42 protein-coding genes and 1 riboswitch (1 of these 43 running past the window's edge) are annotated in these 57,671 nt (G+C 47.2%); of the genes, 16 read left to right on the top strand and 26 right to left on the bottom strand.

Annotated features, from left to right (window positions below; translation table 11 throughout):
* From JT717_RS14975 to JT717_RS14945, 7 genes are all read right to left on the bottom strand, one after another.
* Positions 1 to 2,501, bottom strand: partial view of an SBBP repeat-containing protein gene (locus JT717_RS14975; RefSeq protein WP_205511304.1) — the 5' portion only. The gene continues 454 nt to the left of window position 1, outside the view; the window shows 2,501 of its 2,955 coding nt (coding positions 1-2,501); its start codon is at positions 2,499 to 2,501; the stop codon falls past the left edge of the window.
* 303 nt (positions 2,502 to 2,804) lie between these two features.
* Positions 2,805 to 5,723: an SBBP repeat-containing protein gene (locus tag JT717_RS14970; protein ID WP_205511303.1), complete on the bottom strand. Its 2,919-nt coding sequence runs from the start codon at positions 5,721 to 5,723 to the stop codon at positions 2,805 to 2,807.
* A gap of 44 nt (positions 5,724 to 5,767) precedes the next feature.
* Complete coding sequence (locus JT717_RS14965) at positions 5,768 to 5,965, bottom strand: hypothetical protein (RefSeq protein ID WP_205511302.1); 198 nt, start codon at positions 5,963 to 5,965, stop codon at positions 5,768 to 5,770.
* A gap of 408 nt (positions 5,966 to 6,373) precedes the next feature.
* Positions 6,374 to 7,462, bottom strand: a complete 1,089-nt coding sequence (locus JT717_RS14960; protein ID WP_205511301.1) for a fatty acid desaturase family protein — start codon at positions 7,460 to 7,462, stop codon at positions 6,374 to 6,376.
* Positions 7,463 to 7,914: 452 nt separating this feature from the next.
* Positions 7,915 to 8,298: a DUF3037 domain-containing protein gene (locus JT717_RS14955; RefSeq protein ID WP_205511300.1), complete on the bottom strand. Its 384-nt coding sequence runs from the start codon at positions 8,296 to 8,298 to the stop codon at positions 7,915 to 7,917.
* A complete protein-coding gene (locus JT717_RS14950; RefSeq protein ID WP_205511299.1) occupies positions 8,276 to 9,070 on the bottom strand; it encodes a HipA family kinase in 795 nt (264 codons plus the stop codon). Before JT717_RS14950 ends, JT717_RS14955 begins: the two co-directional genes overlap by 23 nt.
* 190 nt (positions 9,071 to 9,260) lie before the next feature.
* Complete coding sequence (locus JT717_RS14945; protein WP_205511298.1) at positions 9,261 to 9,815, bottom strand: hypothetical protein; 555 nt, start codon at positions 9,813 to 9,815, stop codon at positions 9,261 to 9,263.
* An 896-nt stretch (positions 9,816 to 10,711) separates the two neighbouring features.
* On the opposite strand from JT717_RS14945, the gene JT717_RS14940 reads away from it, so the two are divergent.
* The gene (locus tag JT717_RS14940) at positions 10,712 to 11,533 is read left to right on the top strand and encodes a hypothetical protein (protein ID WP_205511297.1); all 822 of its coding nucleotides are present in this window, start codon (positions 10,712 to 10,714) and stop codon (positions 11,531 to 11,533) included.
* A 589-nt stretch (positions 11,534 to 12,122) separates the two neighbouring features.
* Here JT717_RS14940 and JT717_RS14935 read toward each other — a convergent pair.
* Positions 12,123 to 13,475, bottom strand: a complete 1,353-nt coding sequence (locus tag JT717_RS14935) for an alpha-L-fucosidase (protein WP_205511296.1) — start codon at positions 13,473 to 13,475, stop codon at positions 12,123 to 12,125.
* A 54-nt stretch (positions 13,476 to 13,529) separates the two neighbouring features.
* Here JT717_RS14935 and JT717_RS14930 point away from each other — a divergent pair, with 54 nt between their 5' ends.
* Both JT717_RS14930 and JT717_RS14925 read left to right on the top strand, forming a co-directional pair.
* Positions 13,530 to 13,706, top strand: a complete 177-nt coding sequence (locus JT717_RS14930) for a hypothetical protein (protein WP_205511295.1) — start codon at positions 13,530 to 13,532, stop codon at positions 13,704 to 13,706.
* A gap of 140 nt (positions 13,707 to 13,846) precedes the next feature.
* Positions 13,847 to 14,881, top strand: a complete 1,035-nt coding sequence (locus tag JT717_RS14925) for an LLM class flavin-dependent oxidoreductase (protein WP_205511294.1) — start codon at positions 13,847 to 13,849, stop codon at positions 14,879 to 14,881.
* Between the two features lie 153 nt (positions 14,882 to 15,034).
* Here JT717_RS14925 and JT717_RS14920 read toward each other — a convergent pair whose 3' ends face one another.
* On the bottom strand, positions 15,035 to 15,550 hold the full coding sequence (locus JT717_RS14920) for an inorganic diphosphatase (RefSeq protein WP_205511293.1): 516 nt from the start codon (positions 15,548 to 15,550) through the stop codon (positions 15,035 to 15,037).
* 166 nt (positions 15,551 to 15,716) lie between these two features.
* Here JT717_RS14920 and JT717_RS14915 point away from each other — a divergent pair, with 166 nt between their 5' ends.
* Entirely contained in the window at positions 15,717 to 16,874 is a 1,158-nt protein-coding gene (locus JT717_RS14915; protein WP_205511292.1) for a sensor histidine kinase, read from the top strand.
* 63 nt (positions 16,875 to 16,937) lie between these two features.
* On the opposite strand, the gene JT717_RS14910 is transcribed toward JT717_RS14915, so the two are convergent.
* Positions 16,938 to 17,567, bottom strand: a complete 630-nt coding sequence (locus tag JT717_RS14910; RefSeq protein WP_205511291.1) for a ferritin-like domain-containing protein — start codon at positions 17,565 to 17,567, stop codon at positions 16,938 to 16,940.
* Between the two features lie 98 nt (positions 17,568 to 17,665).
* Positions 17,666 to 18,814, bottom strand: coding sequence for a KGG domain-containing protein (locus tag JT717_RS14905; RefSeq protein WP_205511290.1), 1,149 nt, complete (start codon positions 18,812 to 18,814; stop codon positions 17,666 to 17,668).
* Between the two features lie 408 nt (positions 18,815 to 19,222).
* A riboswitch (TPP riboswitch) is annotated at positions 19,223 to 19,355 on the top strand.
* A gap of 232 nt (positions 19,356 to 19,587) precedes the next feature.
* On the opposite strand from JT717_RS14905, the gene JT717_RS14900 reads away from it, so the two are divergent.
* Together JT717_RS14900 and JT717_RS14895 are read left to right on the top strand one after the other, a co-directional pair.
* Entirely contained in the window at positions 19,588 to 19,950 is a 363-nt protein-coding gene (locus tag JT717_RS14900) for a response regulator transcription factor (protein ID WP_205511289.1), read from the top strand.
* Between the two features lie 265 nt (positions 19,951 to 20,215).
* Complete coding sequence (locus JT717_RS14895; protein WP_205511288.1) at positions 20,216 to 20,605, top strand: response regulator; 390 nt, start codon at positions 20,216 to 20,218, stop codon at positions 20,603 to 20,605.
* On the opposite strand, the gene JT717_RS14890 is transcribed toward JT717_RS14895, so the two are convergent.
* The 3 genes from JT717_RS14890 to JT717_RS14880 are packed head-to-tail and all read right to left on the bottom strand — an operon-like array spanning position 20,576 to position 24,308.
* The gene (locus JT717_RS14890) at positions 20,576 to 21,631 is read right to left on the bottom strand and encodes a glycosyltransferase family 9 protein (RefSeq protein ID WP_205511287.1); all 1,056 of its coding nucleotides are present in this window, start codon (positions 21,629 to 21,631) and stop codon (positions 20,576 to 20,578) included. The genes JT717_RS14895 and JT717_RS14890 overlap by 30 nt on opposite strands.
* On the bottom strand, positions 21,628 to 22,608 hold the full coding sequence (locus JT717_RS14885; RefSeq protein ID WP_205511286.1) for a glycosyltransferase family 2 protein: 981 nt from the start codon (positions 22,606 to 22,608) through the stop codon (positions 21,628 to 21,630). The genes JT717_RS14890 and JT717_RS14885 overlap by 4 nt, the downstream gene beginning before the upstream one ends.
* Positions 22,605 to 24,308, bottom strand: a complete 1,704-nt coding sequence (locus JT717_RS14880) for a carbamoyltransferase family protein (RefSeq protein ID WP_205511285.1) — start codon at positions 24,306 to 24,308, stop codon at positions 22,605 to 22,607. Before JT717_RS14880 ends, JT717_RS14885 begins: the two co-directional genes overlap by 4 nt.
* 212 nt (positions 24,309 to 24,520) lie before the next feature.
* On the opposite strand from JT717_RS14880, the gene JT717_RS14875 reads away from it, so the two are divergent.
* The 5 genes from JT717_RS14875 to JT717_RS14855 all read left to right on the top strand — a co-directional run bounded on the left by JT717_RS14875 (position 24,521) and on the right by JT717_RS14855 (position 30,033).
* The gene (locus JT717_RS14875; RefSeq protein ID WP_205511284.1) at positions 24,521 to 25,501 is read left to right on the top strand and encodes a glycosyltransferase; all 981 of its coding nucleotides are present in this window, start codon (positions 24,521 to 24,523) and stop codon (positions 25,499 to 25,501) included.
* The gene (locus JT717_RS14870; RefSeq protein ID WP_205511283.1) at positions 25,498 to 26,829 is read left to right on the top strand and encodes a glycosyltransferase family 4 protein; all 1,332 of its coding nucleotides are present in this window, start codon (positions 25,498 to 25,500) and stop codon (positions 26,827 to 26,829) included. The genes JT717_RS14875 and JT717_RS14870 overlap by 4 nt, the downstream gene beginning before the upstream one ends.
* Positions 26,826 to 27,410: a D-glycero-alpha-D-manno-heptose-1,7-bisphosphate 7-phosphatase gene (locus tag JT717_RS14865; RefSeq protein WP_205511282.1), complete on the top strand. Its 585-nt coding sequence runs from the start codon at positions 26,826 to 26,828 to the stop codon at positions 27,408 to 27,410. The genes JT717_RS14870 and JT717_RS14865 overlap by 4 nt, the downstream gene beginning before the upstream one ends.
* Complete coding sequence (locus tag JT717_RS14860) at positions 27,376 to 28,500, top strand: glycosyltransferase family 9 protein (protein WP_205511281.1); 1,125 nt, start codon at positions 27,376 to 27,378, stop codon at positions 28,498 to 28,500. Before JT717_RS14865 ends, JT717_RS14860 begins: the two co-directional genes overlap by 35 nt.
* A 78-nt stretch (positions 28,501 to 28,578) precedes the next feature.
* Positions 28,579 to 30,033 carry an MFS transporter gene (locus tag JT717_RS14855; protein ID WP_240348123.1) on the top strand — a complete coding sequence of 485 codons (1,455 nt, stop codon included), beginning with the start codon at positions 28,579 to 28,581 and terminating at the stop codon, positions 30,031 to 30,033.
* Positions 30,034 to 30,087: 54 nt separating this feature from the next.
* On the opposite strand, the gene JT717_RS14850 is transcribed toward JT717_RS14855, so the two are convergent.
* The 3 genes from JT717_RS14850 to JT717_RS14840 form a co-directional block, all read right to left on the bottom strand.
* Positions 30,088 to 30,303 carry a heavy-metal-associated domain-containing protein gene (locus JT717_RS14850; RefSeq protein WP_205511279.1) on the bottom strand — a complete coding sequence of 72 codons (216 nt, stop codon included), beginning with the start codon at positions 30,301 to 30,303 and terminating at the stop codon, positions 30,088 to 30,090.
* Between the two features lie 10 nt (positions 30,304 to 30,313).
* Entirely contained in the window at positions 30,314 to 32,575 is a 2,262-nt protein-coding gene (locus JT717_RS14845) for a heavy metal translocating P-type ATPase (RefSeq protein WP_240348121.1), read from the bottom strand.
* A gap of 100 nt (positions 32,576 to 32,675) precedes the next feature.
* Positions 32,676 to 33,236, bottom strand: a complete 561-nt coding sequence (locus tag JT717_RS14840) for a helix-turn-helix domain-containing protein (protein ID WP_205511278.1) — start codon at positions 33,234 to 33,236, stop codon at positions 32,676 to 32,678.
* A gap of 114 nt (positions 33,237 to 33,350) precedes the next feature.
* On the opposite strand from JT717_RS14840, the gene JT717_RS14835 reads away from it, so the two are divergent.
* Together JT717_RS14835 and JT717_RS14830 are read left to right on the top strand one after the other, a co-directional pair.
* Positions 33,351 to 34,667, top strand: a complete 1,317-nt coding sequence (locus tag JT717_RS14835; RefSeq protein ID WP_205511277.1) for an ankyrin repeat domain-containing protein — start codon at positions 33,351 to 33,353, stop codon at positions 34,665 to 34,667.
* 131 nt (positions 34,668 to 34,798) lie between these two features.
* Positions 34,799 to 36,394 (top strand): ABC-F family ATP-binding cassette domain-containing protein, encoded by a 1,596-nt coding sequence (locus JT717_RS14830; RefSeq protein WP_205511276.1) that lies wholly within the window; start codon positions 34,799 to 34,801, stop codon positions 36,392 to 36,394.
* A gap of 362 nt (positions 36,395 to 36,756) precedes the next feature.
* Here the strand turns inward: JT717_RS14830 and JT717_RS14825 are convergent, their stop codons facing one another.
* The 6 genes from JT717_RS14825 to JT717_RS14800 are packed head-to-tail and all read right to left on the bottom strand — an operon-like array spanning position 36,757 to position 45,720.
* A complete protein-coding gene (locus JT717_RS14825; RefSeq protein WP_205511275.1) occupies positions 36,757 to 38,199 on the bottom strand; it encodes a PKD-like family lipoprotein in 1,443 nt (480 codons plus the stop codon).
* Positions 38,200 to 38,219: 20 nt separating this feature from the next.
* Positions 38,220 to 38,975, bottom strand: coding sequence for a DUF4843 domain-containing protein (locus JT717_RS14820; protein WP_205511274.1), 756 nt, complete (start codon positions 38,973 to 38,975; stop codon positions 38,220 to 38,222).
* A gap of 20 nt (positions 38,976 to 38,995) precedes the next feature.
* Positions 38,996 to 40,414, bottom strand: a complete 1,419-nt coding sequence (locus JT717_RS14815) for a RagB/SusD family nutrient uptake outer membrane protein (protein ID WP_205511273.1) — start codon at positions 40,412 to 40,414, stop codon at positions 38,996 to 38,998.
* A 21-nt stretch (positions 40,415 to 40,435) separates the two neighbouring features.
* Positions 40,436 to 43,981, bottom strand: a complete 3,546-nt coding sequence (locus JT717_RS14810) for a SusC/RagA family TonB-linked outer membrane protein (protein ID WP_205511272.1) — start codon at positions 43,979 to 43,981, stop codon at positions 40,436 to 40,438.
* Positions 43,982 to 44,004: 23 nt separating this feature from the next.
* On the bottom strand, positions 44,005 to 45,027 hold the full coding sequence (locus JT717_RS14805; protein ID WP_205511271.1) for a FecR family protein: 1,023 nt from the start codon (positions 45,025 to 45,027) through the stop codon (positions 44,005 to 44,007).
* Between the two features lie 57 nt (positions 45,028 to 45,084).
* Complete coding sequence (locus JT717_RS14800; RefSeq protein ID WP_205511270.1) at positions 45,085 to 45,720, bottom strand: RNA polymerase sigma factor; 636 nt, start codon at positions 45,718 to 45,720, stop codon at positions 45,085 to 45,087.
* A gap of 192 nt (positions 45,721 to 45,912) precedes the next feature.
* Between JT717_RS14800 and JT717_RS14795 the strand changes: the two genes are divergently transcribed.
* The 3 genes from JT717_RS14795 to JT717_RS14785 all read left to right on the top strand — a co-directional run bounded on the left by JT717_RS14795 (position 45,913) and on the right by JT717_RS14785 (position 49,026).
* A complete protein-coding gene (locus tag JT717_RS14795; RefSeq protein WP_205511269.1) occupies positions 45,913 to 47,274 on the top strand; it encodes a TlpA family protein disulfide reductase in 1,362 nt (453 codons plus the stop codon).
* Between the two features lie 133 nt (positions 47,275 to 47,407).
* Positions 47,408 to 47,752, top strand: a complete 345-nt coding sequence (locus JT717_RS14790) for a YciI family protein (protein ID WP_205511268.1) — start codon at positions 47,408 to 47,410, stop codon at positions 47,750 to 47,752.
* A gap of 5 nt (positions 47,753 to 47,757) precedes the next feature.
* Positions 47,758 to 49,026 carry an RNA polymerase sigma factor gene (locus JT717_RS14785; protein WP_205511267.1) on the top strand — a complete coding sequence of 423 codons (1,269 nt, stop codon included), beginning with the start codon at positions 47,758 to 47,760 and terminating at the stop codon, positions 49,024 to 49,026.
* A 24-nt stretch (positions 49,027 to 49,050) separates the two neighbouring features.
* Here the strand turns inward: JT717_RS14785 and JT717_RS14780 are convergent, their stop codons facing one another.
* The 3 genes from JT717_RS14780 to JT717_RS14770 all read right to left on the bottom strand — a co-directional run.
* Positions 49,051 to 52,311, bottom strand: a complete 3,261-nt coding sequence (locus JT717_RS14780) for an AsmA family protein (RefSeq protein WP_205511266.1) — start codon at positions 52,309 to 52,311, stop codon at positions 49,051 to 49,053.
* A 269-nt stretch (positions 52,312 to 52,580) separates the two neighbouring features.
* Positions 52,581 to 53,591, bottom strand: a complete 1,011-nt coding sequence (locus tag JT717_RS14775; protein WP_205511265.1) for a PorP/SprF family type IX secretion system membrane protein — start codon at positions 53,589 to 53,591, stop codon at positions 52,581 to 52,583.
* Positions 53,592 to 53,603: 12 nt separating this feature from the next.
* Positions 53,604 to 57,671 (bottom strand): T9SS type B sorting domain-containing protein (locus tag JT717_RS14770; RefSeq protein ID WP_205511264.1); only part of this gene is annotated, 4,068 nt, incomplete at its 5' end.

Raw genomic sequence — 57,671 nt, 5'->3', positions numbered from 1 at the left:
CATTGCTGCACGCCGGCTGCATTGTATTTAACGGTGGCATAGTCCTCATATTGTAGGTTACCCCGGCTGGCTCCTGTTACATATACATTACCCTGGGCATCCAACGCGAGTGCATTGGCATAATCAATATTATGAAACCCGTCGTACCTGGCCACCCACAGCTCAATACCATTGGCATCATACTTTATAGTAGTATAATCTCCCGTGCCAAAGTCCGAGGGGTCTGTATTGCCATTACTGTCGCCTGTCACATACACATTACCAGAAGCATCTACGGCTATGTCGGTGGCTCTGTCGGTACTTCCGGCCGCAGCGGCATACCTGGCCACCCACTGCTGCACGCCCGCCGCATTGTATTTAATAGTGGCATAGTCGGCGCCGTCGCCATAACTGGTGCCGGTAATATATACATTACCGGCAGCATCCAGCACCAGGGCTACCGGGCTGTCATCCGCATCAGCCGGGCCATTGTACCTGGCCACCCATAACTGATTTCCATTGGCGTCATATTTAATGGTGGTATAGTCGAGGCCGCTGCCAATGCCCGTGCTCAGCCCGGTTACATACACATTACCAACATGGTCCACCGCAATGGCGCTTGCCCAATCCCTGTTGTTAGCAGGGCCATTATACCGCCGCACCCATAATTCATTGCCATTTTTATCGTACTTGATCGTGGCATAGTCCTCGGTAGCGTTCACGGTAGTTCCACTGCAGCTCCTGCCTGTTACATAAACATTTCCATGTGGATCTACAGCCAGGGCGTATCCATGATCCAGATAATTTCCAGGGCCATTATATCTTTTTATCCACTTTGTATTGCCATTTTTACCGTACTTAACAGTAGCATAGTCTTCTCCTGTTCCGGGCGCAACACTGATCCCCGTTACATACACGTTTCCGTCGCCATCCGTTGCTATGGCCTGGGCAAAATCATAATTAAAGGCTGTGCCGTTATATGTTTTTTCCCAGCGTACATTTCCATCCGGATCATACTTATAGGTGCCGTAGTCTGTTCCGGTCTCATGCAGGGTGATATGTCCGGTAACATGCACGTTGCCATCCTCATCCAGGGCAAGGGCAGCTGCCCCGTCGTTGCCTCCTTTTTCAACATCGTTCTGGCCATTATGCCTTGTTACCCATTGCTGCACGCCATTGGCATTGTATTTAACAGTGGTATAGTCCTCCGTGCTTTGTCCGGTGACATATATGTTACCGGCTGCGTCCATACCAATGGCCATTGCTCTGTCACGGTTATTTAAACCGTCAAAAATGGCTGCCCATTGCTGCTCGCCATTGGTGTTGTATTTAACGGTAACATAGTCTATTGCTTCCCATATGGAAAGGCCGCCTGTTATATATACGTTTCCGGCTGCGTCGAGCATCAGGTCTGTGGCCCAGGCGCTGTAATCACGGCCGGGACTTTTATAAATAGACGCCCACAACTGCACGCCTGCTGTATTGTATTTAATGGTGAGGTAGTCATTGTCGTCATCTTCGTCAACAGTGCCGGTCAACCCGGTTATGTACACGTTGCCTGAACCATCTACAGCCATGGCATTGGGCTCGTCGTGATCCTTGTTGTCATAAAAGGTAACCCATTGCTGGTGGCCCGCTGCATTGTATTTGATGGTTGCAACGTTGCTGTAATTTGCCCACTCATTTACAACGGTGGTGATGAAACCCGTTACATACACATTGCCGTTGTCGTCAACGGCCAGGGCTTTTGCCCTGTCGTGATGATTTACAGGCCCATCATAGGTGTTTATCCATTGCTGATCGCCATTGGCGTTATATTTAATGGTGATATAGTCGGCGTAGGTTCCACTGCCATAAGTGTATCCTGCTACATACACATTGCCCTGTTTGTCCACGGCAATGGCGGCAGGCTCATCGCGCCCGTTCACTGCACCATTATAACTTCGTACCCACAGGGTATCTCCGTCATTGTCATACTTAACGGTGGTAATATCCCCGATTGACCAGTGATCGGCGCCCGTTATGCCGGTAACATACACATGTTCATCATCGTCTACCGCCATGGCAAATGCCTGATCTTCTCCGTTTCCCTGAGTATTAAACCGTCTTACCCACAAGGTATCTCCATTCCCGGCGTATTTGATAGTTGTATAATCACTGGATGTTCCGTTCCCCCAACTCGATCCTGTTACATACACATTGCCGCTGCAGTCCGTTGCTATGGCAGTCGCAATATCGCTGCCGTTGCCGGGACCATTATATCTCCTGATCCATTTTAAGTCTCCGTCATCGTCATATTTAATAGTGGTAAAATTAGCATTGGCGCCACTGCCATCACCATACCCGGTTACAATCACATTTCCTTTATGATCCACTACCATCCCGGTTGGCTGGTCGCGGACATTACCAACGCCGTTTTCGCGCTTCACCCATTTTTGGGTAACCTGGGCAAAGCCAAGAGTGCAGGTAAAAAGAAGGCAGGCAGGAAGTATCGACTTCCCGAAAAGTAGGATTCTTTTCATTTTTTTCATATTAAGATTTAATAATAAATGGCAGGGATATCTGTCTACCGGCTAATGGCATCTTCATTGGGAGTCGAGACTTACAACCGTATTGTAGGAAAATTGAATTTGAAAAGCAGGCGGAGCTGTCTTTTGCCTGACGGGTATCAACATGACTTTTCGGAGCCTTGCATATTGCTGCAAAGTATATGCCCGGCCGGAAATGGGAAACATGGTAAAAAGCATTACGGATTGCGGGTAACCGTAATCCGTAATGCTGCTTTTGGTGAATCTTAGACGGAATAACCTTAAACTGTTTAAAGTTTAATTTTTGATCAGTTTCAACATCACTTTTTCTCTTCCCTGCACGATTTCTGCAAAATAAACCCCCGCCGTAAATTGATAACCCGTCCTTATGTTGCCGCTGGAAGCAAGACCGGTTCTTCTTTCTACCAGTCTGCCCAGCATATCCGTAATGGTTATAGTTACCGGCTTGTTGCTACCGCTCCATTGCAGATTAATGTATTCAGTAAATGCGTTGGGGAAAGCTTTTGCACTTAGTTTACCAGGCCCCTGACCGGCAATAACAGGGTTTTCCTCATCAGGACTGGTGGCCAACCTGGTTAACAAAGGCGTTTGCTCATATTTAATGGTGGCATAATCCACAGAGGTTCCAATACCTTCGCTCGATCCTGTTACATACACGTTGCCGTCATCGTCTACAGCAATGTCGCTTGCAGCATCACTTCTGGCGGCAGGCCCGTCGTACCTGGCCACCCATTGCTGTTGGCCATTAAAATTGTACTTAACGGTGGCGTAGTCGCCAAACAGGAGCCTGCTGGTACTGCTGCTCCCTGTTACATACACATTACCCACGGCATCCAATGCAAGCGCTGTGGCTACATCGCTTGCACCACCATCATAAAATGCCAGCCATATTTGAAGGCCCCCCGTAGAGTACTTAATGGTAAGATAATCACCTGCGCTCTCGCCTGTGATATACACAGTGCCAGCAGCATCTACCGCTATGTCCCTGGCATCATCAAAAACCGGCCCCTCGTACCTGGCCACCCATTGCTGTACGCCTGCTGTATTGTACTTAATGGTGGCAAAGTCATAGGAACTTACACCCCCTATGCTTCTCCCTGTTATATAAACATTGCCTGAAGCATCCACTGACAGGGCGTTTGCCTGATCAACAGAATTGGCGGGGCCATTGTACCTGGCCACCCAAAGCTCATTGCCGTTGGCATCGTACTTGATGGTAGTATAGTCTTCAAAACTGGTACTGCCCCAACTACTGCCGGTTACATACACATTGCCCGCTTTGTCTACGGCAATGGCCACTGCCCTGTCTGTAGAATTACCCGGACCATTATAACGTTTCACCCACTTTGTATTTCCGTCTTTATCGTACTTAATGGTGGCATAATCGCTGAACTGGTTAGCGCCTATGCTCGCGCCTGTTACGTAAACATTGCCCTGTTCGTCTGTTGTGATGGCGGTTGCCTGATCGACTGAATTCCCTGGTCCATTATACCTTTTTACCCATTTCGTATCTCCATCTTCACCATACTTAACAGTGGCGTAGTCGTCCCAGCTACTACCTCCCCAGCTGGTTCCCGTTACATAAACATTAGCATTTGCATCCACCGAAATAGCACTTGCCTGGTCGGGGCCAATGCCTGTGCCGTTGTATGTTTTTTTCCAGATCCTGTCTGCATCCGGTGTGTACTTATAGGTGGTATAGTCCATTCCGGTATTCAACCGGGTGACACCGCCTGTTACATGCACATTGCCATGTTTGTCAAGCGCAAGTGCGTTAGCGAGATCAGGACCTCCTTTTATCGTATTGTTCCTGCCGTTAAATCTTTCTACCCATTTTTGCTGGCCATTATTATTATACTTTATGGTAGCATAGTCAAAATTGTCGATCCTGCTCCTTCCGGTGACATAAACGTTTCCATCCTCATCAATGCCTATGGCATTTGCCTGGTCATCGTCATTGCCGGGACCGTTATAAGTGGCTATCCATTGCTGTACGCCGTTTGTATTGTATTTGATGGTAATGTAATCCACATCAGCCTGAATGGCAGCGGCGCCCGTAATATATACATTGCCGGCTTTGTCAATCACCAGGTCGGTGGCTGTGCTGTTCTGCTCGCTGCCGGGCGTAACAAATATGGATGCCCACTGCTGCACACCTGCTGTATTGTACTTAATGGTCACAAGGTCATTGTCAGGGTCTTCTTCAGCAGACCCAACGAAGCCCGTTATATATGCGTTGCCTGCAGCATCTACCCTTATGGCATTTGCTTCGTCGCGTGTGCCGTTGTTATAAATAGCAGCCCATAACTGCACACCCGCGGTACTGTATTTGATCGTGATGATATCGGTTTCATCTGTCTCCATATCGGCAGTGGATATGAAACCTGTTACATACACATTACCATTGGGATCCAGGGCCAGATCATTTCCCGTATCAAAAAGACTGACCGGACCATTATAGGTTCTTGCCCATTGCAGATCACCGTTCTTGTTATACTTAATAGTGGTAATATCACTGTTGAGCCCCTGCCCGCTGGCAGAACCGCCCGTTACATAAACATTTCCCTCTTTATCCACGGCAATGGCATTGCCTGCACCGGTACCAAAACTTCTAACCCATTTGGTATGTCCATCATCATCGTATTTTATGGTGATAATAGTGCTGGCAGTTCCGATGCCGGTACGGGAGAAGCCTGTTACGTATACATTGCCAACATCATCAACGTTAATGGCACTTGCCTGATCGACATCATTCCCGGGGCCATTATATCTTTTGACCCATTTGGTATTGCCATCATCATCATACTTGATGGTAGTAATGTCCATGCCCGTTCCAATGCCTGTACTGGATCCTGTTACAAATATATTGGCCTTGCTGTCGGTAGCTATGGCAGTTGCTTCATCGCTGCCATTGCCGGGACCGTTATACCTTTTCAGCCATTTTACCTCGCCATCATCATTGTACTTAATGGTGGCCCAGTTAGTGCCGGAGAGATTAATATCACCATCGGCCAGACCCGTGACAATTACATTGCCTTTACAGTCTACAACCAGGTCCCTTGCTAGGTCGTTCGCATTGGCATCCCCGTTTTGCCGTTTCACCCATTTTTCGGTAACCTGGGCAAAACCAATAGCGGAAGTAATAAGCAGGCTGGCAAGCAATAATGACTGCCTGAAGAGTAACTTGTTCCTCATAACTTGAGTTTTAGATGTAATAATGGTAAAGAGTAGTGAAGTAGTTATATAGCGGTAGCTGACCCCGTTACATACATATTGCTATCCTTGTCAACAAGTTGCGATCTTGCTGCGTTTATGCCGTTGGTTGAACCGTTGGAACGGGCCGCCCCTCCCTCAGCGAACCGGGCAAATGCAGTATGGGTAAGTAAAATGAGTGTTGAAAGAAGCCAGGACTTCTTGGTGTGTAGCATTCCTCTCATAAACAGATTGTTTTAATTGATCAATAGAATGCATTTTCATAGAGCTGGCTATTCTTTTTCCAATGAGTAAATTTTGCAGAACGGGAAACAGACTTGTTGGGTAGCGGGAACTTTACCGCAGAAAGTCAGGAGTATTGGAGCAATCAGGCTTAATGCTACTCTATGGGGAATTTTGGTAAGAGATCTTTAATAGTGCAAAAAACAATACAAAGAACGGTGATTAGGAAATATCTTCAAAGGAGGCATGAAAAGATTTTTACTGATACATATCAATAAAAGTACAATAAGGTCAAATCTTAATATGTAAGGCTGCTGCATTTCCCCAACCGGGGAATGGGGTGCTAAAAAAAATCCCGGCTTTTAGCCGGGTGTAATATGTTGTTACAGCGGTTTACCGGAACCAGTGCATTATGCCAGTGATGGTGACGGCTTTTTGCCCAATTCACGGATCATTCTGTAATGCGAGGCAATTGCCTGCTGCATGGTTGGAAATTCGTTATAGGTGATGTTGAACTGTCTGCAGGTTTGTTTCACGATCCTGTTGATGGCAGGATAATGCACGTGACTGATCCGGGGGAAGAGGTGATGCTCTACCTGGTAATTCAGTCCGCCAACAAACCAGGAAATAAATTTATTGCGAGGGGCAAAATTAGCGGTGGTCTTTATCTGGTGAATGGCCCACTCATTTTCAATGGTCATATCTTCCTGATGATCATAATGCACAAATTCGGTATGTTCTACCACATGCGCCAGCTGAAATACCACGGCAAGGGTTATACCCAGCGTCAGGTTCAGGGCAATAAAACCGAATAACCAGGGCATCCAACCCAGCCACAGGATAGGAAACACCACAAAAAACACTGCATATAAAGCTTTACTTACCCAAAAGATCACATGTTCTTTCACATCCATCTTTGTCATGGGCGTATTATGCACTTTCTGGTTGAAATATTTGGTGAAGTCCATCACAAAGAACCACGCCAGAGAGGTAAATGCATATAATAAAAAACCATATATGTGCTGGTACCGGTGGGGCGGAAACCATTTTTGGGTAGAACATTGCCGCATCAGGGGACTGAGGGCAATATCGTCATCAACCCCATCGATATTGGTATAGGTATGGTGAACGATATTATGTTTGAATTTCCAGATATAGGTATTGCCGCCCAGTAAATTGGAGCTAAGAGCCATCAGGTTATTTACCCAGCTTTTGCTTGAATAACTGCCATGACAGGCATCGTGCATTACATTAAATCCAATACTGGCCAGCACAAAACCCAACAAACAGCAAAGCAGGATGGCTAATGCGGCGGGCATCGGCAAAAAGAGCAGGATCGAATAAATGAGGATCGCTGAAGGCGCCAGAATGACCGTTTTGGAATATAATTTCCAGTTACCTGTTTTTTTTATCTGTTGTGAAGCGAAATACTGATCAACCGATGATTTTAACGTATTGAAGAAGGTCTTGCTTTTATTATTAAAGGTTACTTTATGCATAACAATGCCAGAAATTAATTTTTGTATCGACTTTAACTACTAAATAAAATGCTGCTACCAGTAGAGCCTTTATTGTTGGTGGGCTAAATACGACTTATTTAAGAGTCGCAAAGGTAACGAAAGAATTGTTAAAGAAGCCCCATTTCATAAATGATTTCAAATTGATAATTATCACGTTATTGTTGGCGAACGTCGCCAGGCAAACCAGGAGTAACAAACTGGAAGAATTACACTTTTTGTGGTGTTGCGTTCATAATACGGAGACAAAACATTCATGCTCGAACTTGGTTTTAACAGCACAGATTTAATACTTGTCAAAAAGTACAAACTCTATGCCATGAAGGATAGTGGATCTTGTTGAAAAAATGGCATTATAATCAACGAATTTATAGCAGCAGGATTGTGTGGCAAAACCGTTGATCAAAAAAACAGGTCTGGTTCCCCGGTTTGCTTTATAGTACTAATTGTTCGTGCAACCTGCTTAATGCGGCCTGTGGATCGCTGCAAAAACCAGGATGCACGCGTGAAGTTTGTAAGATCGTGCTGCGTTGCGCGGTTAACCATCTGAACCGCGAGGGCATGTCGAGCCGGGCGATGGGTCCGGCGCTTTTGTCGCCTTTGGAAATGCGGTCAAAAGCCTGCAGGTAAGCCTCAATTTCAGGGATATCCGCTTTTTCATTGAGCGCCAGCACGCGGTTTTCGTTGATGGTGTATATAGTTTGTAAAAACCTGAGCTCTTTACAATAGAGGATAATGCCCACATTGCAAAATTCTTCGCGTTCCACCCGTGGCACCATACGAATGACAGCGTACTCAAATAAGTATTTTTCGTGCATGTTGGGCTTCTTTTACAAAAATCTGAGACGATGCAAAACGGGTTATTAAAAAATCGGCGTACACCTGGCGGCGTTCGGCCGCAGATGCTTCTTCCAGGTCTGTCGACAACCATTCTTCCGGCAGCAGATCAACAATAGCGCGGATACGGTCTGCAGTAAGTAACTGGTGGAATTGGGCGTCTACTTCTTCCAATTGGGAAGCCTGCGGCAACAGCACATGATCCTTTATTTGTGCAAAAGGTTTTTGCGCCTGCTCTTTCCAGTTTTGCCAATTGTGATGAAAATATAAAGTAGCTCCATGATCGATCAGCCAGAGTTCTTTATGCCAGATGAGCATATTGGTATTGCGGGGCGTGCGGTCTACATTCATCAAAAGACCGTCGAGCCACACAATTTGCGAGGCCAGCCGGGCATCGGGCGTGGTCACCGCCGGATCGTAGGTAATGGCGCCCGATAAATAATGCAGCGCCAGGTTCAGCCCAACACTTGCTTTCAGCAGGTCCTGGATCTCTTCATCCGGTTCTGTACGGCCAAAAGCGGTATCTAATACGGCGAATACGAGCTCGGGCACTTTTATTCCCAGGGCACGCGCTATTTCCCCGCCGATCAGTTCGGCGATCAGCGCTTTGATCCCCTGCCCCGCTCCGCGGAATTTCAGCACATACATAAAACCATCGTCTGCTTCTGCAATGGCAGGCAGTGAACCGCCTTCGCGCAGGGGCGTAACATAACGCGTTACGTTCACAGTTCTTATTTCTGATTGATGCGGCATAATGGGGGGCTAATATAGGGATTAGTTGACCAGTGAACAAGTTGATAAGGTGACAGGTTGAAAAAGGCGGGAAAGAAATGGGTCTAAAAAAGTGAGCCATCCCCCAGCTGGCGGATGGCTCACCTGTACAATATTTCGCTTGTTGCGGTATTTGCGTTACGCGTACCTGGGTCCGCTTTTTGCGTTCCGTTTATTTTTCACTTAATGATACGCCTACCGATACCCGCGTATCGTCCATAAAGAGGTTCAGCGCAGTAGGTTTGGCGCCCGCTGGAATTTTATAGGTCCATTCTTCTTCTTTCGAAGTAGCTTCCGGTTCTGCTCTTAAAAAATCTGATCCATGGTCGCAGGTGATATTGGTGCCATTGTCTAATTGCAAACGGGATTTAGTATAATCCATATGTATACCATAACCCTGGCCGATCTGGTTTTTGTTGGTAAGGGTAAGCTTAAGTACCAGTTCAATGCCATTGTCTTTGCCATCGGGATCTGTTAGTGCCATGGCAGTAGCGCCGGTTATTTTTACCAGGGCTTCTCTCTTCTTGCCTAAAATAGCCGTATCAGGCGTAGTGCCTACTTTGTATTCCTTGGGCTGATTGGCGGCAGCCGGTTTTTGTTCTTCACTGGCGCCTGCCGTTTGGGTAGAACCAGTGGCTTCATCGGTTACTTCTTTTTTGCTATCATTTTTACAGGCGGTGAAAGCAAGAACAGCGGCCATAGAACCCAGGAAAATGACTTTTTTCATAATTAATGATTAGGTTTTAGTTTCCAATTGAAAAAGCATGCAAATAAAAAGTATTTAAGAAGATGCCAATATTAACTGTTCAAGAATACCTACTTACCACAGACATTGTCATGACCTTTTCGAATCGGCATTTTTTAAGCAACCGGTCCTGCCCTAAACGCCTTACCCGACATGCCCTATAATGCTACGCTGCCGGCCCTCGCCAGCGCCTCTTTTCTTACACAGGATATATGTGTCAGCTTCCATGATTTTGTTACAGGCAGATGAGTAAAACTGATAAATTATTTTGTTTGGCCTTAAGCAATCGGCGTTATGATTCTCCTGAAAAAACTATCTTTACAGTACCCACAGCCAGGCAGCCTGGCTTATTAAAAGCCAATTCTGAACTCAATAAAGGCTGAAAAATTTCGCTCTTCTTGCTGAACCAAAGCATTTTCTTTTTACTTCCCTGACATCGTCTCTGTAGTAACCCGGGACTATACCTGGACCGGTTTTACTGCGTACCTGCTTCGGTAATGTCCCGTACTTATTCCGTATATGTCTCGTAGATATCCCGTATATAAGCCGTTCCTTTAAAGATACGGGACATCTACGGCATACCTATGAGCATGCTGCTGGTAATGCAGGAGACATGGACGGATCCGGTACGAAGCAAAAGCGCAGCTAAACTGGTAGCAGGTAAATTAAAGGTAAAAGAGGGAAACCGGTTGCGAAGAAGTAAATAAACCGGGGTTTGTGTGGCATTTACGCAGGATTAATGTGTAAAAGATAGATAACCTGCATGATAGACCGAAGATGATATATTTTCAGTAATTTACATGTGTTGGTTTGCAGACAAGGCCCAAGAATCAGGCCAACCTGTAAACCGATTACTGTTAACTATTAAACCAACAAAGATGGCAAAGTTTGAACCTCCGTTTTCATATACGGGCTCAATAAGTAATATTTCGGTCTATAAGGTCCGCGGATCTGATAAACCCATCGTGCGAAAAAAAGGTGGTCCTACCAAAAAGCAGATCAAAACCAAAGACAGTTTTGCCGCCACCCGCCGGAATAATTCGGAATTTGGCGGAAGGGCGCGCATTGCCGGACAGGTACTCGACGCCCTGCGCCCACTCAAATACCTGAGTGATTTTAACCTGGCTGGTCCATTGAATTCCCTGTTCGTACCTATACAGGTGTTGGACACTGAAAGTCCACATGGCCAGCGCAATGTTGAGCTGACTAAAAATCCCGGCTTGCTGCAGGGCCTGAATCTCAACCGTCGCACGCCTTTTGAAACGATCGTTGCCAACCAGCTCGACTATTCACTGTCAAAAGAGACCCTGAAGGCTTCCATTACTTTTCCTGCGCTGGTACCAGACATTAACTTTTTCATTCCTGGTAAATATTCATGGTACAAATTCATTGCCATATTAGCTAATGTGGAGGACATGTATTATTCAGAAAGAGGTTATCAGCCTGAGCATGGAACAAATAAAGAAATGAACATGTTTACGACCGAAGAAACTGAGTGGATGGCTATTGCTCCCCGCACGGAACCCTTTAAAATGGAACTGAATAAACTGGGCGCGTATTATGAAAGGGTTGAAGATCGTAAAGAATTCAATCGACATAGCATGTTGCTGGCCGTTGGCATCGCTTTTGGCCATATGCCTAAAGGCCAGATTGAAATGGTGAAATACGTGGGCGGAGCCAAGATCCTGGCAATGGCATAACGAAGGCAAAAGGCAATAGGCAAAAAGGCAAACAGGCAATAAGCAATAGGCAACAGGCAATGGCAATAGGCAATGGGCAATGGGCAATGGGCAAAAAGGCAAACAGGCAATAGGCAATAGGCAACAGGCAATGGCAATAGGCAATGGGCAATGGGCAAAAAGGCAAACAGGCAAAAAGCAAAAGGCAAAAGGCAATAGGCAATAGGCAAAAAGGCAATAGGCAAACAGGCAATAGGCAAAAGGCAATATGCAAAAGGCAAGAACAAAACGCTTAAGGCAGAACGGGCTACGCTTAACAAATGGCAAAAACGAAACGCTTAACGGAGACGCGCACCGTGAACGTACACCGCGGAACGCAAAACGCTCAATGCTCCCTGCAAACGCTGAACGCTCAATAGCTAAGGCCGGCATTTACAATACTCACCTCGCAAAATTTTGAGCAGACACCCTTTCAAGCGCCAAACAAAAAAGACCACCTTGCGGTGGTCCTTCAATCAAATGATGACGTGCCTCACTCTTCTACTGTCATGCCCTTGCCCAGATCAAAGATTATAATAAGCTCACGAGTGGCTGCTACGCTACTGCTTTCCTAACCCTGCTCAATCACAATAATGGTGTCAATGTCATTAAGCGTAATACCTTCCGTTGAGATGGTAATACCGTTCTTTTGTTTGGTGAATTTTACCGGGGTATTTGTGCCCAGCACTTTCACCTGCTTTATTTTCAATTTTGCATCCGGCAGTAAGATGGTATTGCCTTCCGGCGCTTTGAATACATGCAAAAAGAGCTGTCTTCCTTTCCGGGTACTTACGCCCCAGGCTTGGGGCGCCAGTGGCCCGCCACGGGTACCATAAATACTCTCGCCATATTGTTGCAGCCACTTCCCTGCCCCGGCCAGCGTATCAACAAACTCTGATTGGATCAATCCCGTTGGCATGGGCCCTACGTTCAGCAGGAGATTGGCATCTCGGCCAGCGGCGCCCACCAGCAACTGCACTACCTGCTTCACTGATTTGTAATTCCGGTCGGTAATATTATAGCCCCAGGCCCCGTTGATGGTTTCGCAGGTCTCCAGTGGCATGGCATCGGAAGGTTTTTGAAAACTTAGTCCGGATTTGTTCTCACCGGGCAGGTCGCGCTCAAACATCTGGAAGTCTTCCCCGCTGATCGGCGATAAATGGTGGTTATTGCCGATCATACACTGTGGTTGTAATTTATGGATGAGTGAATAGATCTCGTCGTATTTCCAGTCGATTCGCGAAGAGCGGTCCGTATTGCCTTCGGGATTGGTTTGATCCCAATGCCCGTCGAACCAGATGCACATGATATCGCCGTAATTGGTAAGCAATTCGGTAAGCTGGTCTTTCATGAACTGCAGGTAAGAAGCATAATTGCTTTTGGCGGTTCTGCCTGTGCCTTTTCCCGTACGGCCGGTTTCCCAGGGATAATCATCGCGGTACCAGTCGAGCAGGGAATAATACAAACCCAGCTTCATACCCTGTTTACGGCATTCTTCCGACAGCATTTTGAGCACGTCTTTTCCGTAGGGTGTATTGGTTATTTTCCAGTCTGAATACCTGGTATCCCAGTTGGAAAAGCCATCGTGGTGGCGGGTAATGAAAACAATGTATTTCATCCCGGCGTTTTTGGCGGTGGCCACCCATTGCGCCGCATCGAATTCAACGGGGCTGAATGCCTTCAGCAGACGGCTGTAGTCTACTACTTTAATGTTCCGGTTATTCATGACCCATTCTCCATCGGCCAGCAAACTCGACAAGCCCCAATGGATGAACATGCCGTATTTATCGGACTGGAACTGTTGCCGGGCCTGTAGATTTTGTGCGGTTGGTGTGTAGTGGCCCGTATCGGTGACGGCGGATTGCGCCCACAGGCAGTTGATGGTAATGAAGAGGTTGATGATGACAAAAGCAATGTGTTTCATGCGGTGAAAATAAGTTGTTTTACTGTCACTTCCCTACAGTATAGTAAACCTGATATGAACTTTTTTGACATACATTTGGTTATTCAGGAGTTGCCGGTTGCCAGTTACCAGTTGCCGGTTACCGGTTACCAGTTGCCGGTTGCCAGTTACCAGTTGCCGGTTACCGGTTACCAGTTGCCGGTTGCCGGTTACCAGTTGCCGGTTACCGGTTGCCGGTTAGAGGTGCAATGATGGAATCGTTGTTCAGTATTGACCATTCACCATTGACCATTCACGACTATTCAATGCAATTAATTACAACTGTATTAATTAGCACATTAGCAAATCAGCACAACTTGTCCCGCTTTGCGGGATCAGCACATTGACAATTTATGGAAATAGGAATAAGCACATTCGTTGAATTAACGCCCGATCCGGCAACGGGGGCCACCATCTCGCAGCATCAGCGCATGCGTGATCTGATGGAAGAAGTTGAATTAATGGACCAGGTAGGGCTGGATGTTTTTGCGGTTGGTGAACATCACCGGCCCGATTTTATCGCTTCCTCCCCGGCTGTTATTCTCGCCGCTGCAGCTGCCAGAACAAAGAACATCAAACTCTCCAGCGCGGTAACAGTATTGAGTTCCGATGACCCCGTACGGGTGTTCCAGGACTTTGCCACTGTTGACCTGTTGAGCGATGGGCGGGCCGAGGTGATGGCCGGCCGTGGTTCTTTTATTGAATCATTTCCCCTGTTCGGCTATGATCTGAATGATTATGACGAGCTCTTTGCCGAAAAGCTCGACCTGCTGGTAAAACTGAATAAAAGCGAAAAAATAACCTGGACCGGCAAACACCGGCCGGCTATCGATAACCTGGGCATTTACCCAAGGCCCTATCATCCCGAACTGCCCATATGGGTTGCCGTTGGTGGAACGCCGCAATCGGTTGTGCGGGCTGCATCCTATGGCCTGCCCCTGGCGATGGCCATCATTGGCGGCAGTCCCGAAAATTTTGTGCCCCTGGCGCAATTGTACCGCAATACGTATAAAAAAGCGGGGCATGATGAGCAAAAACTGCAGCTGGCGGTACATTCACATGGTTATATAGCCGAAACTTCACAGCAGGCGGCCGACGAATTTTATCCTTCGTATAATCACGTAATGACCCAGCTGGGCAAAGAACGCGGCTGGCAGCCCATGACGCGGCAGCAGTTTGAGGCCATGCGCAGCAAAAGGGGCGCCCTGCTGGTAGGCAGCGCCCAGGAAGTGACCGAGAAAATATTGTATGAACAGGAAATACTGGGCTTAACCCGTTTTCTGTTACACATCAGCGTTGGCACCATGCCGCACGCGAACGTGATGAAAGCGATAGAACTATTCGGAACGAAGGTAGCGCCGGCGGTTAGGAAAGCATTAGCATCTTAGTTTGTAGTTTGTGGTTTATGGTTTATGGTTTGTAGTTTATGGTTTATCGTTTTAACCTCGCGATCAATAGCTGCCTCGACAACTGAACAATGAATAACTCAATAACTGAATAACTCAATAACTGTGATGAACTATAGAACTTTGAACTGTGAACTATAAACTGGTTTTTATCTGCTCCATCGCCTTCAATGCATTCAACTCAGTTTCCCAGCGAATGGTTTTTCCTTCTGCCTGCAGATAGGTAGAAAAGAACAGCCTGATGCTGTCGATCAATGTCGAAGGCAGGTCTTCCAAGGTCACTACGCGGTCGTACGCAGCACTTTGTTCGAGAATCGCAATATAGCGGTCATTACGGATCGTTTTCCGGGCATATGTCTCGGTGGCGGGCAGGCAACCAATAATGCGTACATCCATTACACAACCCGGCCAGCCCTGGTATTCCGAGATCACCATCACATCCAGGGGATCGCCATCTTCTCCCCTGGTGCCGGGAATAAAACCAAAATCGAAAGGGAATACCAATCCGGCGGCAAGCACTTTTTGAAAGCGGAATAATTTCAGGTCTTTGTCATAAGAGTATTTTTGAGCGCTTCCTTTAGGTGTTTCAACGATGATATCCATGGCAGCAAATTTGATGAGTACATAAACCCTATAGTCAACAAATGACATACCTCATTTTAATTTGATTATATCATTTTCATCATGCTGAAAATGATTTGAATAATCTATATTTGTTGCCTGTACTCCCTTAGCTCTTATATACTGTATCATAACAGTGCTTCTATACAGTGTTTTTTACAGGTTCTCGATACATACATTACCTAAATACCTTTCCATGCAAAGAGATGCACAAAAACCACATGCTCTTGCCAACCTATATGAAATGCTCAATGACTCCAGCATTGACCGGGTGATGGCTATTGATGATGAATGGCGTATTATCGCCTGGAACAAAACGGCCGCGCAGGTAACCGGTCTTGAGAAAAACGAAATTGTTGGCAAACGTTTTCTGGAAGTGTTCCCGCAATTGCAGGAAGACAGGGATTTAATGGATGCCATTGAATTTGCCATGCGTGGCAAGAAAACATTTCTACCTGCCCGGCAAGGGTTATTAAACCGGCAGAATTATGAGAATCATTTCATTCCCTTAAAAGATGACGAGGGTCATGTTAAAGGGGTGATGAATATTATGCACGATGTGGCGCACCGCGAAAAGGCTGAGAAGAAATTGCAGGAATTGAATGATGCGCTTGAACACAAATACCGGCAGTTGGAAACCGCTTCTACCGAGATGGCGACCTTTACGTATATAACGTCTAATGAAATAAAAGAACCGTTGCGGCATGTATATACCGCTTTTGAATTGCTGATGAAATCGGAAGGCAATTCGCTGTCGAATGGCGGAAAGGCGAATATCCGCCGGATCCAGGCTTCGCTGAACCGCATGAATTTGCTGTTGGATGATATCAGCGCCCTCAGCCAGATCAATAGCTTTAACCAGGAGCGTACTACCATTGATCTTAATGAGGTGTTCAGGCATGTGCAGCTCAAACTGCAAAACAAAATAACGGAAAAGCAGGCAGTGGTCACTGCAGGTGAACTGCCGGTGATCCGGGGCTACAGAGACATGCTGCAAACGCTTTTTTATAACCTGATCGATAACAGCCTGAAGTTTCAGGCGCCCGGTAACCTGCCGCAGGTGAACATCAGCTGCCGCCTGGTGCAGGACGATGAATTACCCGCCGGCTTTAAAAGAGCCGATAAAAAAATGCTGTTGCTGACATTCACCGATAACGGTATTGGCTTCGAGCCGCAATATGCCAGCCGCATTTTCATCATGTTTGAAAAGCTGCATCCGAAAACGCTGTACCATGGTTCGGGCATGGGCCTGGCAATTGCCAAGAAGATCGTTGAAGCCCACGATGGATTTATCCAGGCAATACCGCATGCCGATGGCGGCGCTACCTTCGAGTGTTATTTACCCACTGAATAAAAAAGATCAGCCCTTCCACTGTTGGGTGGAAGGGTTGATCTTTACTGCAATTTCAGGGCTATACTAAACTACCCATATTTTTTTATCCCAGTTGTAAGCACCTTCGTGCTCTGCTTCTACATTGATATAGGTTTCGGCTATATCTGTTAACAACTGATCGTTCATTTCTTCTTCTGCGAGTGTTTTATCCAGAATGTCTGCAGCTCTTTCCATTCCCATGGTCAATGCCAGCGCTACCAGTCCGCCATAGGAAGCGATCTCATAGTGCTCTATTTTCTGGGCGGCGATGATCAATGCGGCATCGCGGGTCATGGTATTTTCTTCGGTTTCGCGGATAATGGTTTTACACTCTTTGATGAGGCCATCCATGGCTTCACATCTTTTCCCCTCCGGTTTTTGTCCGATCATGTGGAAGATCTTTTCAAGCCGTTTCACATGCCTTTGTGTTTGTCGCATATGATCTTCTATGGCATCTTCCAGTTCTTCGGTAGTGGCGGCATTTTTTATTTCAGGCATTGCCTTCAATAGTTCCTGCTCGGCATAATACATATCTTTTACCTGGTCGATAAAAAATCTTTGCAGGTAAGATGGTGATTCATCGGCCCCTTGCTGCATCCCGCCTTTTTTCTTGCTTTCAGTTGTTTCGGGCAAGTGCCCGTTTTTATGTTTGCCTGTTTCTGTAGCCGTGGCCATATTAAAAAGTTTTATCGTGTTTATAAATTAGTGAATGGAAAGGATAGAGCGTTTCGCTCTATCCTGAATTATAAACCGGTTCTTATACACACCAGGTATTACCTGGAACTGCTTCTGCTGCGGTTGCTGCTGGAACCTGAGCGGCTTTTACGGCCGCTGGATCCGCTTTGTTTTGAGCGGTTGCTGCTGGAGCCGGAGCGGCTTCTGTTGCCGGAAGAACTGCCCTGATTGCGGGCTTCTCCGCCCATACGGGCTATGCGGCGTACTTCGTCTTTTGGCATGCTGGCAAATCCACGGCGGGAAGTGCCACTGCTGCCGGAACGGCCGGATGATGATGAAGAACGGTTACCACGTCCCTGCTGACCCTGCTGTGATGAGCGGCCGCCGAAGGAAGATCTGCCACCTTCTTCCTCATCATAATCATACTCTTCTCCCTGCTGGCCACGCATGCCGCCCATACGGCCCTGCTGGCTGCCGAATCCCTGGCGCGAACGGCCCTGCATCTGGTGCTGCTGGCCACCGCCGTATTCATCTTCGTCTTCTTCATCTTCTTCGATATACCATTCATCATCTTCCTCTTCTCCGCCACCATACTGGCCCTGCATGCCATAATCGTCATCATCGTCATAATCTTCATCATATTCTTCTTCCTGACCCCTGTAGCGGCCCTGCATACGTGACTGGTTTTCATCTTCATCATAATCCTCATCGTATCCGCCTTCATATCCCTGGCCCATGCCCATGCCGCCCTGCCGGCCATAGCCACTTTGCTGGCCATACCCGCCGAAGCCGCCCTGCATGCTGCCATAACCACCTTGCTGTTCTCCCCAGCCACCCTGCTGACCACCCCAGCCGCCTTGCTGGCCATAGCCGCCTTGCTGTCCATAACCACCCTGATGTCCGCCCCAGCCGCCTTGCTGGCCATAGCCGCCCTGATTGCCATATCCTTGTTGTCCGTATCCACCGGAACCACCTTGCTGTTCTCTATATCCACCCCGTCCATATCCACCTGATCCACCGAAACCTCCCTGTTGTCCTCTGTTACCACCCTGCTGACCATAGCCACCCTGCATGCCACCATAGCCTCTCTGTTGTCCATACTCCTCCTGTCCATAACCACCCTGCATTCCCCCATAACCACCTTGCTGTCCATAGCCTTCATTACGCCCCTGTGAACCGTAACGGCCACGGTTTCTTTCGTTTTGGCGGCCGGAACCCTGGCTGCCCTGGCGATCTCTTCTAGTCATAATTAAAGTGTTTAATCGTTAGAAAATGTGAACCATATACTGCAATTTTAATGCTCACTGTATTGATTGCTTTATTGTTGTAAACACTGATCGACGGTTTATGCGGTGCGGGAACAAAAACGCTTATTACTTCACGTTATACATGAAAATTATCGGTGCCTGACATCGATATTTAAACTGTAATTAATTAACAGAACACACCTGTTGCAGAAGTGTATAAATAAGCGGTGAGCTGGAGACAGGGTACCGTTCTGCAATAAAGCTATTTATTATGCACTGATTTAAAAAAATAAACCCCATTTTTTTTATTGTGGTGAACGGTGCCGACAATATTCCTCAATATGTGTGTGGGCCTGTTGCCGCCTAAACGTGCAACTGGTGGCACGTATTTTTTAGCTATAAGTCAGATATTCTTCAAGGGGGTGGTTAAATAAGATGAGAAGAATCCGTGAGGAACCTACTCATGAAAATTGAACCTGAGAGTATACCCCGACGACCTGATCTGGATAATGCCAGCGAAGGGACTGAAGAATACATGGGGACTCCGGTACATCCGGAGTCTTTTTTTTGTGTTCAACAGCCACAGGTCGTTAAATCTTTCTTTTTGCAATAATCTTCTGCAAAACCTTCATCAATTCGCTGATTTACGTCGGGTGCTCCTGCAAGCCATGCTGGTGCAGCAAACCGGTATGGTCCGGGGCTTGTTTATTGCAGCTGATATAACAAAAAGCAGAACGCGCACGCTCACCAGCATCAGCATACTGTACATACTCATGAAGAAAGTAATTATCATTGAAGACGATCCTGCCATATCAGATGCCATAAGCATATTATTGACCCGTGCAGGTTTCAATACGGCTACTTATTTAAATGGCAATTTTATTTTTACTGAAAAGTTCGACATTCCGGACCTGTTTATTGTTGACAAACAATTGTCGGGCGTAGACGGTCTGGATATTTGCCGGCATCTGAAAGACACTGAATCAACAAAACAAATTCCTGTCATCATTTTATCGGCCACGCCGCATTTGCATGCACTGACAAAAGAAGCCAGGGCCGACGCCTATTTGGAAAAACCCTTTTCCAATCAACAGCTCTTGCAGACAGCTGAGAAACTCATCGATGGCCTAAAATAATTTTTTTTTAGTCATGGTGAAGTAGGTATCTTTATACCACCTACGGTACAACAACAGCACTCCGTTTGTACATACATCATTTCTCTTATTGTATATTCCCATCAACTCTTTTTTTTATCAACCCTTAATGGTTTTATACGTGAGGCTTGCCATAACAGCAGCATTGATCTGACGCCTCTGTCCTTACCAGGGAACTGAGATCTATTGTCCTGCTGGTACATCCTGCAACCCGGATGTAACCTTAACCTTGTCAAATGATAGTAGTATGCAAAAAACAATTTTACTGGTAGATGATGATGAAGAGGAGTATTATATTATCAAACTGGCGTTGGAAATGGCCAAAAATGACAGCCGTTGTATTTGGGCCAGCAATCTGGAAGAGGCGACTGAATTATTGAATGAACTACAGCCCGATTTTGTATTTATAGATATCAATATGCCCAAACACGATGGTTTTTGTTGTTTGAAGCAGTTGAAGCAGGTAGAAAAGTTGCATCGTGCGGTGTTTGTGATATATTCCACTCATATTAGTGAAGCTGATCGCAAAAAGGCTTTGCAATCAGGTGCATCTTATTGTATTCACAAACCTGAAAATATTCATATGCTGCTCGATGAGCTGTCGGTCCTACTGAGCAACAAATCCCATTGCTCCTAATTGTATGGCTACCGGTTTCGTTAATCCAATCTCTTTTTTCTGTTCTGTAGTGATCAGGTGGCACAACTGGTGATATACTTCCGTAAATGATTTTTTGCTTGTCCAGTCAAATACATGATGCAGTTCGCGGTTCAATGGTCCCCAGCGATGCGGTTCGCCATCCATACTGATAATGATACTGGGTGTTCGGGTGCCGGCTGCAATATGGGAAACGCCCGTGCAATTGGCGATGAGCAGGCTGGCATTTTTAATGAGTGCGGCTACGACACCCAGATTTGTTTTTCCTGCCAGGTTAACGGCTTTATGCTGCATTAACGCAGCCACATAGTCTGTAAGATACTTCTCATCGGCCGTACCGGTGAGCACCACGCGGTAACCGTTCTGGGCGCAGTGATCGGCCATGGCTGCAAAATAGCAGGGCGGCCATTGCCGGGCAGCGCTCCGCGAACCGGGATGCACCACTACATATTTTTCATAATGTACAAAAGGGACCAGCTCCTGCATGCTCTCTTCTTCCTCATCAGTAATGGGAAATTCCAGCTGTGGATTGGTATCCCGGATGCCGAGGTGTTGCATCAATAACAGGTGGCGGTTGATCTCGTGTTCCGTTTCGGGATACTCTGTAAACCATTCGGGGTCCATACGGCAATCGTGGCGGTGAAAGCCGGCGAGCTGCCTGGCGCCCAGCTGTTGCAGCATTTCGTTAACAATAGTGCCATTCCCCTGCATCTGGATAATGCAATCAAATTGTTCCTGCCGCATCTGTTCCACAAACTTATCCCAGGCTGTTTGGGAGAACGGTTGTTCCGGCAGGCCCGGATAACCGGGGAATACGATCAACCGGTCGATATACTGGTTATACCGTTGAACAAAAGAGCCCGCCCAGGGCAGACCAATCAGGCTGATCTCTGCCGGTGGAAAAGCCTGGCGCAAAGCCCGGAATGCGGGAACAGCGCAAAGCATATCGCCTAATTGCAGGGCCCTGAGCAGGGCGATCTTCGGTTTTTCAGTGGTAAATGTCATCATACAAAAAAGGTCTTAAATTTTACAGCGCCATACAGGTTCCAGTAAACGGAAACTACCGGTATAATGGCTGAGGTAAAGATCATTTCGGCTACATGCGGCAGGCTGCGGGACGTATCTTTCAGTCTTTTCCAGGCAAACCAGCCGGTAAGTATTACCCAAACTGCCATGCAAAAAATGGTCCCTGTGCTGTTATGAAAAGCGAAGATCAATGCCAGCAGTAAGAGGCAGGTGATTAAATAATAGTACCGGGGCGGCCGTTCCATATTGCTTTTTTCATATAGCCATGCATGTTTCTTATACAGCAGGGCATTGAACATACTTTTCTTTTGTTCCTTAATGCTTATGCCCCAGGAAGCTGCCCGTACCGGATGAACGATCACCGCTTCGGGTACTTTGATGATCGGGATCTCCTTTTCGCTGAGGTCAAATTCCAGGGCCGTGTCTTCGCGCCAGGCCATGGTGAATTCTTCATCGAGCCCGCCGGTGAGCTCCAGGGCTTTGCGGCTGCAGGCGCAATTGGCGGTTACAAAGCGGGCCTGTTCCAGCTGCGCCGTATTTTTTTCATAGTCGGTAGGCAAACCCGAGAGAGGCACTTTAATACGGCCGGAAAAAGCAATGGCCGTGTCGCGGTACGGGGTATACGCTACCCAGTACTTGTGCAGGCATTCCGGTTGTGGAACACAGTCATCATCGGTGAAAACAATGAGTTCGCCTAGGGCCTTGCGCCAGCCGGCATTGCGGGCTGCGGCAGGGCCTTTTTTAACGGGCAGGGAAATACAGGTTACGGCTACCTTACCCTGATAGTTCCTAAGCCATTGCTTCATGAATTTAACGGTGGCGGGGTCGGGTCCGTCGGTAACAATGATCACCTCGTAACTGTTCCCGGGCATTGTTTGCTTTACCAGGGCCTCCAGGCAGCGTTGTATCAAATGGGTACGCTGCCAGGTGGCGATCACAACAGAGATCCAGGGTTTCATGCAACGGCATTTTTTTCCAGTAAAAATGAATTGATCACCAACGCATCAAAGGGGGAAGTCCAGAAACAGGCAATAGCATCCTTGGGTGAACATACAATAGGCTCGCCCCTGGTATTGAAGGAGGTATTGATGAGCACCGGTACCCCGGTAAGTTTATTGAACTCGTGCAACAGATCGTAATACAGTTTATGCTGCTTTTTATTGATGGTTTGAATGCGGGCGGTGCCATCCACATGCCGTACCGCTGGTATTTTATCGGCCTTGTCGGGTTTAATATTATACACGAACAACATGAATGGGGAAACCGTAGCATTCTCAAACCACTCCCCTGCCACTTCTTCCATAACCACCGGCGCCACGGGCCTGAAGTCTTCGCGGTCTTTGATCTCATTCAGCTTTTGCTGCATCGAAGCTTCGGCTGGTGAAGCCAGTATGGAGCGGCTGCCCAATGCACGGGGCCCGAATTCCATTCTGCCCTGGAACCAGCCAATGACCTTGTTCTGCGCCAGCAGGCTGGCTGTTTCTGCAGCTACATTGTTCAATCGCCGGTACGGGATCTTCATCCATTGCAATAAACCTTCTACATCGGCATCTGAATATGAAGGGCCCCAATAAGCATGTTCCATCGGCTGCGCCGGGGTGCCGGCATTGAATTTCCGGTCGATCCAGATGGCAGCGCCCAGGGCCGTACCTGCATCACCGGCTGCCGGTTGCACCCATACATTTTTGAAAGGTCCTTTATCTCTTATAATGGCATTCAGCACACAATTCAATGCTACCCCACCTGCAATACACAGGTTCTCCTGTTTGGTTTCTTTATATAACCAGTGCGCCAGTTGTAATACCGTTTCTTCAAGCACTTTCTGCAAGGAATGGGCAATATCGAAATACCGTTGTTCGAAGGTGGCTCCTTTCTTGCGGGCCGGACCAAATGCTTCTTCCGGTGAAAAATCATCGATGGTATAACAGCCTTTGCCATCCATATGAATGAAGGATCTGAATTTATCAAGATAAACCGGCTTGCCATAAGAAGCCAGGGCCATCACTTTATATTCATCGGAGGAATGCAGAAAACCCAGGTAGGTGGTCATCTTTTCATATAACATGCCCAGTGAATGCGGCATACATACTTCACCGATCTTCTGCATGGTGTTGTCTTTTCCCAGAAAATAACTGGTGCTGGCCAGCTCGCCCCGCCCATCGAGTGTTAATATAGCTGCTTCTTTAAAAGGCGAGGGAAAGAAGGCGCTGGCTGCATGGGCAATATGATGTTCCACGAAATGCCATTTCTCCGGTTGAATAACCAGGCCGGCAAACCGCTTTTGCAGGTGATGGGGATATCCATCGCGCAAATGCTGGGGCGCCTGCTGCATATAAGAAAGGAAGAGATCGTTCCATTGTTCAGCAAATATGCTGGCGCCAACATTGTTGTTGCCGTTGCCGTTTTGCTGATGGTTCTTTAGCAAAGCAGGATCGAAGGAATACGCAATATGATCAACTTCATTCATCGTGATGCCGGCTTCCTGCAAGCAATAATCAATGGCGTGGAATGGAAGTTCGTACGCTGAAAATGGAATGGGTCGCTTACCATGTTTAATATGTGTGAACCGTTCGTCTTCTGCGGCTGCAATCAAAACACCGTCTTTGATCAGTGCAGCTGCTGAGTCGTGAAATGCTGCATTTATGCCAAGTGTATACATGTGGGCGATAATTTTTTGTGATGATGGTTAATATCTGGCGAACGCATCAAATACCTTACCCGGTGTGATTTTACATATTGTCTAGCCAAGTTGTGGACATAACGCTATATAAAAAATTGAAAACCAGAGAAGCGTTTCCCTATTTCCACATGTTCATGCGGCATCACTTTTATGCAATAATGAGAAGTTCAACATTAAATGAGATTACCGTTATGACTTCATTTGTACGACAAACAGACAGGCTTAAACTGTTCACCTGGCATATTCACGGAAGCTATTTGTATTATCTTTCTCAATGTGGATTTGACATTTATATTCCCGTCAACGACAAAAAAGATGAAGGTTATTACGGAAGGGGCAACACTTTTTTGTTTGGCGACAATGTGATCGAAGTTCCTGTTGATGCAGTGAAGGAACATCAATTCGATTGCATCCTGTTCCAGTCGGAGAAAAATTACCGCATCGATCAGTACGAGGTATTATCAGCGGAGCAACGTCAATTGCCGGCTGTTTATCTCGAGCACAATGCACCGGAACCACATCCGGTGAATTCACCGCATCCCCTGACAGATGAGGAGGTGGTGCTGGTTCATGTGACCCACTATAATAAATTAATGTGGAAGAACAACGTTCCACAGGTGAGGGTGATCGAGCATGGCATAACAGAGCCCACACATCATTATAATGGGGAACTCGAAAAAGGGATCGTAGTCATAAATCATATTAAAGAACGCGGCCGCATTACCGGCTGGGATGTTTATGAACAGGTACGTGCAGAAGTGCCTGTTGACCTGGCAGGTATGGGCACAGAGAAATATGGTGGTCTGGGTGAAGTATTGTTTCCTCAATTGACCGCCTTCACTACCCGTTACCGGTTTCTATTCAATCCGATACGGCATACCAGTTTTGGGCTTTCGGTATGTGAAGCGATGATGGCAGGATTACCTGTTGTGTCGCTGGCTACTACTGAATATGCCAATCTGCTTAGAAATGGTGAATCGGCATTCATCAACACCAATGTTGATGCGCTGATAACTGACATGAAACGACTGTTACATGATCGGTCACTGGCAATCACTATGGGAGCGCGTGCCCGGCAAGTTGCCCTGGAACATTTCAATATAGAGCGCTTTGCCCGGGAATGGAACGAGGTATTTCAATTTGCGATCAACAATAAAAATGTGACGGTATGACAAGGATTGCCTTTATCAGCGAGCATGCTTCCCCCCTGGCTTTATTGGGTGGCATTGACAATGGCGGACAAAATGTATATGTCGCTGAACTTAGCATGCAGCTGGTTCGAAAAGGATATCATATTGATATATACACACGGAGGGACAGCGCTTCTGCTCCTGAAGTGGTTGAATGGAAGCCCGGTGTACGGATCATTCATGTTACAGCAGGCCCCGCAGAATATATTCCCAAGGAGCAGTTATTACAATACATGCAGGAATTCACTTTCCAGATGTTGTTCTTTATGAGCCGGCATGAATTGTATTATGAGTTGATACACGCTCATTTCTTTATGTCGGCCCTGGTAGCATCGAATATAAAAAAGACCACGGGTATACCCTATGTTGTTACTTTTCATGCCCTGGGGCTGGTGCGCCAGCTGCATCAGAAGCAACAGGATGGATTTCCGCCGGAAAGAACGATCATCGAAAAACATATTATAGACGACGCCAACCTGATCGTGGCAGAATGCCCGCAGGATAAAGAAGATCTGCTGGATCATTATTATGCAGATCCCGATAAGATCGTGATCGTGCCCTGTGGTTTCAACCCGAAAGAATTCTATCCAATAGAAAAAGAAGAGGCGCGGGATCATTTGAAGTTGTCCCGCAAGGAAAAGATCATTCTGCAATTGGGCAGAATGGTGCCCCGAAAAGGCGTGGACAATGTGATCAGGGCATTGGGTGAGGTGAATAAACAAAAGAGCAGGATCAAATTACTTGTAGTGGGTGGTGAAGCCGATTCTCCCGATCCGGCATCAACCCCTGAAATAGGGCGCCTGCAACAGGTGGCCAGGGAAAGCGGCGTGTATGACCAGGTGATATTTACCGGACGTAAAGGCCGTGCGCTGTTGAAATATTATTATGCTGCTGCCGATGTATTTATTTCCACGCCGTGGTATGAGCCTTTTGGCATTACACCGCTGGAAGCGATGGCCTGCGGCACACCGGTGATCGGAAGTAATGTAGGCGGCATTAAATACAGTGTGGTGGATGAGTATACCGGTTTCCTGGTGCCGCCCAATGATCCTCCCGCCCTCGCAGATAAGATCAATCTTTTGCTCACCGACGCGGAACTGCATCGTACGATGTGTAAGAATGCCATCAAGCACGTACGACATTATTTTACCTGGAACAAGATCGCTGCTTCCATGCACCAGGTGTATCACCAGGTATTGACCGATGTGCAGAAACCGGCCAAAGTGCCTGTTATGCAAAGGGCAGCAGATCACACCACCTTGCTGAACCTGCTGAACCTGTTGCCTGGCTTTAAAAGTTCTGTAGTATGAACAGGGCGGTGTTTATTGATAAAGACGGCACCCTGATCAAAGATGTGCCCTATAACGTGAATACCAGCCTGATCGAATTTGAAGAACATGCCATTGAAGCGTTGCAGTTGCTGCAGGCGTTTGGCTTTCAGTTGATCATCATATCCAACCAGCCCGGTATTGCATTTTCTTATTTTACAGAAGAAGATATACACCAGGTTTTCCGGTTCATTGAAAATAAATTACTGGAAAACGGCGTACGGTTAAATGGTTATTATTATTGCCCGCATCATGCGGAAGGTGACCGCGCGCCCTTCGCAAAAGCCTGTTATTGCCGGAAACCATTGCCCGGCATGTTATTGCAGGCGGCGATGGAAATGGATATAGATCTCGAAAGCTCGTGGATGATCGGCGATATCTTACATGATGCCGAAGCCGGTAACCGGGCTGGTTGCACTTCGATATTATTAAATAATGGCAATGAAACCGAATGGGTACTGACCGATAGCCGGCGGCCTGCCTTTGTATGTGAAAACTGGAAGGATGCGGCTGCCATTATTATTGAACATGCTAAAGCAAGAGCCAGTGTGGAACACGTGTAAAAAGATCCTGTGCATAAGGGCCGACAATATGGGTGACCTGATCATGACAACACCTGCTTTAAGAGCATTGAAGGAAAGCTTTCTTTGTCATATAACAGTGCTTACCTCTACCATGGCGCAAAGCATAACGGGTTTTATCCCGGTCATAGATGATGTGATCGTCCGTGATCTGCCCTGGATAAGATCGAATGCAGCTACTGCGGGCACCGAGATGCTTGAACTGGTAGCGCTCTTACGCGACTACCGGTTTGATGCAGCCATCATCTTCACCGTTTACAGCCAGAGCGCGCTGCCTGCCGCATTATTAACTATGATGGCGGGTATTCCCCTGCGCCTGGCGTACAGCAGGGAAAATCCATACGACCTGCTCACCCACTGGTTGCCAGATAAGGAACCTTACAGCTTTATTCAGCACCAGGTAAAACGCGACCTGGCATTGGTAGCGGTGACCGGCGCTACAACATCCGACGACCGGTTGTTGTTGACAGTGAGTAAGGCGGATCACCAGAACATGCTGGTGAAACTGCATACACTGCCGGCAGATCTGACCAAAGGGTATCTGGTATTTCATCCGGGGGTAAGCGAAGAAAAAAGAATGTATCCCGTAGAGGAATGGATCAAATTGGGGAAGCTGGTGGCACATACCGGTTTACCCATCTTGCTTACAGGAACAGCGAAAGAAAGCGGGCTTACAGGCGCTATTGCCGCCGGCATCGGCGATGTGGCCATCGACCTGGCCGGAAAGCTGAGCATTGGTGAGTTTATTGCCCTGGCCGATGGGGCTGCCGTAATTGTATCGGTAAATACATCCACTATTCATATAGCAGCTGCCCGGCAAACGCCGGTGATCGTATTGTATGCGTTAACGAATCCCCAGCATACGCCCTGGAAGGTATGGGGTCGGATTTTTGCCTGGAATGTACCAGCCGGGTTGCAGAGTAAAAATGAAGTGATCAGTTATGTGCGCAATAACCGCATGATACAGGAACCTGAACTGCCCCAGCCTGCTGTGATCGCCCGCACGTTGGAATCATTATTGCAGCAAAAAACAGGAATGCAATATATAGCACCTGATACCCTTATACTGTAATTTATAACAGTTTGAAAATGGATTATTATGTCATGGCGGCCTGAACCGATATTAACGGACAAGCAAGTACAAAGGGGCATGAGGCTGGTGATAGGCGATGGACTGGCTTCCGAAGCAATGATCACATTTACGAGTGGTACATTCCTTGTTGCCATGGTGTTATTGCTGAATGCCAATAATTTTCAGATCGGCTTACTGGCGGGATTACCTACCATCACCAATGTTTTTCAATTATTATCGATCTGGCTGGTACGCCGTTTCAATAACCGGCGGGCAGTAACCGTGGTTTGTTCCCTGCTGGCAAGAACGCCTTTACTGATCATTGGTTTGCTGATCCTGTTCTTCAAGAACATCCCGGTTGAAACGATCATCTTCATATTGTTCTTTCATTATTTCTTCGGATCGGTGGCCGGGCCATGCTGGAATGCCTGGATGAAAGACCTCGTTCCGGAGAAACAACTGGGAGTTTATTTTTCCCGCCGCACCAGTTATACCCAATTGCTGAACATTGTACTGGGCCTGGCTACCGCCTTTATCGTTGACTATACCAGGAACCACCGCATCACTGCCGAGTTGAATGTCTATGCGTGCCTGTTCATTGCGGGGGGCATTGCCGGCATCAGCAGCGCCCTCTTTCTGTCGGCAACGCCTGAACCGCTCGGCAAAGTAACAACCGGTAATATCCTTACCATTCTGCAGCGGCCGCTGCGGGATCATAATTTCCGGCGTTTACTGGTATTTAATTCGGCCTGGGTATTTGCCCTGAATATTGCCACTCCCTTTTTTGTGGTGTTCATGATGAAGCGGCTGGGACTGTCTATTTCCTATATCATTGGGTTCACGATCATCAGCCAGCTCTGCAGTATTTTAACCGTTCGAATGTGGGGGCGGTTTGCCGACCGGTTCAGTAATAAAACCATTATAGCCATTTGTGCGCCCCTGTATATCCTGGTGTTATTGGGTTGGTGTTATGTTGGCATTTATACGCGGGAATATCTGAACCTGCTGCTGCTGCTGGTGATCCATGCCGGTACGGGCATCAGCAATGCGGGCATCAACCTGTCGCTGACAAATATCAGCCTGAAGCTGTCGCCGGCGGAAGAATCGGTGGTATATCTCTCCACGAAAAATATCATTACCGCTCTTTTCTCATTTATTGCACCGCTGATCGGTGGTTACCTGGCCGATTATTTCAGTACCAGGACCCTGTCGGTAGATGCCCAATGGAAAGGCCCACACTGGCAGAAAGTGATCCATTTATTGAGCCTGCATGAATTCACCTTCCTGTTCCTGATCGCGGCCGGTCTTGCCTTTGTTGCGGTTGAGCTGCTGGTGAATGTGAAAGAGACCGGTGAGGTGGCCAAGAATGTGGTGCGGCGAATGATCCGCAGTAATATAAAAAGTAATTTGCGCGAGTACTTCCTGATCGGCCAGATCATCGATCTGCACGATGCATTCCGCCAGCTCATCCGCAAACGGGTGCCGGGCAGAAAACAAAAGGAAGTGGCGGAAGATGTCAACAGCATTTCTTAAAAAAACAACCATCCGGCCTTAGCGGCCGGATGGTTGGTCGTGCCAAAGGAGTTGTTAACTGACTGCTTCCGCTCTATAGCCTGCTTCCTGCAGTTTCTGGATCACGGTCGCTTCTTTTGTTTTATCACCTGTATGAATGGTCAATACTTTTTCGGGTGATTGAAGATCCACCTGCCAGTTATTCTCTCCTACTGCCTCATTTAAAAAAGGGGTCACTGTGGCAATACAGCCACCGCATTTAATGTTCGTCCGGAATTTTATACTTTCCATATTGTCGATTTTATAATTTGGTTGTTTTTAATCGTAAACTATTGGTCACTACTGACACAGAGCTCAGGGCCATGGCGGCGCCGGCGATCATCGGGTTTAATAAAAATCCGTTGAACGCATACAATACACCTGCTGCAAGCGGTATACCGGATAAATTGTAAATAAACGCCCAGAACAGGTTCTGCCTGATGGTGCGCACTGTTTTGCGGGAAAGCACCAGGGCGCGGGGAATCGATTGCAGGTCGGAGGTGATAAGCGTCATTTTGGCTACGTCCATCGCAATATCCGACCCCTTACCCATGGCTATGCTTACATCGGCCTGCGCCAGGGCCTGCGAATCATTGATGCCGTCGCCCACCATGGCCACTACTTTATTTTGCTCTTGCAGTTTTTTGACAAATTCAGCTTTTTCATGGGGCAGCATACCGGCTGTAAACTGCGTAATGCCTGCTTCCCGGGCTACCGCTTCAGCCGTTTGCTGGTTATCGCCGGTGAGCATATATACCTCGATGCCCATATTTTGTAATTGCTCTACGGCTTTTACAGAGCTGGATTTTATTTTATCGGCAATGGCTATAATGGCCAGCACCTGTTGCTGATCTGCAAAATAGATCACGGTATGGGCCTGCTGTTGCAACAGGGAGGCGGCGGACTGCAGGTGCTGGTGGATGGAAATGTGTTTCTCATCGATCAGCTGCCGGTTGCCCACGTAATAGCGAACACTATTAAAGAGGCCGGTTACCCCCCTGGCAGTGATACTTTCAAAACCGCTTAGAGGCACACCGCTGACAGATTCTTTTTTCAGCTCATTAACGACAGCTTCGGCCAGTGGGTGCTCTGATCTTACTTCCAGGCTGTACAGCACCTGTTTTAAAACGATATTCTCTTTTTCGCTGGCTAACCAGTTCATTTGCGCTACGACTGGTTTGCCTTCCGTAATAGTGCCGGTTTTATCTAATATAACCGCATTCACTTTATAAGCGAGCTCCAGGCTTTCCGCGTCTTTGATGAGGATATTGTGTTCGGCGCCTTTACCGATGCCGACCATAATGGCGGTAGGTGTTGCCAGTCCTAACGCACATGGACAAGCAATGACCAGTACCGTTACGGCGGTCAACAGCGCATTGGTAAATGCATGGTCGCCCCCTGCCAGCATCCATACGGCGAAGGTGAGTATGGAAATGCCGATCACTACCGGTACGAAGATGCCGGCGATCTTGTCGACCAGTTTCTGTACCGGCGCTTTACTGCCCTGCGCTTCCTGTACCATTTGTATAATATGGGCCAGCATGGTGTCATTGCCTACTTTTTCGGCTATGAACTGAAAGCTGCCCTTCTGGTTAACCGTACCGGCAAAGACCTTGCTGTCTTTTTGCTTTTGAACCGGTACCGGTTCGCCGGTGATCATACTTTCATCAACAAAAGAGGACCCTGATACAACAATACCATCAACGGCTATTTTTTCGCCGGGCCTTACCAGGATGGTATAACCGGGCAATACCGCAGAGACCGGCAATTCCTGCTCCTGGCCATTCATGAGAACCCGAACCGTTTTTGGTTGCAGTCCCATTAATTTTTTAATAGCGGAAGAAGTATTGTATTTAGCCCTTTCTTCGAGTAGTTTACCCAGTGAGATAAAGGCAATGATCACCGCGGCTGCTTCGTAATACACATGCGGGTGAATACCACGCGCATGCCAGAAGCCGGGGTTAATGGTATTGAATGCGCTCAATAAAAAGGCGATGCCCGTGCTCAATGCCACGAGCGTATCCATATTCGCTTTACCATGGCGGGCCTGTTTCCAGGCGTTGATAAAGAATGTGCGGCCAAACCAGCCTACTACCGGCAATGTAAGCAGCATGGAAATATAATTACCATAAGGCAGATCCATAAAGAACATGCCGATGATCACTACGGGCAGAGACAAAATGGAGGCCCAGACCGTTCGTTGTTGTAAGGATCTGTAATGTTCCTTTTGGGCTGCTTCTTTTATTTCAGTGCTGTTCGCTTCATCGATGACCAGGTCGTAGCCAATGGAGCGGACCGTCTTCTGCAGATCGGCGGTGGTTGCCATGGAGGGATCATATTCTACCCAGGCGCTTTGATTGGCGAAATTAACGCCTGCATCTTTTACGCCTGCTGCCGACTTCAGCATCGACTCTACACTGATGGCACAGGCGGCACAGGTCATTTCCAGCACGGGAAATGTTTTCTTTACCGTGGTCTGGCGGACCATATTCCTTTTCTCTTTATCAATAGTTGTAGCTGACATATAAAAACCTTTGTACAAAGGTCAGATGTTGCCAGCTCCTGATTGTTATAAGATTAATGCGGGGATGTATATAATTTTAAGAACGTTAAGGAAAATATAATCAGACCTTATCCAGCGGTTTGCGGATGTTCTCTTTTAATTCGCGGAACCTGGAAGGGGTTAAACCGGTTTCCTTCTTAAACTGCTGGGAAAGATGTTGCACACTGCTGTACTCCATCTGATCGGCGATCTCGCTCAGGCTTAATTCGTTATATGTAAGCAGTTCTTTCACGCGCTCAATGCGTTGCCGGATGCTATATTTTTCAATGGTAATGCCCTCGAGGGAAGAGAAGAGGTTGGAGAGATAATGATAGTCCATCTGAAGCTTTTCCTCCAGGATGGCCGAGAGCTTTTTATTGTTATTATCCTCGTTTCTGTGGATCAGCGAGATAATGATGTTCTTTATTTTTTCTGTCAGTTTTTCTTTCCTGTCGTCGAGCAGCTCAAAGCCAATGGCCGTTAGGTTCTTGTTCAGGGTGTCGAGCTGTTCGGGGCTGGGTTCCTGAGCAAGCTCTACTTCGCCCAGGTTCACCTTGTTGTAGGGTATGCCAGTACTGTCCAGTTGTTGTTTGATGGCCAGTATGCAGCGGTCGCACACCATATTTTTTATATGAAGTTGCATGCAGCAAAGATAAGTTGATATGTTAACAAGTTAAAAGGCTGAAAAGTTGATACCGTTGAGGCTGTTAAGAAAATGCTGTTTTTTCAATAAATTAGTCGTAGTGAAACAAATAACATGAACGAAGAACGGCGCACGGCCTTTATAAAAGCGGCCACCTGGCACGGTTCGCTCGAGGAAGCGGAGCAGTTACTGGCATCTCATCCGGAACTGGCTACCAGTGATATTCATACGGCAGCGATTACCGGACAGCTGGATGCTGTTCGCGGATTCCTGGCGGATGACCCGGCGAATGCCAGGGCTTTGTCGGCGCCTTATGGCGGCAATGCGCTGGTGTATTTATGTTTATCGAAATACCTGCAGCAGGACGCAGGCAGAAGCGATGATTTTGTTAAAACAGCACAGGCCCTGCTGGAAGCAGGTGCTGATCCTAATGCCGGTTTTATGGCAGAGGGCCCTTATCCGGGCTACGAAACCCCATTGTATGGGGCCGCAGGGGTGGCGCACCATGCAGGGCTTACCAAACTGCTGCTCGATTTTGGCGCTGAACCGAATGATGAAGAAGCCGTATACCATTCGCCGGAAACTTACGATAATGCAGCTATGCAGTTGCTGGTAGACACGGGAAAGCTCACGACGGAAAACCTGTCGATGATGCTGATCAGAAAACTGGACTGGCATGATTACAAAGGCCTGCAATACCTGTTGGATCACGGCGCCGATCCGAACGGTGAGAGAAAACGCGGCTGGCATGCATTGCATCATGCCTTAAAAAGGGCCAATGCCCTGCCTTTTATAGCGCTGCTGCTTGAACGTGGGGCCGATCCCCTGCTGGCGAGCAACGGCTTTACGCCGGTGATGATGGCTGCCTGCGAGGGCCGTAATGATGTGCTGGACCTGTTTGCAGAAAAAGGAATACCCATTCAATTAGACGGTGTATACCGGCTGATAGCCGCCTGCGCCAAAGGTGACGGAGATGCCGTGCAGCAAATAGCCAATGAATCGCCTGCATTGGTTACGCAACTGCTGGCTATGGGCGGCGAACTGCTGGCCCGGTTCAGTCTTTGCGGCAATGCGGCCGGCGTGCAGCAATTGCTGCATTTGGGCATACCGGCAGATGCGCCTTACCGCGCCGGCGATGGGTACTATGGCATTCCTATCGGCAGCCTGCCCATACACGTGGCAGCCTGGCGCGGCTTCCCTGCTGTTGTGCAGGTATTGTTAAATGCCGGCTCACCGGTTGATGCGCCGGATAAGAACGGACAAAGGCCCCTGGCGCTCGCGATAAAGGCCTGCGTAGACTCTTACTGGACGGAGCGGCGCTCAGCCGGTTCTGTTAAAGCCTTGTTAGCAGCGGGCGCTTCTGCGCGGTCAATAGCTTATCCCTGCGGCTACGATGAAGTAGATGCGCTGCTGGCGGCTGCGCGGAAATAAAAAAATTTGTATATTTGCACTCCTTTCGGTTATAAGACTTATATAATGTAGTAGATAATTTCTTTCGAAATAACATAGATGGTGCACCGCAATGCGGTTGCTTTTATTTGTTGATCTTTAAGAAAGAAATTATGCTTATTCTGCAGAACCTCTCTTACCTGCATCCCAATAAAGACGTATTATTTGAACATATCAATCTCACTGTAACCAGTCGTGAGAAAATAGCCCTGATCGGAAATAATGGAACCGGCAAGTCTACCTTATTACGCATCATTGCCGGGGAGTTATCTGCCCATGAAGGGCAGCTGCAGCTTGATGCCATACCCTATTATATTCCGCAATTATTCGGGCAATATAACGGGCTTACGGTTGCGCAGGCCCTGCGCATTGATGAGAAGCTGAGGGCGTTAAAAGCGATCCTGGCCGGTGAGGTAACGGAACATTATCTTCAATTGCTGAATGATGACTGGACGATCGAGGAACGATGCCAGGAGGCGCTTCAATACTGGCACTTACAGGAGCTGGACCTCAATCAGCGCATGGACACCCTGAGCGGTGGACAAAAAACAAAAGTGTTTCTTGCCGGCATTCATATTCACCAGCCCTCATTTGTTTTGCTCGACGAGCCCAGCAATCACCTCGATGCAGCAGGCAGGGCCCTCCTCTATGATTTTATTGAAACCACCAACTGCACCCTGCTGGTGGTGAGCCACGACAGAAAACTGTTGAACCTCCTGAATACCGTTTGCGAATTGAGTGCGCGGGGCATTACTGTGTATGGCGGAAATTATGATTTTTATACAGCGCAAAAGCAGATAGAGCGTAATGCATTGAACCAGGATATTCAAAGCAAGGAGAAGGCTTTACGGAAGGCCAAAGAAAAAGAAAGGGAGACCATAGAGCGGCAACAAAAGCTGGATGCCCGCGGCAAACGTAAACAGGAGAAAGCCGGTGTTGCCCGCATCATGATGAACACCTTGCGGAACAGTGCAGAGAACAGTACCTCGAAGATGAAAAGCGCCCATGCTGAAAAGATCGGCGGCATTTCGGATGAACTGCAGGCATTGCGGAATGAATTGCCGGATATTGATAAAATGCAGTTCGGATTTGATAACACTGCCCTGCATCGCGGGAAGATCCTGTTTAAGGCAAGCGGCCTGAATCATAGTTATGGCGGCCAGCCGCTGTGGAAGGAGAAGCTGGATCTGCAGGTCACCAGCGGCGAGCGAATCGTCATCAAAGGATTGAATGGTTCGGGGAAAACCACGCTGATCAGGATGATCCTGGGAGAACTGGAACCGGCGGTTGGCACGGTGTACCGTGCAGCTCATAATTGTGTGTACATAGACCAGGATTATTCCCTGATAAATCATCAATATAGTGTGTATGAGCAGGCCTGTATTTTCAATACCACCGCGCTGCAGGAACACGAGATCAAGATCAGGCTTAACCGGTTCCTGTTCACAAAAGAAGATTGGGACAAACCCTGCAGTGCGTTGAGTGGTGGCGAACGAATGCGGTTAATGCTCTGTTGCCTCACCATTGGCAACCAGGCGCCCGATATTATTGTGCTTGATGAGCCAACCAATAACCTGGATATTCATAATATAGCTATTCTAACAACAGCGATCAATTCCTATGAAGGAACATTGATCGTTGTTTCGCATGACGAGCCCTTTTTATCCGAGGTTCGTGTAGAGCGGACAATTAATCTTCTTAACAGCTGATAATGAGATGCTCGTTTTAGAAGGTTAAATTAGAATTTCTAAATTTATTGATCCCAATCACTTTTTGCAAAAAGCAGTTTAATCAATTGTAACAAAAACACTTAAAGCGGCTGCTTGAATACTGTTAAAAAAACTTTCAAATAGTAACATAAAGTACTTTCTTTTATTTCAATTACTTGTTATATTTGAAGAAGCTGCTCCCAACCAGACAGCTTCCTAAGATGGCCCCGTTTTGTCCGGTATCCTTCTGAAGAAATCCAATACTTGTGAAGAGGTACAAACCACTCTCTTTAGTGCAAATAATTAAACCCAAAAACCCCATGTCGCATGGGGTTTTTCGTTGTGCGTAATTTCTCGCGTGTTTAGCGTAAACTTTTGAAGGTTATTTCATTGATCTTATTGAAACCGGTGAAGACTTTACTATACGTATTGTTGGTAAAATTACCCGTAGCGCTGATGGGGAAATAGTATACTTTTCCCTCCCCGTTCTCATGCGTAGCCACAGCGATCAGTTTATTGTTATTGGGATCGGTGGTTGTTTTGAGGTTGCGGTACATTTTCATCGCTCTTATTTCGGTACCCGCAGCGAACGTATAGATGGGGGCAGCCGTTTTTGCCGGGATATCCAGTTTATAGATCTGGTGGCCGTTTACATAATACAGATGCGGCAGGAACCGGGATCCTACAAACAACTTGGCGCTGAGTAATCCAGGTGAATTCAGGATCTCGGTTTTGTCGAGGTCGGGATTGGTGACCGATGGGTTAAAACCATAGGCGAACAGCGAGTCGTCGTTGTTGTTCTTAAAGTAGGCGTAACATTTCGGATTGGCATTGAGCTCGGCATACAGCAATTTTTTGCCGATATTATTCAGGTAGAAGAGGCGGGTTCCGGCTGGTGTTGGAAACGGGGTTAAACTGGAAGAGCTGGTATTTAATTTTAAAAAGCTCTGTGATACGGTATCAAATACTACATAACCAGTAGAAGAAGTATACAACTCATAGGGCGCGATATAATGGTTACCGGAGGGTGGCAGGTTCAATTTGTTAAGGCCAGCGGGGGCATTCAGCGACCGGCTATGGATCTTGCCATCGTTTAGCATCATATCGTCGAAGCTGTTGACAAAATATTCCTGCGGCTTTGGAACGGGCGGCTCCCAGAAGAATTCATTAAAGGTGGATAGTTTCCTGAAGTCGGCATAGGTGACCTGGATCATATCGGCGGGGGAAATGATATAGATCTTTTGATCACCGTTATACGTTTTAATCTCGGGGATGCGGAAAGTGCCGGCAGGCAGTTTCTCACCACTATTCGTCGTAGAATAAATATTCCTGAAGATCGTGTCAACCGGGCTGATCATGGAAATATCGCAGGCGCCGTTATTTTCTTCCACCACCATCCAGCCTTCGCTATAAGGCGTTAATACGGAAACGTTCAGCCGCTTTTGAAATTCCACGCCTGTATTGCGGTCCCTGGCATATACCATCAGGTAATAGGTGCCGGGCAGCTCGGTAATGCGGGCTTTCAGGTTCTGGGTAGTATCGAGTACGCGGCGTTGCAGCGGGGTTCCCCCGCTTAGGTATAATACCCATTCGAAGCTGAACCCTGCAGGATTCGGTTGGGTTTGTTCAATGGTAAGGTTTACTTTTAGCGAATCGGGTAATATTACATTTATTGTTTCCCGGTCGGTCTTTAAGATCACTTCGTTGATCTGCCGGTAATCATAATTGCCTTTGTCTTTATAACAACTTGCCAGCACAAGGGCAGCCAGGGTGCATATGATGATGTTGATGGAGTACTTAGTCATGTACAAATCGCTTTAGTTAATTAGAGTAGCGGGAAGGTTATTTCCTGTCCGGTTTCATCGGTGAGTTTGGTGCCGTTTGTTTTGTTATACTCCTCGAGGTAATAGGCGCATGCTTTGCCGAAGTAGGTCATTTCCGAGGGGGTAAGCCTGTCATCTCCTGAGTTGGGGAATTCTGTGCGACCCGTAACATCGATGACCAGTTTGTATTTGACCTGGCTATAGCTGCCAAAGTAAAAGGTCATGAAGGTATCCCAGTTCAGGGGTTTGGTTAAATAGTCGTTGATGCGGACCGGAAAGCGTACAGAACCGCCGCCCATGGATGGACTGGAGGCTGAATGATAAACACCCGGCAGGAAGTCTTCCGATGCGGCTATTTCCAGCAAGAGCCTGAGCTCATTCGTTTTCAGATCGGCTTTTCTGTGCACCAGCAAAGACAGGTTGGTGGTAAACTCCCCGGCTTTAACAGTGGTTGGTAAGATTGTATAATGTTCCGGGCTTGCTGTTGAGCTGTCGGCCACGGCCTGGATATGAACGCTTCTGTCGTGACCGGCGGCCACGCCCATGATCCGCATCGGGATCCTGATGGTATCTGCCTGCAGGCTATTGGATTTAACCGCAAATGAATACACGATGCTATCCTTGTTGGTAAGGTAATGGTCCTTGTAAAAATAGATCATGTCGGGCTGCGTATAGCTGGTTAACTCGCTCTTTTTGCAGGCGATGACCAGTAAGATAAGAAAGACTGGCAGGTATATATGTTTGAGATGTTTTACCATAATTGTTTTAATTGGATTGATTAAGGTCTTATTGCAAACTCCATTTCATCATCAGGCAGTGGTAAGATCCAGGTAGCGTCGCTCATGTTAATGGTACTGCCATCTACCCGGGCTGTATTCTTCCTTTTAAAATAGAAGAACAGCTGGCCTTCTGCATACATTTCCTTTTTATATTCTTTCAGGATCTCTGCTTCCAGCGTAGCGGCGCTCACATTGACAGGCCGCTGGGCCAGTCCCCGGTTACTGCGAACGGTATTGATATAAGCCATTCCTTCAGCAGGTGTAGGAGCGCATTCCGCCGCTATATAATACATTTCACTAAGCCTGATCATAGGGATATGACCTTTTAAAGGCTCACTGGTAATTGCATCCTGCCAGTATTTGGTAGTAGAGAACCCGGATGGATAAGACGTGAAGAGGTTCACATACCGGAGATCGGAACTGCCGCCACTGGCTGTTTCGTATACATTGTTCAGGTTAGTGTTGGTGGTATACAAGACCGGTGTACCGTTGGCCGCGGTTGTTTTGAAATAGTCGTCTACATATTCATTGATCTTGTAAGCATAGAGCGAAAAAAGTAATTCCGTGGTATAGGGCCTGTCGCGGTTATTGGTAGCGGCTGCGGCAGCGCTGCTGACGAATGGAAAGTATTCGGGGGCGCTGCTGATCACTTCCCCGGCTGCAGCAGCGGCTGCTGTTTTATCACCTTTGTACAAATGGATCCTTGCCTGCAATCCTTTCACCGCCCAATAATTCATATGGTTGCGGGTATAAGAAAGAAATGGGTCTTCGTTGAATGCATTGCGAACGGTCTTGTCAACACTTAACAGTTCCGCTGCCAGGTTCAGATCGGCCAGGCAACTGTCTATTACTTCATTCACCGGTAATAAAGGATAGGATTCAATGCCAAAGCTGGTGACATAGGGAATCGCTTTGCGGTTGCCGTCGACCACAGGCGCTGCGCCAAAGAGACGAAGCAGGTCGAAATGCAGCAAAGCACGCAGGGCCAGGGCCTCCCCTTTTACCAGGTTGTAATTATTGTTCAGGAAGAGCTGTTTTTTGCCATCGATCTGCATGAGCACATTGTCTACATTGGCGATGGCTTTATACAGGGTGCTCCAGATCGTATTGATATAATTCTTTACACCCGTATTCGTATAGTCGTACCTGGATGTTGCGTAGAACGGGTGGCTGGTAGAGCTGGTGGCATAACGCTGGCCCATGGCATCTACGAAACCCATGCTAAGGTTTTGGCCATAGGCTGGCCTGGTAGCCAGCAACTGATAGGCGCCGATCAATGCATCTTTAAAACCCGATTCGGAATTGAACAGTTCCTGCTCCCTGATATCGGATTTAGGCTGAACATCCAACCATTTTTTGCAACCCGTGCCCATAAAGCAGGCGGGTAACAGCAGATAAATGATATATTTTAGTTTCATTGATTCTTTAGTTTAAGATGATCAAAACGAGGTGCTGATATTGAAGGTCAGGTTCCGCGCAAAGGGATAATCGAGTCCTCTTTCCACCTGAATGGCCGACCAGCGTTTAAGATCATTAGCTACAAAAGTGAATTTGGTATTGCTCAGGCTTAATTTCCGGCTCATTTTCCCGGGCAGCAGATAAGAAAGGGAAATACTTTCCGCGTTCACAAAATTGTTTTTTTGCACAAAGCGGCCTGTTGCCAGCGTGGCCGTGGTCACCGGGTTTCCATAATCATTCACCAGGCCTTTAAAGAAGGTTACATCCCCCGGTTTTGCCCAACGGCCGTATAATACCCGCCGGTCGACATTATAGGTAAAATCGGTTACCTCTACCCTGTTGGCCAGGGTTTGGTTATACAACTTACCGCCCAGTTCATAGGAGAAGAACAGACCAACGGTAAAACCTTTCCAGGTAAAATTGGTTCCGAAGCTGCCGCGGAGATCGGGCACGGTATAACCGGCAGGCATTTTGTCGGCCGGATCCCATACATAGGTTAATGATCCGTCTCTTTTCACGAACACTTCCCGGCCGGTAGCGGGATCGATGCCTAATGAAGGAACGGCCCAGATGGTATTTACACTCAAACCTTCCTGGAATTTAAATTGGGGCGTTACCTGTTTGTTATAGTTTTCATTGGTTGGCGATGTACTGTTGCCGTCGTTCAGCTGATTCAATCTTTTCAGGGAGTTGGAGATCGATTTAATGTAATCGCGGTTATGGGCGCCATTGCCGAATACACTCCAGTAGATCTGTTTGCGCTCATTTTTAATGAGGAAAAGGTTCATTTTAAATTCATAGCCTTTGTTCTCCAGCAGGCCGGCATTTTCCTTGTAGCTGTTAAATCCTACTGAGGGCGGCGTAGTGATATCGAGGATCAACTGACTGGTAAGTTCGCGGTAGATGTCGAAGTTTACCATTAAGCGGTTATTGAACAGGCCCAGGTCCAAACCGACATTGGTCTTGCGCGTCGATTGCCATTGCAGGTCTTCATTTCCATAACCTTTTAGAATGGAGCCTACGAGGCCGCGATAATTTTGATCGGTATAGTACTGATAGGTGGTAATACCCATGAATGACTGGAACCGGCTGTCGCCCGTTTCACCAATACTGCTGCGGATGCGCAACATGTTGATATATGATCTATCGGCGAGAAATTTTTCTTTATGCAGGTTCCAGCTGATGCCGGCGCTCCAGAAAGCGCCAAAACGCCTGTTCGCACCGAATTGCGAAGAGCCGTCTGTACGAATGCTGATATCTGCGGCATAGCGGCTATCGTAACTATAGTTGAAATTCGAATACACAGAGATCAGGCGGGAGGTGTTATTCGTATAGGTGGGTTTGCTGTTTTCCTTGTAGTTGTTACCGAAATTGATCTGATCGAGGCGTTCATTCGGAAAACCGGTTGCGGTTACGGCATAGTAATCGCTTTTGGTTTGCGCTATGCTGGTACCCGTTGAATTCAATATAAGGTGTTTGCCCAATCTTTTGGTGTAATCCATTTGCAGGGATCCATCGAATGAAAAGAAGTTAGCAGTTGTTTTTGTATAAGTTCCTTTGCGGGTGATGCTGCTTACCGTATCGAATTTTGTATGGGTCCCTGGCGCGAAATTGTCGGATTCTTCGTTTTGTTTTGTTATCTGCAGGCGGCCGGTTAAGCGGAAACCTTTGCCCAGCAACCATTCGAGGTTGGTTTGGTTGGTGATATTTGTATACTGGCTTCTATCGATGGTATTCAGGGATGCATTGTATAGTGGATTGAAATAGGGTGTGGTTTGGGTGGGCGAAACGGGATTACGAACGACCTCAAGCACGCGTACCAGGTTTCCATTTGAATCGTATGGATTCCAGTACTGGTTTTGTTTGGTGTAATCGGCGAAGCTGCCGTAATTCGAATTGCGCGATTTATTGTAGTTGACGGATAATACATTCTTAAAAAGCAAACCTTTGTGCCGGTAGCTGAAATTCATGCCGCCGCTGTAGTTATCACGATTGCTGTTTTTCATGACCCCGCTGTTGCTGTTGTACATCATATCAATTCCATAGCGGATAATCGCATCGCCGCCTTCGAGGAATACGGAATGGCGGGTTCCCAAACCGGTTCTGACCGGCTTATGCAGCCAGTATGTATTTACGCCGCGTTGTACAGCGGCCAGGCGGTTTGAGTAGCGTTCGCGTAAAACGGCGTCGGCATCGGGGCGGATTCCGGTGGCAAACTCATTGTATACACCTGCCAGCCGTTCTACTTCCAGTTTTTCTGCGGCATTGGTAAGATCATATACCGTGAGGTCGGGCGCCGTTACCTGCATCATACCGCTGTAGTTCACGCGCAGTTTACCCGGCATGGGCTGGCGGGTATCGATCACAATAACGCCGTTTGCCGCTTTTGACCCATACATAGAGGTGGCAGCGGCATCTTTCAAGATGGTAAAACTGGCGATCCGGTTAACATCGAGGTCGTATATTTTCTGCAGGCTCACTTCAAATCCGTCGAGAATAAATAAGGGTTGGTTGGGATTGCTGGTGTAGTTGGCCATGAAGTCGGCCCCGGAAGATGGCGTGGCGCTGCCGGTTGTTTGCTGGGGGAAATTATTGGTGCCGCGTAATGTTATGGTTGGAAGCCGGTTAGGGTCGCTGCCGAATTGTACATTGTCGGGAATACGAACCGAGGGGTCGAACACTTTCAATGCATCGAGCACGTTCACATTGTTCACGCTGCGCAGGTCTTCCCCGGAGATGGTGGTAGCGGCTCCGGTAAAGTTTTCCTTCGGCCTTTTATACATCCCGGTACTTACAATGACCTGTTCCAGCTGCTCTTTCCTGGGCGTCAACCGAATGGTCATCAGGGTTCTGTCGGTAGGTGTAATATTTACGGGTGAGAAGCTGATATGTCCTACGGTGATGGTGTTGGTTTTGCCCGGAATCCGGATGCTAAAATAACCTTCCGCATCTGTAGTGGTGCCAATTTTCATATTGCGTACCAGGATGGTGGCGCCAGGCACGGGGCTTTCGCCGTTTACAGAAATTACGCGGCCCCTGATGATTTTATCGGGTACGGCGGTGTCGCCGGCTCTTTGCTGGAAAGCAAGCCGGTTGATGCCCGTATCGATATACAGGATATCATTCGGTTTTATACTGGCCGGCGAAGTGGTGATATTTTCTGTTGGTGGCGCCGGTAACTGCAAAGCGCTGCGTTTGGCCGAGATGATGGTAAAATTCTTTTCATCGAGTTGGGCGGCTTTCAGTCCCAACGGCTCCAGGAGATCGTGTAATACTTTTTTTGCTGTGTGCCGCCCAGGAACGAATTTATACGATGTGTAAATGCCCTGGACCAATCGGTTTTCGTAAGCAAGATTAATTTTGTAGTGAGCTGATATCGCATCCAGTACAGATCTTACCGGGGTAGCCCGTTGCCATTTGAAGTAGTGGCCTGCATCGGCGCTTTTGGCGGGATGAACCCAACACAAGCCTAATGCTACGGTTAAGGCAATAGCAGTTACCTTGCTTCTGATAAGCAGTTTTTTCATTCGAGCTTTTTAATGTCTGGTTATTACTTGCTGATAGTTATAGTTTGGTCGGTTTTCGTGATTCTTACATCCAACATGTTTTCCAGGGCTTTGAATAAGATTTGCTGATCATTTGAGGAAAGGGTGCCACCAAGGGTGCGGGACAATAAGCTGCTGTCTGTGACCTGTACGGAATAACCGTAATTATCTTCTATTAATTTAATGACCTCGCTCAATGGTGTGTTGTCAAATTTCAAGCGGTTCTCTTTCCATAAGGAGCAGTCGGCGGGGTTGGTTATAGCTTTTGAAAGTGTTTGGCTGTCTTTATTAAAACGGATAAGATCGCCAGGTAGCAGGTAAATGGGGGCAGGTCTTGTTTTCAGCTGCACTTTTACTTTACCGGTTTGCAGTACTACCTGTTCCTGGTTACGCCTGGTATTGATCGTAAAGGTGGTACCAAGCACTTCTACCTGCATGTTCTGTAAATGCACAAGAAAACGATCGGCTGCAACCACCGGGGTACCGGTTTTATTTTTGTGCACTACGTTGAACCAGGCTTCACCAGTGACCCATACTTCCCTGGGCGCATTCTTTTTAGGCCTGGGTTTGTATTTTATTTGAGAATTGGCATTCAACACAACCTGGCTGCCATCAGGCAATGTGAGGGTTCGTTTCTCTCCATAAGCCGTTCTTATCAAGACTTCATTTGAACGCAGGAATTGAAAAACGGTCAATCCGCCAGCGATGAGCAGCACTGCGGCCGCGGCCATCCACCAGGCAGCCCTTTTCATTCGCCTCAGTTTGGCGGAAGGAGCAACAGAAGCGGTGACCGCGTTCCAGATCCTTTGCTTTGTAGCGTTGGGCGCCTGCGTCTTTTGCACTTGCAGGGCCGCTGCCAGTTTGCGGGCACCGGCTATATTATCCGCCAGATGCGGATACGTGGTCACCAGTGTATGCCAGAAATTATCCCTGGCCTCATCTGGTTGCCTGATCCACAACAGGAAATCCTCATCCAAAAGGAAGTCGGAGATCGTGTACTGATAATATTTCGCGTATAAATTGACCATAGTAAAGCCGGATACAGGTTTAGGGTTATTAAATATAAAACGGTGCTGCCTGATCTTTTACCCCATGAACTTTGAAAAATATTTGATCAGCGGTATTATAATGCCTGATGGCATGAGCAAATGCCATGCTGTTCCCTTCAATTGCTCTTTGAGCGCGTCTATGGCCCTGGCCATCAGCTTATAGGTTCCTTTGGTAGTTAGGTCCATCATTTCGGCTACCTCGTCATAGGAAAAGCCTTCTATATATCGCAAAAAAATAGCTTCCCGCTGCCGCGGGGTAAGCGCATCGAGGGCGATCGTCAGGCGTCGCTGTAAGGAACGCTCCTCTTCCTTCAGGATCATATTTTTTTCCGGCGACAGGTCGAATACAAATAAGGTCTTACCGGCTTCATCTATATAACCGGTTTTATTTTTGCTTTTAAGCTTATCCAAAACAATTGATCTGAATGCTCTGAACAGATAATATTTTACCGAGGTGGTGGCGGAAAGGTTTTGCCTGGTGCGAAGCAGTTTTATAAAAAGATCCTGGATCGAATCTTCCGTTAAAGAAATGTCATTAAGCCATTTATTTCCATAGTTGTACAGCTCATCAAAATAGTGCCGGTAAATGATCTCCAGGCTTTTATCATCTCCTTTCCGAAAGGCATCCCACAGTTTTTGTTCCTCTATATGTTCGTTTTGGTTGTTGTGCATGAAACGGTAAAACTGGCCCAATATTAAAATAAAAATACAGTTTGCATAATTATTTGTTAAGCAGGACCCTTTGCTCAACGTAAAAATTGCTGCGTTGATCTGGGGTAAAAATCATAACTGCATCGTTTATTCTTATGGGGCTGCAAATTATAGTATCTGTATGCAACCAGGCATTTTTAAAATAACTATTACATGAGAATCAGGGTATTATTTAGCGTTTTGTTTTGCCTGGCCACCGTGGTGGCCACTGCACAGGGTAAATTGACCATTGTGCAGGGCGCCGTCAACAAAGAGCAGGTTCAATCGATCGTACTGTTTGATGTACAGCAAGGGGAAAAGCTGGAACTGGCCAGCAGCCGGGTACAAGATCATCGATTCGCTTTTGCCTTACCGGATCTTAAAAGCGGATTTTATTTCATCAGCGACCAGCATAGAAGAAATTTTATCCGGTTCTATTTAAAAGCCGGCGACAAATTTCAGATCATTATTAATGAAGATGGCTATGAGTTGACGCAGCCTACACCGGAGAACAAAATACTTAAAGAATGGATCAGCTATTCTTACCCGGTTACGCGCATGAGCGTGTTTCCCCGGAAAGATACAGCTACCTATGCCAGCTTTTTTCCTGCACTGAACGATTTCTTACCCAAGGCGGAAGCATTCAAGAAAAAGATCAATACACCGAATCCGGCTTTCAACGAGCTGTTAAAAAGATCGATCGATATTGATATTGAACATGCCGCATTGAAGTTTCTGTATACGCCGAACAGTGTGCATCCCGATAAGAAGGATATCATACCATATTATGCCGGTATCTACCAGCCCAATAAGTATGCGAATAATGCCGTATTGTACTCCGGTTATGGCGTTGATCTCATCAGGTTATATGCTACCTTTCTTTATACGAGGGTAAAAGATCCCGGAGCAACTACGAGGATGTCACTGCAGGAGATACTGGGTTATTTTGGCAATGATACTATCAGGGGCGTGATGGTGGAAAATCAACTGGCTGCTTACCGCTCGTTGGAGAAATTTAATGAGGAAATTGACCCGGTAAAAAAATACCTGGTAACCGATACCATGCAGGCAAGGTATGCGCGGGCGTTAAAAAAGCTGAGCACCTATAAAAAAGGTGATAAAGCATTTAATTTTTCTTACCCCGATGTGAATGGGAATCCGGTGAGTATGGCCAGTTTGAAAGGCAAAGTAGTATTGGTTGATGTGTGGGCTACCTGGTGTGGTCCCTGTAAAAAGGAGATCCCGCATCTGAAAAAGCTGGAGCAAGAGTTACGGGACAGGAATATCGCCTTTGTATCTATTTCGGTTGATGAAGAAAAGGACAAGGAGAAATGGAAAGATTTTGTAGCGAAAGAACAATTGGGAGGCATCCAGTTATATGCCAAAGGTTGGAGCGAGTTTACCAGGTATTACGACATCCACGGCATACCGCGTTTCTTGGTCTTCGACCAAGAAGGGAAAATTGTTACGGTTGATTCACCGCGGCCTTCCATGCCCGAATTAAAGGAACTATTACTGAGCACGCTCAATAAATAGAACTAATAAGTAAACAGGCATGCCCGGCACTGGTAGCATAGATACCGGTTCCGGGCATTTTTATTTTTTTCCGCTATTCTGTCCCCACGCTGGCCTTTCAATCGTTATATTGGAAACATCAAATTATACGATCATGAAAGAGTTTATGCTGATCTTCAGGAACAGTAATCCCGCTCCCGACACGCCCACACAAGAGCAGATGCAGGAAAGAATGAACTGGCTGGCTGGTATTGCAGCCCAAAACAAGCTGGTTGACAAAGGGAACCGCTTGTCGATGGGACAGGCCAAAACGGTGTTGCCAGACAATATTGTTACAGATGGGCCGTTCACGGAGATCAAGGAATTTATCAGGGGGTATATTGTTGTAAAAACGACAACTATTGATGAAGCCATTGAGCTTGCAAAGGGGAACCCGATTCTTAAAATGGGTGGCAGTGTAGAAGTGAGGGCCCTTTTGACACCTGGAGAAAACAATTAGTAAACATGGAGCCCATTGCGAATTCGCCTATTGCGCTTTTACCGCAACTTTTCAGGATGGAGTATTCCAAAATGACGGCTGTTTTATGCCGTCTTTTTGGCTTGAACGCTATTGAAATAGCCGAGGACATTGTGAGTGATACTTTTTTAAAAGCAACGGAAGTATGGAGTGTGAATGGCAAACCCGATAATCCTACTGCCTGGTTGTATACGGTTGCCAAGAATAAAACAAAAGATCATCTCAGGCGGGTGAACCTGTTTGAAACAAAGGTCAAAGAAACAATTCCCATATTCATCGGTAACAATGAATTCCAGATAGAACAGGAGTTTGATTTTACGCAGCAGGCCATTTCAGATAGCCAGCTGGCAATGATCTTTGCTGTTTGCCATCCGGTAAATGGCACCGAATCGCAGATATGTTTAGCCCTGCAGATCCTTTGCGGGTTCAGTATTGAGGAAATTGCCAATGCGTTCCTGGCAAAACCGGAAACCATTAAAAAGCGCTTGTTGAGGGCCAGGGCCAACCTGCGTACCGAGGAATTCAAATATGCCCTCACTCACCCTGTAGATGCTTCAGCTGCGCGACTGGAAGCCGTTTTGCGGGTTTTATACCTGTTGTTCAATGAAGGTTATTTTTCAAAAACAGATGATCATTTTATCAGGAAAGATCTTTGTTCTGAGGCTATCCGGTTAACCCTGGTTTTAACGGAACATACGGCGACGAATACCACGGAAACAAATGCCCTGCTTGCCCTGATGTGTTACCAGAGCTCCCGGCTCGATGCCAGGGCCGATGCAGCGGGAGAAGCGATCTTATTTGAGCAGCAGGATAAAAGTTTGTGGAGCAGGGAACTGATTGAGAAAGGAAACTATTACCTGGTAAATGCCTGTTCGGGCAATGCCGTCTCTAAATATCACCTCGAGGCCGGTATTGCATACTGGCATACGACGCCTACAGGTGATAAGAAATGGGAGCATATTTTACAGTTATACAATCAGCTGATCATTATGGAATATTCGCCGCTCACGGCGCTGAACAGGGCCTTTGCCATTGCGAAGGTGTATGGCCATGAGCAGGCCATAGAGGAAGTGCGGCAATTAAAGCTGGATGATTGCAACTATTATCATGCGCTGCTGGGGTATTTGTATGCAGCAACAGCCATTGATAAAGCGAAAATGCATTATGAGAAAGCGATCGACCTTACTACCTCTGTTTCGGAAAAGAATACACTGATGAAAGTATTGGAAGCCCTTAAAACAGAACGCCCGGGCTGATGTTGCGTTGGGTGTTCTTGGAGCTTACGCTTTTTTCGGTTTACCCAAATTGACCTTATAATTGTCAGGGGTGCCCGTGATGGTCAGGTTCATGAAGCGAATGCGTTTGTCCTTATCGCGGTATTCGATGGCGTCTACCTGGTCGGGATCTACTTCTTCCTGCTTTTTATTGAACAGCATGCGGAAGCCTACCTGGGTTACCATTTTGAGCGGAATGCGCACATAATACTGCATTTTCATATCGAGCGACTGAGAGCCCGAGAATTCCAGGAAGCCCAGGGAAGAGTTGATGTTCATGGTGGGAATGTTCAGGGTATTCTCTTTGAAAGTAAGCACATTGCGCAAGGTATCAAAGCGCACTTTCATCATGTTCTTGTCTTTGAAATAGGCCGACATGGCTGTCATGGGTGCAAAATTGATGAGTTCCCCATTATAGATGTTTATATCGAGCTGCGCCTGCGATTGATCGAGCATGGGGGTTAAGTCGGGATGCACCCGCATATACCCTTTTACCTGTCCGGTTATATGACCCCTGATATTTTTATTGATCACATAATCCTGGCCCAGGTAATCGAGCTTCAGCATCATTTTTTCAAGGTCTATATTGTCCACCTTGATGCGGCTTCTCAAATAGATCTTTTCCGGGTTATTGCCGTTGAAGTGCGCGCGGGCATCTATTTTTCCGCCAGCCATTTCAAGGTGCAGTGTGTCTAGGTAAAGGTGATGGTTCTCCAGCATGCGCACATTGCTGTTGATGTTTTTTATCCATAAACGGCGATACTTGACTTTACCGATGTTTACCGATGCATTGAAATCGAGGAATGGCACTTCAAAGATATTGAAGGCTTTGGCATGTACCGATGGTGAGGAAACCGTATGAACGGGCACAGGCGCTGGTTCGGCCATTGTATCTGCTCCCCGGCGGCGTCTGGGTTTCCGTTCTTCCATGGTCATGTCGAATTTGTAATTGGTGAGCTGGTCAACATCGAGGAAACGCGCATTGAACCGGAGGTAATTTTCCTTCATTCTGCGGGTGCTGTCTTTACCGGTGTACAGGCGCATGTTGATATCAAAATCACTGCGGCCAATCTTGCCTGTAAGGGTATCGATCTTGATGAAGTTTTCGGTGTTGAACTTCACATTGCCCTTGATACTGTCGAGCTGAAAAGCATGTTTGGTAAGGTGGCAGGAAACATTCGCTATTTTAACGTTGGCAAATTTGAATACAGAATCGTACCGCAGCATGGTCTTTGAACGCAGCCATACATTGGTAGCCACTTCATCGTGGAATGCTTTCGGTACTGATCTTCTGCTGCGGCGGCCCAGCAGGTCCCTCAGCGCCAACCGTTTTGATTTAAGGTCAAAGGCGATCTCGGTTCTGCCTTTTTTTATGTCGTTGAACCAGAGCGCATAGTTGTTCACGCGGCCACTGAACGCGATATCGGTACTATCGATAAGGCCGGCAAAATTCTTCAACCGCAGGGTAGTGTCGGCGATCGTTAGTTCTGCGCCAAAGTCATGAAAGGTATGCGGGTATCGTTTAAAGCCTGCGTTCAGATGTTCGATCTTCACAATGCCTTTCGGCAGCGGATTCGGATTCAGCAGTTCGCTGACGGATGTTTCCATTGACAGCCCTACATTAAAGCCATAGATCTCTTCTTTTCCCTTACGGTTCTTAGTGGTGTCGATATTAAACAGTTCGCGCAGGACCATCTTCCTGCTACGGGCGTTCAGGGTGGCGATCACCGGTTTGGTCTGGTGGTGGAAGATCGCAGGCAGATCGCTCAGGGAGCCATTCAGGTAGAAGTCTGACTGCCCGATCTTACATGCCAGTGAATCGAGGCGCACAAAGCCGTTCTTCATATTTGCATGGAGGTTCAGCTTTTCTATATTATATGGATAATTGGGAATGCGAAAAGTGAGGTTCTTTACCGTAAGCTCGCTTTGCGCCCCTTCGGTGAGCTTACCCATGGATTGTTCGGGCAAACTCATGTCTACCAGTTCTTTAAAATTCATTCTAAGGCTGATCTGGCCGGTGATCCGCTGCAGGTCTTTAATGCCGAGGAAGGCGCCGATGAATTCCAGTTCAAGATTGGAATTGATCTGCATAAGTATTTTCGGATTGTCGAAATCGCGCATGATGAAATTTCCGTCAAAAATACCCGTACCGGGTTTTGCATGGAGACCGAGCAGGCGTAATTCGGATGTTTTGGAACTCTTCCCTTCCCCATTGGTGTAATAGCCTTTAAAGGCCAGGGAATCGAGTTTTTTATCAGATTCGGTGTTATGCAGCCATGCTTTCGAACAGCCAAAAGAAAGGTCTATACGGGGCATTTGTCCGTTCGCCAGGCTGCCCTTCACAGTTCCTTCAAAGTTCACATGCCCATCATAGCGGAAATGCTTCAATTGTTTGGCAACCGATTCGGGCACGAAGGCAAACAATTGCTGCAGGTCGGGTTTGTCGCCGGCAAATTTGATATCAACAGCATTGTTATTAGGCTGCAGGCTGGCGGAACCAGTGATATTGAAAACGGCATCCTCTACTTTCAGTTTCCCGGTATTGATCGTAAGTAATTCAGTGTTTTTTTCATATATGACCGCAAGATCTGTTTGCAGGTGTTTTTGGCGGAACAGGGTTGTATTGCCTGGGCTCGTATAATCAACGGTGAATTTACCGCTGAGGCTGGCATTTATCTTGAGGCTGTCATTCTGCAGGGAAGATTGGATGCGTTCTATTTGCGTAACGAAATGGCGGCCGCTTGGCTTGTCGAGGTATGAGATCGCCATGTTACGCAGCACGATCTTTTTGATATCCAGTTTCAGGGTCGACTCTGAAGTGTCAATGGCAGTGGTGGTGTCGCTGGTAATGCGGCTGGCCTCTACTATGTTCACCTGGCCGTTCTTCTCTGTAACTGCGTCAAGGTGTCCGTTCTTCATGCCGATCACCTTTACTTTGTAATTTTGATTGAGTATGTCTTTCAGACTAAACCCTGCGAACATCCTTTCTGCCTGAATGAGGGGTTTTTCTGTGGTGCTTTTGCCGGCATAAAGGCGCACATTGTTCAGCCGGACGGAGATATATGGGAAATTCTCAAATAAAGAAATTTTGCTGCTCTCGACGGAGATGGTGCCAGACAGTTTTTTATTGAATTCTTTGACGGCCAGTTTCACCAGTCTTGATTGCTGGGTAACGAGGATGGTAAATGCCGTTGCTACTAACAACACCAGGATGATAACCGGGATCAAGAGAAAGCGAATAAGCCTTTTTCGCGTCTTGCTTTTCATGGACAAATTGGTTTGGGGGTTCTTCAGGCCATAAAGGCAATGCCGGTGCAAAAATAACTGCTGAATACTTAAAAAAATACAAAGCTTTACACTGAACGGCCCGTTTCAGCATAAAGCTCTGTTCTTAACGAATTATTGGGTAATAAAGTATGTGATGACGCTGGTTGCCTGGTAGATTATTTGAGGCTGTTCGTCATGAAATATGCAGGGAATGGCGATGCAAGGTCAGTTATCAGCCACTTGTTTGAATTAAACCGATCGGCGACGGATTATTTCCAGGGGCACCAGATAACACCGTCTTTATTGTCATCTCCTCTTAATATAAAAGAAAGTTCAAATGTCTTGGGTTTTTGCTCCGCCTCGCTGAGTTTGGAAACAGTAATATCATAGGATAATCCAAATTGCATGCTTTTATAGCGTAAACCAACGTATGGGATGACCGCGTTTTTCGACCAGTACCACAGGCCGAGGTATAAGATCTGATCTTCGCCCGTTTCATTTATGAAAAAGCCAAGAGCGCCACCTACGGAGAAATAACTCGCTTTTGATTGTTCCTGGTAAATGCCATTGGTATTGAGCAGCATATAATCATTGAGGTAGGTTTCGAAATTGGCGTGGGCCACCTTGCGCATAGCCAGGTATTTATTGGGATCGTCGAGCACTGTTTGCCGGGGCCTGTTCAAATGGAACACCGCAATGCCTGCGTCGAAGTTGCTTCTATCATTGGTGTAACTGTAGGTAAGGCCGGCGCTGGAAGAAATATAGGGTTTCATATTGGTAAGGGCGGCTTCGCCGGAAGGCAAATTGGTATTGAACCCGTTGCCGGTGAATTGTTCGGGATAAACGAGGCGGTGAAATTCAATGCGCTTGCTGGCAACAATGCCCCCCACTCCTATTCCCAACCGATGATCGCCCAGATTATCTGATAAAGTAATATTGTATGAAACATTCAATGAGCCATATACGCTTTTATGAATGCCCGACATAGCATAGTCGTACATGAGCATGCCACCCAGCCCAAGTACACTGGTTTCAGGCAGTTTGTATTTCATGATCTTGCTATCAAATGAAACGGTTCCGGTAGTGTAAGGGCTGGCCGGACCGATCCACTGATCCCTGAAGTTGGTGACCATCCGCCATTTGCTGTTAATATTGGCCGTTAGTCCCGGATTGATATTTAAAGGCGAAGCAAAGAACTGAGAAAAGCTTGGATCCTGGGCCCATGTGAAACCAGGGATCAACATCCACAAAATGATCAGTTTGCAATTTCTTGGTTTCATAACGCAAATTTTTTATCGTAACAACATTGCATTACCTGCTTTTTTGAATACGGTACCATCGTTTCCTACCGCTTCCACCGTCCATGTATAGGTGTCCATAACCTGCTGCACCCCTTTGTAAATGCCATCCCAGCCTTTGCCTAATTCTTTTGTTTCGAATACGAGCTCACCCCATCTGTTGAAGACCCGGAAATACCGCAGTTCAACGATGTTCACCGTGAATGGGAACAGGAGATCATTGTGACCGTCTTTATTATGTGGCGACCAGGCTGTGGGCACCCAGAGGTTAGGCGGTTCATTGGCCTGGGTGCGGGCAGTAACTTTTACGGTTTGGGTGTCTACGACTATACAACCACCGTCGGATGTCATATAGATGAGGTAATCCATCCGCTGCGAATAATTAAACACAGGGCTTATTACATCACTCTTGCTCAGGCCAATGGAGGGGGTCCATTTGTAAGCGTAATGGCTTCCCAGATCACGGGCTCTTAATGGTGTCGGCTGGTTAACACCGGTTAATACTTCATTATACCGGATACCAGCCGGCGCCGGGATCATGTTGACAGTAGCAGATGCATTTACTGCAGTATTTGTACAAACAGCATCCGAAACGCTGGTTACGGTGTAGGTGGTGTTACTTGTTGGTGATATTTCGATCTCATAAACCGATGTCATTATATTATGTAAGGTATAGGTCGAAGTGCCATCCGTATATGTTACACCAAATGGTGCCTGGCCGGATAATGTAATGGTTAATTTTCCTTTAATGCCCGGACAAATATCACTGGTTCTTATGGAGGCCGTTGGCGCCCGGTTCAATTGAACAGCGATCGATTGAATGCTTGAGCAGCCTGCAGCATTGGTGGCTTTGATATAGTAGATACCATTATTACTTACTGCATTCGGTGCAGACAGCGGTCTGGTAGCGGCGGGATCTGTAAAATAGGAGAAGCTGAGACCAGGATCGCTACCGGCGGTAATAGCTGCAGCCGTAAGGTCGATACTTTGTTTACATTCGGCGGCTGGATTATTTACTTTCAAATTGGGTGAAGGCAGCAGGGTAAGGTTTGTTATTATGGTGCTATCACATCCTGCCTGGTTCTTATAGGTAGCTGTGTAAACGCCACTTGCGGTAGCTATAGTGCCATTGGGTAATTGGTAAGAAGGTTGGCAAGTGGAGATATTTTCAGTTCTCGAGATTGATGGACTTACATTCAATATTAATGAGATAATAGAATCGCAACCGGCAACGCTGCTAAGCGTGTCTTTATATGTGCCGGCGGCGGTATATTGGTTTCCGTTCCAGGTATAAGGTAGCTGGCTTGGACAGATGGTTATTGTTTGTTCAGTGCTGAGTGTTGGGTTTACGGTTAAAATGAAGGTGGCAATGGAGTCACAGCCAGCAGAGCTGGTGTGTGTGACCTGATAGGTGCCAGCGGCGGTGATATTGATGCCGTTCCAACTATATGGTAGTTGGTTGGTGCAGATAGTGGCTGTGGTGGTGTCTCTGAGCACGGTGTTTACGGTCAGGATGAGGTTGGTGATCGAGTCGCAACCTGCCCTACTGGTCAGCGTATCTCTGTAAATGCCAGCGGCAGTAATGTTAATGCCGTTCCAACGATATGGTAATTGGTTGGTGCAGATGGTGGCTGTGGTGGTGTCTCTGAGAACGCTATTGACAGTAAGAATTAAATTAATTATGGAGTCACAACCAGCTCTGCTGGTGAGTGTGTCTCTGTAAGTGCCAGCGGCGGTAATGTTAGTGCCGTTCCAACGATATGGTAGCTGGTTGGCACAGATGGTCTCTCTGGTGGTGTCTCTGAGAACGGAATTTACAGTTAATATTAAATTGATGATCGAGTCGCACCCTGCCCTGGTAATGAGCGTGTCTCTGTAAGTGCCAGCGGCAGTGACATTGATACCATTCCAGCGATATGGTAATTGGTTGGTGCAGACTGTAGCCCTAGTGGTATCTCTGAGAATCGAATTTACAGTTAATATTAAGTTGGTGATCGAGTCACAACCTGCCCTGCTTATCAGCGTATCTCTGTAAGTGCCAGCGGCAGTAATGTTAATGCCATTCCAGCGATATGGTAATTGGTTGGTGCAGATGGTGGCTGTGGTGGTGTCTCTGAGCACGGTGTTTACGGTCAGGATCAGGTTGGTGATGGAGTCGCAACCGGCAGTGTTTATGAGTGTGTCGCTATAGGAGCCTGCTGCGGTGATGTTGAGACCGTTCCAATTGTATGGTAATTGGTTGGTGCAGATAGTGGCTGTGATGGTGTCTCTTAGCACGTTGTTTACGGTCAGGATGAGGTTGGTGATGGAATCACAACCGGCTATGCTGGTGAGTGTGTCGCTATAAGTGCCGGCAGCAGTAATGTTGAGGCCATTCCAGCGATATGGCAATTGGTTGGTGCAGATGGTGGCTGTGATGGTGTCTCTGAGAACGCTGTTGACAGTCAGGATGAGGTTGATGATGGAGTCACAACCTGCTCTGCTTGTGAGCGTGTCTCTGTAAGTGCCCGCGGCGGTAATGTTGATGCCATTCCAGCGGTATGGTAATTGGTTTGTGCAGATGGTGGCTGTGATGGTGTCTCTGAGAACTGTGTTTACAGTCAGGATGAGGTTGGTGATGGAGTCACAACCTGCCCTGCTTATCAGCGTATCTCTGTAAGTGCCAGCGGCGGTAATGTTGATGCCATTCCAACGATATGGCAATTGGTTGGTGCAGATGGTGGCTGTGGTGGTGTCTCTGAGCACGGTGTTTACGGTCAGGATCAGGTTGGTGATGGAGTCACAACCTGCCCTGCTTATCAGCGTATCTCTGTAAGTGCCGGCGGCGGTAATGTTGATGCCATTCCAACGATATGGCAATTGGTTGGTACAGATGGTGGCTGTGGTGGTGTCTCTGAGAACCGTGTTGACGGTCAGGATGAGGTTGATGATCGAGTCGCAACCGGCAGTGTTTATGAGTGTGTCGCTATAGGAGCCTGCTGCGGTGATGTTGAGACCGTTCCAATTAAATGGTAATTGGTTGGTGCAGATAGTGGCTGTGATGGTGTCTCTTAGCACGTTGTTTACGGTCAGGATGAGGTTGGTGATGGAATCACAACCGGCTATGCTGGTGAGTGTGTCGCTATAGGAGCCTGCTGCGGTGATGTTGAGACCGTTCCAATTAAATGGTAATTGGTTGGTGCAGATGGTGGCTGTGATGGTGTCTCTGAGAACGCTGTTGACAGTCAGGATGAGGTTGATGATGGAGTCACAACCTGCTCTGCTTGTGAGCGTGTCTCTGTAAGTGCCCGCGGCGGTAATGTTGATGCCATTCCAGCGGTATGGTAATTGGTTGGTGCAGATGGTGGCTGTGGTGGTGTCTCTGAGAATAGAATTGACAGTTAATATTAAGTTGATGATGGAGTCACAACCTGCTCTGCTTGTCAGCGTATCTCTGTAAGTGCCAGTTGCGGTGATATTAATGCCATTCCAGCGGTATGGTAACTGGTTGGTACAGATGGTTGCTCTTGTTGTGTCTCTGAGCACGGTGTTTACGGTCAGGATCAGGTTGGTGATCGAGTCACAACCTGCCCTGCTTATCAGCGTATCTCTATAAGTGCCAGCGGCGGTGATGTTAATGCCATTCCAACGGTATGGTAACTGGTTCGTACAGACGGTAGCCCTAGTGGTGTCTCTGAGAACGCTATTGACGGTAAGAATTAAATTAATTATGGAATCACAACCAGCTCTGCTTGTCAGCGTGTCTCTATAAGTGCCCGCGGCTGTGATATTGATGCCGTTCCAGCGGTATGGTAACTGGTTCGTACAGATAGTTGCTCTGGTGGTATCTCTGAGCACAGAGTTCACAGATAGAATGAGGTTAATGATCGAGTCACAACCTGCTCTGCTTACCAGCGTATCTCTGTACGTGCCAGCGGCGGTAATGTTAGTGCCGTTCCAACGATATGGGAGCTGGTTGGTACAAATGGTAGCTCTGGTGGTATCTCTGAGCACAGAGTTCACAGATAGAATGAGGTTAATGATCGAGTCACAACCTGCTCTGCTTACCAGCGTATCTCTGTA

This window comes from Longitalea arenae (genome assembly GCF_016924755.1).
Lineage (GTDB): Bacteria > Bacteroidota > Bacteroidia > Chitinophagales > Chitinophagaceae > Niastella > Niastella arenae.
The sequence above is the reverse complement of the archived record's forward strand: the minus strand, read 5'-3'. Positions and strand labels throughout refer to the sequence as shown.

Bases quoted from the DNA above. Each gene is read 5' to 3' on its own strand.
- JT717_RS14970 (WP_205511303.1), bottom strand. From the start codon at position 5,723: ATGAGGAACAAGTTACTCTTCAGGCAGTCATTATTGCTTGCCAGCCTG.
- JT717_RS14965 (WP_205511302.1), bottom strand. From the start codon at position 5,965: ATGAGAGGAATGCTACACACCAAGAAGTCCTGGCTTCTTTCAACACTC.
- JT717_RS14960 (WP_205511301.1), bottom strand. From the start codon at position 7,462: ATGCATAAAGTAACCTTTAATAATAAAAGCAAGACCTTCTTCAATACG.
- JT717_RS14955 (WP_205511300.1), bottom strand. From the start codon at position 8,298: ATGCACGAAAAATACTTATTTGAGTACGCTGTCATTCGTATGGTGCCA.
- JT717_RS14950 (WP_205511299.1), bottom strand. From the start codon at position 9,070: ATGCCGCATCAATCAGAAATAAGAACTGTGAACGTAACGCGTTATGTT.
- JT717_RS14945 (WP_205511298.1), bottom strand. From the start codon at position 9,815: ATGAAAAAAGTCATTTTCCTGGGTTCTATGGCCGCTGTTCTTGCTTTC.
- JT717_RS14940 (WP_205511297.1), top strand. From the start codon at position 10,712: ATGGCAAAGTTTGAACCTCCGTTTTCATATACGGGCTCAATAAGTAAT.
- JT717_RS14935 (WP_205511296.1), bottom strand. From the start codon at position 13,475: ATGAAACACATTGCTTTTGTCATCATCAACCTCTTCATTACCATCAAC.
- JT717_RS14930 (WP_205511295.1), top strand. From the start codon at position 13,530: ATGAACTTTTTTGACATACATTTGGTTATTCAGGAGTTGCCGGTTGCC.
- JT717_RS14925 (WP_205511294.1), top strand. From the start codon at position 13,847: ATGGAAATAGGAATAAGCACATTCGTTGAATTAACGCCCGATCCGGCA.
- JT717_RS14920 (WP_205511293.1), bottom strand. From the start codon at position 15,550: ATGTCATTTGTTGACTATAGGGTTTATGTACTCATCAAATTTGCTGCC.
- JT717_RS14915 (WP_205511292.1), top strand. From the start codon at position 15,717: ATGCAAAGAGATGCACAAAAACCACATGCTCTTGCCAACCTATATGAA.
- JT717_RS14910 (WP_205511291.1), bottom strand. From the start codon at position 17,567: ATGGCCACGGCTACAGAAACAGGCAAACATAAAAACGGGCACTTGCCC.
- JT717_RS14905 (WP_205511290.1), bottom strand. From the start codon at position 18,814: ATGACTAGAAGAGATCGCCAGGGCAGCCAGGGTTCCGGCCGCCAAAAC.
- JT717_RS14900 (WP_205511289.1), top strand. From the start codon at position 19,588: ATGAAGAAAGTAATTATCATTGAAGACGATCCTGCCATATCAGATGCC.
- JT717_RS14895 (WP_205511288.1), top strand. From the start codon at position 20,216: ATGCAAAAAACAATTTTACTGGTAGATGATGATGAAGAGGAGTATTAT.
- JT717_RS14890 (WP_205511287.1), bottom strand. From the start codon at position 21,631: ATGATGACATTTACCACTGAAAAACCGAAGATCGCCCTGCTCAGGGCC.
- JT717_RS14885 (WP_205511286.1), bottom strand. From the start codon at position 22,608: ATGAAACCCTGGATCTCTGTTGTGATCGCCACCTGGCAGCGTACCCAT.
- JT717_RS14880 (WP_205511285.1), bottom strand. From the start codon at position 24,308: ATGTATACACTTGGCATAAATGCAGCATTTCACGACTCAGCAGCTGCA.
- JT717_RS14875 (WP_205511284.1), top strand. From the start codon at position 24,521: ATGACTTCATTTGTACGACAAACAGACAGGCTTAAACTGTTCACCTGG.
- JT717_RS14870 (WP_205511283.1), top strand. From the start codon at position 25,498: ATGACAAGGATTGCCTTTATCAGCGAGCATGCTTCCCCCCTGGCTTTA.
- JT717_RS14865 (WP_205511282.1), top strand. From the start codon at position 26,826: ATGAACAGGGCGGTGTTTATTGATAAAGACGGCACCCTGATCAAAGAT.
- JT717_RS14860 (WP_205511281.1), top strand. From the start codon at position 27,376: ATGCTAAAGCAAGAGCCAGTGTGGAACACGTGTAAAAAGATCCTGTGC.
- JT717_RS14855 (WP_240348123.1), top strand. From the start codon at position 28,579: ATGAGGCTGGTGATAGGCGATGGACTGGCTTCCGAAGCAATGATCACA.
- JT717_RS14850 (WP_205511279.1), bottom strand. From the start codon at position 30,303: ATGGAAAGTATAAAATTCCGGACGAACATTAAATGCGGTGGCTGTATT.
- JT717_RS14845 (WP_240348121.1), bottom strand. From the start codon at position 32,575: ATGTCAGCTACAACTATTGATAAAGAGAAAAGGAATATGGTCCGCCAG.
- JT717_RS14840 (WP_205511278.1), bottom strand. From the start codon at position 33,236: ATGCAACTTCATATAAAAAATATGGTGTGCGACCGCTGCATACTGGCC.
- JT717_RS14835 (WP_205511277.1), top strand. From the start codon at position 33,351: ATGAACGAAGAACGGCGCACGGCCTTTATAAAAGCGGCCACCTGGCAC.
- JT717_RS14830 (WP_205511276.1), top strand. From the start codon at position 34,799: ATGCTTATTCTGCAGAACCTCTCTTACCTGCATCCCAATAAAGACGTA.
- JT717_RS14825 (WP_205511275.1), bottom strand. From the start codon at position 38,199: ATGACTAAGTACTCCATCAACATCATCATATGCACCCTGGCTGCCCTT.
- JT717_RS14820 (WP_205511274.1), bottom strand. From the start codon at position 38,975: ATGGTAAAACATCTCAAACATATATACCTGCCAGTCTTTCTTATCTTA.
- JT717_RS14815 (WP_205511273.1), bottom strand. From the start codon at position 40,414: ATGAAACTAAAATATATCATTTATCTGCTGTTACCCGCCTGCTTTATG.
- JT717_RS14810 (WP_205511272.1), bottom strand. From the start codon at position 43,981: ATGAAAAAACTGCTTATCAGAAGCAAGGTAACTGCTATTGCCTTAACC.
- JT717_RS14805 (WP_205511271.1), bottom strand. From the start codon at position 45,027: ATGGTCAATTTATACGCGAAATATTATCAGTACACGATCTCCGACTTC.
- JT717_RS14800 (WP_205511270.1), bottom strand. From the start codon at position 45,720: ATGCACAACAACCAAAACGAACATATAGAGGAACAAAAACTGTGGGAT.
- JT717_RS14795 (WP_205511269.1), top strand. From the start codon at position 45,913: ATGAGAATCAGGGTATTATTTAGCGTTTTGTTTTGCCTGGCCACCGTG.
- JT717_RS14790 (WP_205511268.1), top strand. From the start codon at position 47,408: ATGAAAGAGTTTATGCTGATCTTCAGGAACAGTAATCCCGCTCCCGAC.
- JT717_RS14785 (WP_205511267.1), top strand. From the start codon at position 47,758: ATGGAGCCCATTGCGAATTCGCCTATTGCGCTTTTACCGCAACTTTTC.
- JT717_RS14780 (WP_205511266.1), bottom strand. From the start codon at position 52,311: ATGAAAAGCAAGACGCGAAAAAGGCTTATTCGCTTTCTCTTGATCCCG.
- JT717_RS14775 (WP_205511265.1), bottom strand. From the start codon at position 53,591: ATGAAACCAAGAAATTGCAAACTGATCATTTTGTGGATGTTGATCCCT.